Genomic DNA, 47,500 nt, shown 5'->3' with positions numbered 1-47,500 from the left:
TACCGCCCTATTCGAACGGTACTTGTTCTTCCCTAACAACAGAGTTTTACGATCCGAAAACCTTCATCACTCACGCGGCGTTGCTCCGTCAGACTTTCGTCCATTGCGGAAGATTCCCTACTGCTGCCTCCCGTAGGAGTCTGGGCCGTGTCTCAGTCCCAGTGTGGCCGATCACCCTCTCAGGTCGGCTACGCATCGTTGCCTTGGTGAGCCGTTACCTCACCAACTAGCTAATGCGCCGCGGGTCCATCTGTAAGTGATAGCAAGAAGCCATCTTTCAACATCTCCTCATGCGAGGAAATGAGTTATCCGGTATTAGCCCCGGTTTCCCGGAGTTATCCCAGTCTTACAGGCAGGTTACCCACGTGTTACTCACCCGTCCGCCGCTGACTGATGGGAGCAAGCTCCCATCAGTCCGCTCGACTTGCATGTATTAGGCACGCCGCCAGCGTTCGTCCTGAGCCAGGATCAAACTCTCCGATAAAAGTTTGAATAGCTCTTTAAAAATAAATCTAGAATTAACGTTGACGTATTGTCTTGTTTTGTTCAGTTTTCAAGGTTCAATGTGTAAGTGCTTCTGTTTGAAGCGACTTGACCATCATATCAAGAATGCAGTATGTTTGTCAACAACTTTTTTCACGATGTTTTAAATTCCTGTTTTGAAGTTGTTATGTACTCGCTGCTCTCTTGCGACGGTTTTTAAAGTATATCAATCTATCAGACATACGTCAATACTTTTGAGAGACTTTTTTTCGAGAAACTTCATTTAGTCTTTCTATTATTTATTTTTCATTACGACCACACCACCCACAACACAGACTGGAAACTGACATTCTTGGCTTTGAAGCAGAGACTCTCTGATATTTTCCTTCTATATATTAAGCAGCTATACTTCACCCACTCCCTCTAGTAAAAGTTCAAATACTAACAAAAAAACCATTTCCACCCTCATAGTAAGAGGATGGAAATGGTTTTTGATTATTCATTAATCGATCTTGATGATGTTTTCGTCGTTACGGTTTACCTTACCTGACTTCTCGATCGTTACTTGCTGACCTTCTTTAAGGTTCGTGAATACAATCGGTGTCATGATTGAAGGCGCGTTTTCTTTGATGTAGTCAAGATCTACTTCTAGTAATGGTTGACCTGCTTCTACTTGGTCTCCTTCTTTTACTAGCGCTTCAAATCCTTTACCTTCTAATTTAACCGTATCGATTCCTACGTGGATCAGAACTTCACGGCCTGCTTTGGACTCTAGTCCGATGGCATGCTTCGTCGGGAATACGTTCACGACTTTACCCGTGATAGGAGAAACGATTGTTCCTTCTGTCGGTACGATCGCGAAACCATCACCCATCATTTTCCCTGAGAATACTTGGTCGGGAACTTCCGTGATGTCTTTGATTTCTCCTGTAATTGGAGCTACGAACTTTTCGTTCTTTTGTTCTTCTGTTGTTTGAAGTGCTTCTGGGTTCACTTCTTCAATTTGTTGCTCAACTTCTTCATTTGCGCTTGTTTCTACTCTGCGTGGAGCTTTTCCACGGATGATGTCTTGCATTTGCGATTTGATTGTGTCGGATTTAGGTCCGAAGATTGCTTGAATATTATCTCCAACTTCAAGTACACCTGAAGCACCTAATTTTTTCAGGCGATTCTTATCAACATTTTTCACATCATTTACAGAAACACGGAGACGAGTGATACATGCGTCTAAGTGAGCGATGTTTTCTTGTCCACCCATTGCTTCCAGGATGTTGTACGGAAGGTCTCCAGCTGAACTCGCCGGTGATCCATCGTCATCTTCGTCCACATCTTCACGACCAGGAGTCATGAGATTGAACTTACGGATAGCGAAACGGAATCCGAAGTAGTAAATGACAGCAAATACTGCCCCTACCGGAATAACGATCCATGCGTTTGTTTGTGGGTTGATCAATCCGAATAGGATGTAGTCAATTAATCCACCTGAGAATGTCATACCGATTTTAACATCTAATAGATGCATGGTTAAGAAAGATAAACCTGCAAAGATTGTATGGATACCAAATAGTACCGGTGCTACGAATAAGAATGAGAATTCGATTGGTTCTGTGATACCTGTTAAGAAAGATGTTAAAGCTGCAGATCCCATGATACCTGCTACAACTGCTTTTCTTTCAGGTTTTGCTTCATGGTAGATCGCTAATGCCGCTGCCGGAAGACCAAACATCATGAATGGGAATTTACCAGTCATGAAGGTACCTGCAGTCAGATCCTGAACACCATCTTGAATCTGCTTCATGAAGATCGCCTGATCTCCACGAACGATATTCCCTGCTTCTGAAGTATACGAACCGAATTCGAACCAGAAGGGTGAATAGAAAATATGGTGAAGTCCAAATGGTATAAGAGCACGTTCGATTACACCGAATATGAATGCAGCAAATGCTCTGTTTTCACCAAGCATAAAGTTAGAGAATGCATTAAGGCCATTTTGAATCGGAGGCCAGATTAATAACATTAATAGTCCTAGTACAACAGCAGACGCTGCCGTTGCGATTGGAACAAATCGTTTACCCGCGAAGAATCCCAGATATGAAGGGAGTTCGATTTGGAAGAAACGATTGTACATTGCCGCCGCGAGTATCCCGACGATAATACCACCGAATACCCCGGTTTGTAATGTAGGAATTCCTAGAACAAGTGCGTATGCAGGATCTACACCATCACCTGTTACATCTCCGATTCCCAGTCCTTCAACTGTTCCCATTGTTACGTTCATAATCAAGAAACCAACGATAGCCGCTAAACCAGCGACCCCTTCCCCACCAGCTAAACCGATGGCTACACCCACTGCGAATAAGAGTGCTAAGTTTCCGAAGATAATTCCACCTGCTTGTTCCATGACACTTGCGACCATTTCAACGCCGCCGTTTGAAAGGAATGGAGCAATTTCTAATAACGTCGGATTTTGCAGTGCATTACCGAATGCAAGCAATAGTCCCGCTGCTGGCAAGATCGCTACAGGCAGCATAAGAGCTTTACCGACTTTTTGTAAAACGCCAAAAGCCTTTTTAAACATGAAGTTTCCTCCTTTTATTTCGTTCTTTTTTTCAACTAATTAGATGATGATTGCAAACAAAAAAGGCATGAGAAAAGAGGATAATGAACGTATAAGGATAGACTTCCCCAAAATATACGTTTCAATCATCTTCTTCACTCATGCCTGATCGTATCAGTAACACGTAAGAAAGATAAGTGCTTTATTTAACTTTACTCTGAATACGCTGCAAATGCATGGTTAAGTAAACAGCCTCTGCATCGTAGACGGGTTTTTGTAATGTTTGCTGCATCATCTTGATCAGCTTCCAAGATAAATTATAGCAGAGAGGGTATTCCTCTTTCAACAGTTTTGCGATTTTTTCTGGTTCTTCCACTCTTTCTTCCCGGAGTACACGTTCTATTGTATATCGAATATGGCGTACAAGCCTCATATAATCGACGCTTTCCTTGTTAATTTTCACATCCAGCTGCTGTTCGATCATCCCGGTCAGGCGTCCAATCAACTGGGAGTGTTGATTCACTTCAGACAGATCCTTGTTCATCATGGCACTATGGATATGGAGGGCAATAAACCCTACTTCCCCTTCCGGCAAATGAACATCTGTCATTTCATTGATCATACTTACCACTTCTCTGGCTATTTCGTATTCGAATGGATAGAGTGTCCTCGTTTCTACCAGAAACGGATTACGGATTTCCATCCCTCTCATCAATCGGTTAATCGCAAACAGGATATGGTCGGTCAGGGCGATGTGAATATGCTCATTAAGAAAAGAGTTGGTTCTTTTTCTGATTAACTCGATGGCAGAAATAATGACGTTTGACATATCATCATTTAAGAAAGGAAGGAGGTTTTTGTACTGCTCCTGTTCTTTCTCTCCTTTTAACACAAACATCTTTTCTGCAATATCATTCTGGATGGGGTCCCCTTTTTTGCGGTTGAACCCTATTCCTTTTCCGATCAGCACGACTTCACCGTAGTTCTCGTGATCTGCAATCAATACATTGTTATTTAACGCTTTTTTCACATTTAAAGTAGACATCGTCATTCTCCCCATAATTTCGACCATTTTCGACACTATCCGATTTCATGATTTTAACGAAAACCCTCACTTTTTTCAATTCATACTTACTCTATACGTATATCTTCTCTAAATCTCCCTCCGACTCCTCTATTTATGTTTCACACTTTTCCTTTATTAAATAAGAAGGCTCTTTTCGTAAATTTTTTGCTATTGTAGAAGAGAAAGTACTAGTTGTTTTCCGCTCCAATCAACTTTCTGAGCATGAATCCTTAATCGAAAACAATTATAAGAAGCTTTCTAGCAAACAATCTCATTTAAGTTAAAAAGAGATTGTTTATCTTAAGGAAGAAGAATTATTTATACTAGTTATTTTGTTTTATGGTACACCTTGAAGCTCTGTCACATAGATTCTGTTAAAGATGGTGAGGGGAACTGCGCAGACTCCTGCGGAAGTACGGGCGTGCCGAGACCCCGGAAGCGTAGCTGAGGAGGCTCGGCCGAACGTCCGCGGAAAGCGGAGCAGTTCCCCTCACCATCTAGCACACGCTAATTGACAGAGCCTTGCAGAACTTATGTTAAAAGCAACAAGCTTTGAGAAAAGAGCGAATAAGAAAAAGCTGATCTGCGAGAGACCAGCTTAAAGAATTTTTTATTTTAAACTAAGAATATAAAATACATAACGAAGATAACAAACAAGAAATACATGATCGGATGGATTTCCTTTACGCGACCTTTCATAATCATCGTAATAGGGTAAAAGATAAAACCGATGGCGATACCTGTCGCGATGCTGTACGTTAATGGCATGGCCACAATCGTTAAGAATGCTGGCACAGCTACCTCAAACTTCTTCCAATCAATTTCACCCAGTGACGAAACCATCAACACCCCTACAATGATAAGTGCTGGAGCTGTCACTGCCGATGTAATGACGGCAAGGAGCGGGAAGAAGAAAATAGAGAGTAAGAATAGTACCGCTGTTACCACTGAAGCAAATCCTGTTCTCGCTCCTGCTGCTACCCCGGCAGAAGATTCGATATAAGACGTTGTCGTTGAAGTACCCAGGATCGCTCCCACTACTGTTGCACAAGAATCGGCAAATAAAGCTTTACCAGCGCGTGGTAATTTATTTTCCTTCATTAATCCTGCCTGATTGGCTACCGCTACAAGGGTGCCCGCCGTATCAAAGAAATCAACGAATAAGAATGTTAGAATTACAACAAGCATTTGTATGGTGAAAATACTGCCTGCATCATTGAATAAAGGATCTAGTGCTGCTCCAAACGTAGGAGCAAGACTTGGTGCGGCGTCTACTACTTTTTCCGGCGTGTCGATTAACCCAACGATCATTCCGACGATTGCCGTAACAACCATCCCGATGAATATACCGCCTTTAACGCCTCTTGTCATAAGAATAACGGTAATGATAATTCCAAAGATCGCAAGAAGAGTCGAACCATTCGTTAAATCGCCAAGACCCACTAATACTGCATCGTTATTCACAATAATTCCTGCATTTTGAAACCCGATAAAGGTAATGAAAAGTCCGATACCCGCTCCCACGGCATATTTCAATTCTGCCGGGATTGAGTTAATAATTTTTTCCCTGATACCTGATAATGTGAGTACGATAAAAATCAAACCTGAAATCAATACTCCTGTTAAAGCTGATTGCCATGGTACACCCATCGTTAACACCACCGTGTATGCGAAGAATGCGTTCAATCCCATACCTGGAGCTAAAGCAATGGGATATTTTGCAATCAAGCCCATGATCAACGAGCCGATGGCAGCAGCCAATGCCGTAGCGACAAATACTGCTCCATAATCCATTCTCATGCTATCCGGCAGATCCGGTACAGACTGAAGGGTTAACGTAAGTGGATTAACAATTAAAATATAAGCCATTGAAAGGAACGTTGTTAATCCCCCGATGATTTCCCTTCTGTAAGTGGTTCCCAACTGATCGAACTGAAAGAAATTTTTCATTCTTGCACTCCTCCTATAGAGTCGTCGTAGAATCTGACATTTCAATAAAAAAAGCCTCGAACTACCAGAGTTCAAGGCTTTGACTGTTAAGATCATGATGAATAGGTAAATGGAGATAAAAAATGTTCCCCGGTCCTATTCTCAATCACCTCGTAGTCAAGCCATTTACGGTAGCTTGGTAGAAACGCTCGGGCCCTATTCCCGAAATTATACGACGTAATACTTTTATAATGTTTTGTTATAATTACAGTACTATTGTACCAACCAGATCCATGACCGTCAACACAAATACGAACATTATATATATTTTTTATTTGAATGTTCGTTTTATACACAAAATGACAGGCACCTTCCGATTTCTGTCGAATCTTAAATGTTACCCATAGAAGATTCGACACTTTACGGATGGTGCCTGTCATTACGTTTTCATTTCTATTCCCACTCAATCGTTGCAGGTGGCTTACTCGTCACATCATACACGACGCGGTTGATATGATCGACCTCGTTTACGATACGCGTCGAGATTTTCTCCAGTACATCCCAAGGGATACGAGCCCAATCTGAGGTCATACCATCAATGGATGTTACAGCACGGATTCCAATCGTGTAGTCATATGTTCTGGCATCTCCCATTACTCCGACGCTTCTGATGTCAGGGAGCACAGTGAAGTATTGCCAGATGTCTCGATCAAGTCCCGCTTTCTTGATTTCATCACGGAGGATGTAATCAGACTCACGAACGATTTCAAGCTTCTGCTCAGAAATTTCACCAAGTACACGAATGCCCAGACCAGGACCAGGGAATGGTTGACGCCATACGATTTCATCTGGAATACCCAGTTCAGATCCCAATGCGCGCACTTCATCTTTGAATAACGTGTTCAATGGCTCAATAAGTGTGAACTGCATGTCTTCAGGCAGTCCACCAACATTGTGGTGAGATTTGATTGTCTGGGCAGTGGCTGTTCCACTTTCAATGATGTCTGTATATAAGGTACCTTGAGCAAGATACTCGATACCCTTTAACTTAGTTGCTTCATCATCAAACACGTAAATAAATTCATTCCCGATGATTTTACGTTTTTGCTCAGGGTCGGAAATACCTTTAAGTTTATTTAAGAAACGATCTTGAGCATCTACTTTAATCACATTCATGTTAAAGCCATCAGCGAATGTCTTCATTACGCTGTCCGCTTCACCTTTACGAAGAAGACCGTGGTCGACGAAGATACATGTTAATTGATCGCCGATCGCTTTATGGATTAAAACGGCAACAACAGAAGAATCCACTCCTCCGCTTAATGCGCAAAGGACTTTTTTATCTCCAACTGTTTGACGGATCTTCTCCATTTCAATTTCGATGAAATTCTCCATGGACCAGTCGCCTGCACAGCCGCACACTTCGAATACGAAGTTTTTCAGCATTTCATTTCCGTGCACTGAGTGACGAACCTCAGGATGGAACTGAACAGCATACAAGCCTTTTTCTTCGTTACTCATGGAAGCAATCGGACAAGAAGGGTTTGTTGCATTCACATCAAAGCCTTCAGGAGCTTCTACAACAAGATCTCCATGACTCATCCATACGACTTGCTCCTCGGGAAGGTTAGAAAATAGCTTGGACTGCTTTTCAATATTGATAGCCGCTTTCCCGTATTCACGGTGCTTCGCGCGTTCTACCTTACCGCCAAAGTGCATCGTCATTAGCTGCATCCCATAGCAAATACCAAGAATCGGGATGTCCAAATCAAAGATGCGCTCATCACAACGGAACGCGTCTTCACCATAGACACTGTTCGGACCGCCGGAGAAAATGATACCTGTCGGGTTCATTTCCTTAATCTCTTCCAGGGTAACTGTATGCGGGTGGAGCTCACTGTAAACACCAAATTCACGAATTCTTCGTGTGATTAATTGATTGTATTGACTTCCAAAGTCTAAAACGACGATCATTTCTTGATTGTGCAATTCTTCTTTACCAAGCATTCAGTTCACCTCATTAGTTTTTTCTTGGGCAAGGATGGGCTAAAGTCTTCATCCACCCTTATAGTACCTGATGTTGTTAGCATTCCTAAAAAAATAAAAAAAACCAGACTCCGCCTTAAAAAAAGGCAGAATTCTAGTTTTTTTGCATACACGTATGTCAAATTAGAACACTGCCTTCATAGTCCAGTCATTTAAGGTGACCGGGTAGATACTTTCGAACCGTATTATCGAGGATATACGAAGGATGCTAACGAACGCTATTATGAATTTGACATCATTTTATACCTTGTTTTCAAAAGGGTCAACCAGTTGTCCTTTTAATTAAATTTTCCCATAATTCTCTCATCTTCGGCCAATCTTCTTCCGCTTGCCTCTGACCATATAAAATACGTTCATAATTATTGGTCAGGCTCGTCATTTCATGGGTACCGAAGAATGAGTCGATATATCTCGAATAGCCTCTTAATGTTTGTCCGTCATCCATTTTCAGTCCGTATCTTTCAAGCTGTTTGATTAAAGAAAGATAGGCTTCGGAAAATGCGCCATCCGATGATTTTCTGCGATAATAGAAAATCAGGACATACGGCATCCAGCGTCTTCTTACAACGTACAATGCGATTGCTATGATAAGCAGGAGTATGAATCCCATGACAAGCTTGCCCCAGTTTTCCACAAAGAATGTTTGCATGTCATCCCAAAGCTTCGACAGAGAAAAACCGCTTCCAGCCGCTCGAGAATCATCCTCTTCAGGTTGAATCGGCTGTTTCGGTGTTTCCTCTTTCTCCGGAACAGGGACTTCGCTGTTATCCGCCTCAGGTACATCCAGGTCATACTGATATGATACGTTATTACTGAATCCAACAGTAGGCTCAAACGGAACCCAACCTACCTCAGGGAAGAATACCTCCACCCAGGAGTGAGCATTATTATTGGACACTTCATACAGCTTATACGTCGTATCCACTTGTCTACTGTATTCCCCTTCTGTATATCCCTTTGCCCATCTTGCCGGAATGCCAAGAGCCCGGACTAACACAACCATGGAAGTAGAGAAGTTATCACAGTATCCTCTCTGGGTTTCAAATAAGAACTGATCAACGTAATCCTGTCCTTCCTCAGGAACCGGAACGTCAAATTGGTCATACACATAAGCTTCTTTCGAAAAATAATTCTCGATCGCCCTGACTTTGTCGTACCAATTATCTTCTCCCGATGTAATCTCAAAAGCCAAGTCCTTCACACGCTGGGGAGTCGTTTCCGGAAGTTGTGTATAGCGGTCCACAAATTCAGGATTCTGCATGATTTCCTGACCTTCATTAGCTGCTTTCATCTTCTTTTGAGAATAAGAAGGTGAACGGTAGGAAAGTTCATAATCCTCTAATTTAATGGTTTCGTCTTCCCCTTCATAACTTGTAACCTTTTCGTTAACGGGATCAAAGGAGAAATAACCTTCTTCATTTCCGATTATTCTTTCTATCCCATAAGGATAGACAACATGAGAATAGGTTCGTTCCACCATTACCCTCTCTGTTTCCAATTCCCGTTCTCCATCCGGTTCGTTGGTTGTAAAGGGAACCATTTCCTCTGATTCAAAAGGGGCGGCAGCCTGCTGGCCATCAGGAATGGATTGCTCCCAGCCCTTGCCTGTATATAAATCCTTCGTTTCAATTCTCCAGTAGTGTTCTCTCGTGACTTCAGCATTGAAAATGACAGTAGGATCACCGACAAAGGGACCCCCAAGCTCTGAATCATCTTCATCATAACCTATTTTGTTCACTCCGCTGCCCCCGGCTCCCTCAGCAAAGGATTGAATATATGGAACGGGGTCCGGCCAGATGGGATCCGCTTTAGGAGCTGCAAAAGCGACAATCAAGCTCAACCCAAGCATAACGGTAAGGGGCACAATCCAGCGGTGACGGCTCATCTTGGCTCCAAGCAGATTCTCCTTCTGAACCAGTCGTTCAAGTGCCAACAGTCCCATTAAGAGAAAGCCGAAAATGACCACTCGGATAATCGCTTTATCCCCTTCATATATGGTGAAGGTATCAATAAGGCAAACATATGTTACAGTCATCACATAAAAGAGAAGAATCGTTTTTCGTACAGCTAACCAGTAATAAATCAAGTACGTCATCAGCCATAGCAAAATAAAGAATAATAAGCTCCTGTACTCAAATGAAAGGCTTGGCCACTCGCGCCCAAGCGTCAATCCGATATTCAGCCACAAATCATTCCCAAACTCTTTCAGCCACGTAAGAGAAAAGAAAGATCCTGTATGATAGTACAACCCATGAAGGCTAAACAAAATAAAAAGGATTTTAACCGGTGCCGTTATGAAATAATGAATTCTTAAATACGACAGGACGAGGGATAGAGCAATAAATACGATGAAGTACGTCAAACTCCCTGTATCCGTCACAACCTGAAGGGGCTTCAACCACTCCCATAGAAGCAGGAATCCAAACAGATAAATCATAACCGTAAAAACCCGGTGTTTCGGTGTTTCAATACTCATGCCCGTTTCACCTCCATAAAGGCTGAAGAGAAGTCCCCTTCAAAGCATACCTTCATTCGAATACCACGGGAGGAAGCATAGGCTTTCAATGATTTCTCCTCAGCCGTATAAACGTCCCCTTTTCGCTTCACTAAAAAGATGACAACCGAACTATTCCGCTTCGCATATTCATTCGCACTCATAATCATCTTCTTCGAAACAGATGAAGTTACAAACAGCACTGCGGCAGATTGAGAGTAATTCAAGCCCTCTCCTTGAAGGATTTTTCCTAAAGCGTAAGGGCTGTCCTGCCTGACTTTCGCTAAATGATAATAAAGCTGGCTTTGGTGTTCTTCCCCACCGCGAATCGGAAATGAGACATGATCTTCCCCGATTGAGACAAGGCCGACTTGAGCCCCTTTTTTCAAAATGGAGCGAATCATAGAAGCCGTGAACGTCACCATTTCTTCAAAAGCAGACGACGCCTCCCGGTCCAATACAATCAGAACATCATGGGATTGACGCTCCTCAAACTCTTTCGTCATCAGTTCATTTGTTCTGGCAAAGGTTTTCCAATGAATCCATGAGAAGCGGTCCCCTGGTTGATAGTCACGTATACCCGTTGCCATGGTGGTGTCTTTTTGAATCTTCACATTTGAAGCGGTCATCCCTTGATCATAGCGATTTTCTAAAGGACGGTAAGGTACATCCACAAACGACGGATAGACCAAGAGCTTATTGGTACACTCCACCGTTGCTTCCTTTTCAAATACGCCAAAGAAATCACCTGTACGGAGCCGTGCAGCGGAGAAAATATGCTCTCCACGAGGCAGCTTTTCTATGTAATACGTAAGCTTGATTCGTTTCCTGAATCCAGGGTGAATCATCGCTTTCGCCTTTTGAAAACCGGAATGATGAAACACGGAATCCGTTACCACATCCTCTAACACCATGTAAAATAAGGGAAAGGGTATTTTACGGGAAAGGGTGATCGTAACCTTCAACTCATCCCCGGCTTTGTACTCATTCGATTCGAACCCCCTCTCTACATAAAACTCCGAAAGAGGATATAAGAATACGAGAACAGCATAGAGAGCAAACGGTAGAAAGCTATAAAACAAAAACCAGCTGACAAATCCCCCCTGGAACATCGCATACGAAAACGAGATCCCTACCAGGATGAGCAGCAGTATGAACTTCCCAAGTGGTTTAATAAATTGAAATTTCGTCTTCATCCTATCTCACAAGCCTTTGTACGGGAACCGGGATACGCGCCATCACTCTCTCCACTACTTCTTCCGGGGTGATGCCTTCATATCTCGCTTCTGACTTCATAATGATTCGGTGAGAGAAAACAAACGGAGCCAAGTATTGAACATCGTCTGGGACCACATAATCCCTCCCTCTTAAAAATGCATAAGCCTGACATGCCTTCATTAACGCAATCGAACCACGTGGACTCGCTCCTAAATAAACATTGGCGTGAATCCGAGTTCGATTCGCGATTTCGACAATGTATTTCTTGATGGTGTCATCGACCAATACATCCTTCACTTCTCCTTGAATATACCTCAATTCCTCAAGGGTCATCACAGGCTCCAACTCATCGATCGGCGGGTTTTTCTGGGCACGATGCAGAACCTCCATCTCTTCTTCCGGTTCAGGATATCCCATTTTCATCTTTAATAAGAAGCGGTCAAGCTGCGCCTCAGGCAGAGGATACGTCCCTTCATACTCAATCGGATTTTGGGTCGCCATAACGAAGAAAGGCTTATCAAGCTTTCTGGTCATCCCGTCTATCGTTACGCTGCTCTCTTCCATTCCTTCGAGTAAAGCAGATTGTGTCTTCGGAGACGTTCGATTAATTTCATCCGCTAAGATAATGTTCCCCATGATCGGACCGGGCCTGAACGTAAATTCCATTTCCTTCGGGTTATATATCGAGACACCAATTACATCAGAGGGCAATAAATCCGGTGTAAACTGAATTCGCTTAAAGCTCGCCCCCACCGACTTAGCAAGTGCCCGGACCATCATCGTTTTCCCAACGCCCGGAACATCCTCAAGCAGCACATGTCCACCAGCTAACAGGGACACTACGCTCAGCTCCGCTACCTTCCTCTTTCCAATCATGACTTTTTCTATATTATCAATGATACTTTGCAACTTCGGATTCACCATTTCAAATGACATCTTACCCCTCCTGAAATCATCTTTAACTATTATTACTTTCGTTTTAAAAGTCGAAATTCCTCTAAAAAATGGCACATTCATACAGAATTTTTAGGAAATTGGTAGGATATAAGGTGTTGTAGATAACGGTCACCTTGAAAATCATAAAAAAAGAGCCAATCCTCAACAATGTGAGAATCGGCTTTTTCACTGATTATTTCCAAAAATCATCAAACACCGTAACAGGCAGATGACGTTTATGCTGCGTTTTCAAATAATGACCTTCAATGGCTTTCTTCGCTTCAAGAGGTACTTCTTTACCTTCCAAGTAATCATCCAGCTGATCGTATGTGACCCCCAGCGCCTCTTCATCCGGAAGTTGCGGACGGTCTTCCTCAAGGTCTGCCGTTGGTTTCTTGTTGTACAAGTGTTCCGGACAACCCAGCTCCATTAAGAGCATCTTCCCTTGTCGTTTATTAAGTCGGAAAAGTGGAACCAGGTCTGCCGCTCCATCACCATACTTCGTATAGAAGCCGGTAACCGCTTCAGCAGAATGATCGGTACCCAGGACAACACCATCCTTCATGGCAGCAATGGCGAATTGAACCTTCATCCGCTCCCGAGCTTTTTCGTTGCCTTTTACAAAGTCGGAAAGATGAATCCCATTTTTACTTAATGTTTCAACACTGGCATCAACCGCCGGCTGGATATTAACCGTCAAAGAAACGGATGGACTGATGAACTCGACCGCATCAATGGCGTCCTCGGCATCTCCCTGCTCACCGTATGGAAGTCTCACTGCGTAAAAGGCATAATCCGATGACCCTGATTCCTCGTTCATCTCGTTAATCGCCATCTGTGCAAGTTTTCCTAATAAAGTAGAATCCTGGCCACCTGAAATGCCAAGGACCAGGCTTTTCAAAAATGAATGCTTTTTCAAATACGATTTCATAAAATCAACACTGCGACGTATTTCTTTTTGCGGATCGATTTCCGGGGTTACCATCATTTCTTCTACAATTTGCTTTTGAAGAGAATCCATGTTTTTCACACTCCATTTAGGTTTTATCATTTATTTTGATTGCCACTTTTCGCAAAGTTTGTGGTTATCTTAAGGAAGAATGTAGTAGTTGATTTCCGCTCCAGGATGCTCGCTTTCCGCGGGGCTGGCGGTGAGCCTCCTCGGCTGCGCCTCCGGGGTCTCACCTGTCCAGCTACGGGGCTTAGGGGCTCGAGGTCATAAGCCAAGTCTGCCAAAAAGGCAAAGAGCGCCTTTCCGGCAGACTCGTCTTATGCTTGTCGCCCCTGGGCAAAGCCCCTCCGCTTTTAGTACTGTCCAGCTATTCCCGCAGGAGTCGATCATCCTGCAGCGAGAATCAACTTTCTGAGCATAAATCCTAATTAGAAAGAGAGAAAAACAAGAATTTTTAGCAAACAACCTCATATAAGGTGAGGAAAGATTATTCTCCTTTTAAAGAAGAAGCATTCTATTTTTAGTTACATTGTTTTTCTCAGACACCTTAAGCTCTGCCACAAAAAATCTTTTAAAGATGGTGTGGGTAACTGCGTAGACTCTTGCGGAAGTTCGGGCGTGCCGAGACCCCGTTCGGCTAAGCTGAGTAGGCTCGCCCGAACGTCCCCTGAAAGCGGAGCAGTTCACCTTACCATCCAGCACATACCGATTGGCAGAGCTCAAGCAGACCCTTATGTTAAAAGCAACAATCTTTACGAAAGCCTTTTGATCTGATTATTTTCCCCATCTTTTTTATCGGGTTTACATCGTTTTGTTGAATTTCTCTTTTACCTCTTCCTTAACCTTTTGAATCAGATTCATTTTGTTTGTCCAGCATTCTTCACTTAAATCCACGGGATATCCCTCTGGGTTCATGGAACGTTTATACTCGTCCCACAACAGGTCGAGGTTTTCATTCACAAAGGATCTCATTGATTCAAGTGACGGAGATTCATAAACCAGCTCCCCATCTTTAAAAATATCCTCGTGAAGCTCTCTCGCTTCGAAATTGGTGATGAATTTACTGATATAGGTGTGCACAGGATGAAACATTTTCAGTCGGCTTTCATTTTGAGGATTTTCATGCTCCAGGGCAATATATTCCCCTTCTGATTTATGATTAACCGTATTGATGATACGATAAACCTTTTTGAGTCCAGGAGTTGAAACCTTCTCGGCATTACTCGATATTTTAATGGTATCTTCCATTTCCCCCGACTCGTTTTCAATGGAAGCGAGTTTATATACAGCACCTAAAGCTGGTTGATCATAGGCGGTGATCAGCTTCGTCCCCACACCCCACACATCAATCCGGGCCCCTTGGGCTTTTAAATTCAGTATCGTATATTCATCCAGGTCATTTGACGCAATGATCTTTGTTTCGGTAAAACCTGCTTCATCAAGCATTTTACGGGCTTTCTTGGATAAGTAAGCCATATCACCGCTGTCCAGACGAATACCCTTGAAATGAATCCGGTCGCCAAGCTCTTTTGCTACTCTGATGGCCGTAGGTACACCGGATTTCAATGTATCGTAAGTATCCACTAAAAACACACAGTCCTTATGGCTCTCAGCGTATTTATGGAAGGCCTGATAGTCATCCTGATATGCCTGAACCATTGAATGGGCATGGGTTCCTGATACCGGTATCCCAAATAACTTACCCGCCCGAACATTACTTGTCGCATCAAAGCCGCCAATATAAGCCGCACGCGTCCCCCAAATGGCAGCATCCAGTTCATGGGCCCGTCTCGTCCCAAACTCCATCACGACTTCATCCTGGACCACTTGCTTGATCCGGTTCGCCTTCGTCGCAATCAGGGTTTGATAGTTCACGATATTTAAGATCGCTGTCTCCAGTATCTGAGCCTGGGCCAAAGGAGCCTCGACACGGATAAGAGGAACATTCCCGAACGCGATCTCCCCTTCCTGCATCGAACGGATCGTCCCCGTAAATCGAAGGTCCGCTAAGTACTGAAGGAACTCCTCTTCATAACCCAATTCCCTTAAATACTCAATATCACTTTCAGAGAAATGAAACTTTTTCACATATTCAATGATCCGTTCAAGCCCGGCAAACACCGCATATCCATTCCCAAAAGGCAGCTTTCGAAAGAACACTTCAAAAACAGCCTTTCGATTATGGAAATCATCATCCCAATACGCCTTCGTCATATTAATCTGATACAAATCTGTATGTAAAGCTAAACTATCATCCGCATAGTTCGTCATGTATTTCTCTCCTTTAAGCTGTAGCCATTTGTCGAACAGTGTGTGTCTTTTCTATTTTAACCAATTTTGGGTGGGATATCGAATGTTTAGGGTTGGCGCGGGAAGGAGATCTCCATTCTTTTTAAGGGATCTTAAACAGTTTCCGCATTAAACAAACGTTTGTTTAAATTGCATTCAATAACAAAAAAGATTATATCCACCCGGCCATACAGGGTGGATATTTAGCCTTTTCTATATTTGTTGTACCAGTGTTTCAAGAAGCTCTTCCTTACTCATAAGAGCCTCTCCCCCACCTTGCACAAACGACTCCTTTCCTCCGCCTTTCCCGTTAATCATAGGAAAGACTTTTTGACCAAGCTCCCTTAAGTTAACACTTGGAGTAGACCCCTTCGCCGCTACGAGCTGAAGTTTTGAATCATTTTGCACAACCAATAACACAAGCATATCTTCTCTCTTAGAGACGAGGTGTTGAACGATTTTCTGTAGCTCTTGGATGGGACGCTCTGCGTACGCTTTCTTAATCAATGTATGTCCTTCTTGCAGAATTCCTTCGCCAAGTAAACTCTCCGCTTCATACGTCAAAAGAACTTCCTTCAGTCCCTTCAGTGCCTTTTCCTGGTCTTTTTGTTTTGCCATTAACCGATCGACGACCGGTCTCATATTTTCTTCAGGAGCCTGCAATACCCCCGTCAATTCTCTTAAGAGACCATGTTTTCGGTGCAACTGCTCAAGCACCCGATTCCCACACACAAATTGCAATCGAATATGTCCTTTATGCTTTTCCCAATCGAGTATCTTAATCGCTCCTACTTCACTGGTAGAACGGGGATGGGTACCTCCGCATCCGTTGTAATCAAAATCCGGGATGATCACTAATCGGATATCGTCAGTGACGGTCGGCTGCTTTCTTAATGGATAGTGGGACAATTCCGCTTCTGTTATCCATCTTGTTTCAATCAGTCTGCTCTCTTGAATGACAAGGTTCGCTAATGCCTCTGCTTCCAGAGCCTCCGATTCAGTTATATCCATGACGTCCAAATCGATGGTTAAAATCTCCTTCCCTAAGTGAAAACTGATCGTCTCATATTGGAAGGCTTCCACAAAAGCGGCAGATAAAATATGCTGCCCTGCGTGCTGTTGCATATGATCAAAGCGTCTGTCCCAATCGATCTGTCCTTCTATCTCCCCTGAGATATCCTCAAATGGTTCTTCTATGTAATGACGGATTTCTCCGTTCACTTCTTCCACATTGATGACCCGGTGGTGATTTAACGTTCCAGTATCATGGGGCTGACCTCCGCCTGTCGGGTAGAATGACGTTTCTTCGAGCACGACGTACCAGCCTCCGTGTTCATCCTGTCGCTGATCTTGAATCGATGTTTGAAATGTTTTAGTATAAGCATCTTGATAGTACTGCTTCATTGTCATCGTTAAAACCTCTTTCTCAACTGTTCTCACACTACTTTATCACATAGGCGGTGGAGAGAACCATTCAGTCCTTCATGTCCTTCTTCTCTATCGAAATCGGTACCGTCCCTACCTGTTCCCAGGGAATTTCCCATCTCCGTTCAAATTCCGCTTTTGCCCGTCCGTCTCCGGCAATGATTCTTTCAACTAATTCCCTTAGTACCATCGTAGTATAATTCATCTCATCACCCTCTTTTTCATTTTCAATGAATGGTGGAGGAAGCTTTGTATATTATTGATCTTTTATACTATTTTTTACCTATTCCATTCACTCCTTAAACATCCATAAGGCCTACAAACTCTCTACTGGCCCACACCAATCATCTCTTTCTTCATATTATGGAGTGAAAATGACTCTTAATCTGAAAGAATAGGTGAGAATATGAGGGTTACACCAGGATATACCATTCTATTTGCTGTTCTCATTATGGCGATCTCAGGCTTTATTTCCTTTTATAACATTGGTAAAAACAACTCCATGGACAATAAAGCCACTATAATCATCACCAATACGGTTGAAAATAACATCTACGGCAGTGTTGGAAAAGTGGATACCGTCATCTCTAATCAGGTGTCGAACGGGACTGCCAATTTGGAAAACAATATAATGAACAATGGCAACGGAGATGGGAACGGAGAAATCAGTAGTTCTATCGAAAATGATGTTAATAAAACCTCCGGGGACCTAAAAAACAATATTACAAACTCCGTTGAAGGAGATGGAAATTACAGGTTTTCAAATTCCACCCAAAACGAGCTCGGTGACGAAGCTGATATCAATGTACGTAATACGGTAGAAAATAAGGCAAGCGGGACTGATGGAGATCCACCGTCACCGTCCCCCGAAGTTATGTGGGGTATCGATTCCGCCAGTGAAACAACGGAGAGCTTTTATGCCTGTGTAAGAGAAAACTTTGGGGACCCGACCGTTTTTGGACGCTATCTTGAGACAAGGGAGAACATCTCCAGAGGGCTTACACCCCAGCAGGTTTCTTTGATCCATTCAAAAGGAGACTATATCCTCCCTATCTTTAACAATTTTAACGATGCCACTGGCTATGAAAATGGAGTTAATGAAGCAAGAGAAGCGATTGGGTATGCCCAGGATCTCGGGATTCCCTCTGGTGTCGCCCTATTTGCCGATATTGAACCAACCTATCCGGTAGATGCGGAATTTATCAGAGGATGGTTTGAAACGATTTCTGCGTCCTCTTATGAATCAGGGATCTATGGAATCTTCGATCCGCAAAGAGCTTTATATCAATCCTATAACGCAGCCGTTCAGAGTAATAACGCCATACTGGAAGAGAATTACATCTGGACCGCTTCACCAAATGTCGGAATCACAACTCAGGCCGAGGCACCAGAATTCAATCCAGAAGCACCGGAAGGCTCCCTGGCTCTTGCTTGGCAATATGGAATCGACGCAGACACGTGTAACATTGATACAAACCTTTTCGATGGTGAACTGTTAAAGGTATTATGGAAGCCTGGCTCATAACTAAAAAGACTACCACCTATTTTTCAGGAGGTAGTCTTTTGTTTGGTCAAGCTATAATCGACGGATTGGAATGATTCGTGATGGTAAATGCTTTCACAAGTAAATCTAGATCTGAATCACTAGATTTATCAGGTCTCCCCAGGCATTCTTTCCTTTTCCAAATATGATAAGCCACTGTCCCCCAATAAACGAAATGTCAGCAAAATATTTGTAAACCACTCTTACTTACCTTGTATACAAACCCTTGTGCATTAATGATTAAAATGGCGGATACCTCAGTATTTTCTTCAGGGATGCACTACTGCTTCAGTAGTGTATTTGCAAAAGTAAGACAGGCATTGATCGATTAAATATATCTATAGGTTTCAATCTAGTTAAAAATTTGGACAGCCCCTTTTTTATATCCATGTTATGTTCGCTTATATCATTTTTCTTTTAATACATATGATTACTATATAAGAGGCCTCTTATAAAAACGAAATAAAAGAAGGAGGGAAATTCAAATGGATGTTTCTGTTCAACAAACGGATACTCTTGGTACTCTACTTTGTCTACTTGGAAGATTCTTAGTGTATCTTCTTTTAATTGTTGTAGCTCTACTTGCAGACCTATTAATCAACACAGCCACTGGAGATATGATTAGAGAGCTCGCTGATAGTATTGCTAGTGAAGGCTGTTAATTGTGAAAAGCCTGTATAGCAATAAACCTAGAAGATTAGTTATTCATCTTCTAGGTTTTTTAATCTAAACAAGAGTGCTTCTTTTAATATCTTATGTCCGTTTACTAAAACAGTGAAATTCTGCATGCTTATTATCGACTAAAAAGGTGGTTAATTTTATGAATGAAAATAACAATGAAAAGAGTATCGAAAAGAGCGGGGGTTCTGTAGACCATGACGCTTTCAAGAACCTGGCTGGCAATTTATTAAAAAACGAAAAATCTATGGGTTCTCTTATGAACCTTGCAACAACTTTTCTTAAAAATGACTCTCTACTAAATTCCATAGAATCCAATGGAAGTCTTAAAAACCCAAAAAATCCAGTTTCTATCGATGTAGAAGAACAAGAAGATAAAGTTACTTCTCTAATCAAGATGCATGAGAGTTTAGCAAAGCAGATTTCTTCTTTTTCTCAGAAACTTGATACGATCGCTAAGGAAATTTCAGAGTTAACTAAAGAATGGCAATCCTTAAAAGAACACAACCCGAAATTATTTAAAAAAAGCAAAAAAAGTAGTTAGTTTATTAATATTCAATCACAAGAATTGTAAGAAGAAGCTTTTCAACAGTTTGGTTGACTAATGGGAAGCTTCTTTTTCTCTTTCCGATAATTCCCACGTCAATCCATTTATTAGAGCAGAGCAATGGAGAAGTTTTACCTTTTCCCAGTTTAAGCATTTTTTTAAATGTCTAAGTTTCTTCCTGCTCTTTTTGCGAACTCTCCGGAGCTATATCTTTAATGAATTTGTCGATTAAGGATTGTAACGGTTAATGATAATCCACTCAAGAAATACCTGGACACATAATATATGGGGCTAGTCGAAAACTTGCTCAACCTACATAAAAAAAGACCAATGACCCTCTGGAAACAGTTTTTTCAGTACCTTCCTTTATATGTTTATATCCCTTTTCTCTTCTTGGTTATTCAAGTGAAACATAAAATGACGAAATATCTTGATAAGTCATAAAAAGGCTCACGTCCATCATTCGGGAATGCTTTGAGTCCATTTTTGCTATCCGCTTTTAGCCAATAACGACGTACATACGTCCGTTTGGATGATGTGCAATTTTTTAGCCAATTAAAAACCAGGAACTAAAAAAAATTTAAATCATATATAGGTGATATCCCCGTGCGAAATTTTTGAGGAGGAGATCATGAAACCTATGTTACCTATGGAAAAATATTTCGGTAAGTTAGAGCTAGTCTATGAATTTTATGGGGCTATGCCCACAGGCGTTAGTGTATCAGAAACCGGTCGTATTTTCATTTGCTTTCCGAAATGGGGAGACGACGTTAAATTCACAGTGGCGGAAATTATTGGAGACACTTTGCAGCCTTATCCCAGTTTAGAAGCTAATTTGGGTAGTCAAGGTAATATCACAATGTCTTTCATCAGTGTCCAAAGTGTAGTTGCGGATGGAAGGGGAACACTTTGGGTATTAGATACAGCGGCACCGAATTTTTCTGTACCAATTATAGGAGGGGCAAAATTAGTCGCTGTTGATTTAAAAACTAATACAATAAGAAAAGTATATACCTTTACAGAAGATGTTGTCCTGCCAACAACTTATCTGAATGATGTCCGTTTTGATTTTCGTGTTGGAAAAGCGGGTTATGCCTATATAACGGATTCATCTTCCAAAGGACCAGGAGCTATTATCGTTGTAGATCTAGAAAATGGAAACGCGTTCAGACGGCTAAATGGAGCAAATTCAACTTCACCCGACCGTTATTTTTTACCGAAAGTAGAAGGAGAGATTTTGATGAACCGAAACAAAGATGGCTCAACATCTCCATTTAGATTGGCGTCTGATGGTATAGCAATTTCTCCTGATGGAAAGGTTTTATTTTATTGTCCACTTTCCAGCCGGCATTTGTATTCAATCTCAACAGAAGCTCTAAGAGACCGAACGATACCGGACACTGATTTACCTTATCGGGTCGAGTACTGGGGAGAAAAAGGTGCGTCTGATGGAATGATCACTGGGGCAAAAGGAACCATTTATGCCGGAGACTATGAAAACAACAGTATTCGAAAGATATTGCCGAATGGCATAATGGAAACAATCGCTCATGATCCGAGAATTTTATGGCCGGATACTTTTTCAATTGGGCCGGATCAATACTTGTATGTCATTGTGAACCAATTACATCGGCAGGCAAGGTTTCATTATGGAAAAGACCTACGACAAAAACCGTATAGTTTACTTCGTATGAAAATTGATGAATTCCCTGCTTCTACCTTTTCGTAATAAAAAATAGTTGAATAATTTATACATTACATCAGGTGAGGTTTAATCGGTTTTTATCCAGGAATTAGCTGACGGGTCTACCTTCATTCTTAAACTCATATCTTTCCGACCATTTCACAAAAAAATGGTTTTCAGGGACAGTTTCATTGGAAATTAAACTGTTCCTAAATATTTTTATAGATTAGGTAAGTTTCCACTTTTAGCCTCAATCGGAATAACTATTCCAAACATATCATACACGTTCGATCCCCTTTCTCTTTGTCTATCCTCTAAAATTTCTATATAATGTCCAAAGGCATTTTTCTAGTTGGCTGTGGAAATACCTCATCAAGTCTATTTAAATCCTCTTTTCTTAATTCAATGATAGTAGCTTTCGCATTTGCTAGTACATGTTCTTCTTGAACAGCTTTTGGAATAGCTAGACAATCGTTAGAACGGATTGTCCAAGCGAGAGCGATTTGTAAGGGGTGTACAGCATATTTTTCTGCAATCTCTTTAATGGTTGGATCCGTTAATAATTGTCTTCTTAATAAACCTCCTTGAGCTAGCGGGCTATATGCCATAATAGGCATGTGATGATCTCTCTGCCATGGTAAGAGATCATAATCTATACCCCTTGAACCAAGATGATATAACACTTGATTAGTCATACAATTTCTTCCGTTAGTGGTGTTCCATAACTCTTTCATATCATCGGTATCAAAATTGGAAACTCCCCACCTTTCTATTTTTCCTTCCTTGCGTAGCTTTTCCATTCCTTCAATGGTTTCTGCTAATGGCACACGTCCTCGCCAGTGTAAAAGGTACAAATCAAGATGATCGGTTCCCAGCCTTTTTAGACTGTTTTCACACGCTTTGTCAATCATATCTAATCCTGCATGATGAGGATATACCTTTGATACTAAAAAGACGTCATCTCTACGTCCTTTAATTGCTTCACCTACTAAGCGTTCAGAATCGCCATCACCATACAATTCCGCCGTATCTATTAGTTTCATGCCTAATTCTATTCCGAGTTGTAAAGCTTTGATTTCCCTTTCTCTCATTTGAGGTTTTTCTCCCATGTACCAAGTTCCTTGTCCTATTCCTGGTAGAGAAGTTCCATCAGGCAATGTAACTACAGAACTTTCAAGGGAATTTCTTATTTTTGTTAATTTATTTTCGTCCTGTACACTCATTAAAAATTCAACACTTCCTTTTGTATCTTTTTATGTACTCATTGAACAAAAAAGGTGGCAATACTCTTTTGCAGTATTGCCACTAGTAAATCACTCTATTCTTACCTTATTTCCATTTTAGTTAGAACTGCTGCTTGGTAGGGTGGTAAGCTTCGGTTCAACATCCATTTAGGCATTATACTAAGTGAGCACCACCATCAATAAGAACAGCCGTCCCAGTAGTAAAACCATTTTTAGCAAGATATACATAGGTTTCAGCTATGTCTTCCGGCTTTGCAATCCGTCCAACAGGGAGCTGTTGTGCAAGGCCGTTGAACAGTGCTTGCCTCTGATCATCTGACATTCCAGCATAGATTGGAGTGTCTACAATTCCAGGTGAAACCACGTTTACCCTAATAGGGGCTAGGTCTACGGAAAGTCCTCGAACCAATCCTTCAATGGCTGAATTGATTGCTGCTAACGTAGTAGCGCCTTGAGGAGGACGAACGCCATATACACCAGAGGTTAGGGTGATTGAGCTCTCATTGCTTAAATATGGAAGTGCTGAACGGACAGTAATATATTGCCCCCAGAATTTACTATCAAACGCCTCTTTAGCACTTGCCACAGGCAGTTCGCTAAAGTGCCCCATTGCGCCTTCACCTGCTGTAACCACAAGGTGGTCAAATTTTCCAACCTTACTGAAAAATTCTGCTACTTTTTCTTCGCTTCGAAAATCGATTTCAATTGCTTCTACACTGCCACGAAGAACTTGTTTTGCTTCATTTAATTTGGAAACAGAACGGCTGGCAATGATCACTTGAGCAGAATGATCTAGAAACGCTTTAGCAGTTGCTAAACCAATACCAGAAGTACCCCCTAAAACAACTACTCGTTTACCATTTAATGACATAGTAAAGCCCTTCCTTCCTAAAACCTTTTTTGTATTGATCATTTTATTTCTAAAACGATATTATTCAGCTAATAATTTTAAGGATTCACGATTAAAGGCAGGAATATCATCCGGAAAACGGCTTGTTACAATATTATTGCTTACCACAACTTCTTCATCTTTGTAGTTAGCACCTGCATTTTTGAGATCGTTCCTTATTGATTTGAAACCTGTTATGTCGACCCCTTTTAATAGGTCTGTATCAATTAATACTTGTGGGCCATGGCAAATGGCAAAAACAGGTTTACCTTCTTGTATAAATACTTTTGCGAATTCACCAAAACGGTCATCTTCACGTAATAAGTCAGGAGAGAAGCCGCCAGGGATTAGTAAAGCATCAAAGTCTTGAGGATTAACTTCCCCAATTCCTTTATCTATTTTTACTGTTTCACCTTTCTTACCAGTAATATCTTTTCCAGCCTGTATGTCGATTGTGATCACTTGATGCCCAGCATCTTTAAATGCTTGTGCTGGTTCTGTGAATTCTACATCTTCAAATAAGTCTGTTATTAGTGTAGCGATTTTTTTGCTCATAATGATAAGCCTCCGTGCTTAGTATTTGTTACTGCTAGATATATGGGATTATAAAAACAATTAGTATCGCTCAGTCACGCGTTTAATGATGGTGATGGATTTTGGAAGAATTCGTGATGTCAAATCCTGCTTGCGGCACATAGAAATACTTGATCCAAACCCCATCTAAAAACGGTTCCCTTTTATCAAGTAAAACATCAATGCCTTTGTCTGTTTTCACAATTTCATCATGGACCGTTGGCGTATCAAGTTTTACATCATAATGGGCATGGTCCCCATGGTTCAATGTAACGTAGACACGAACCATTTTCCCTTCAGAATCTTCACTTTCCAACAGTTGTTTAAGCACTTTAGCAGCATTTCGGTTAATTTTGCAGTTCATATCATTGTCTCCTATTCTAACGACTCTTATCTTTTTAATTAAGGAATCTTGTAAACAACCTCATAACCTGATCTCACGGTTTGCTCCATATTCAATGCCTAAGAACAATCATCAGGAAGGTTTCCTTGCTGATGTTCTCCTTTTTACCTTTCATTTTTTATAATTTCTGCCAGAAGCTCGTATGAATGCAGGCGAGCTTTGTGGTCGTAAACTTGGGCAATGGCCATGATTTCATCAGCCTGGCTCTCCTTCAAAAATGTATGCAGCTTGTCCTTTACCGTCTGCTGGCTGCCAACAATCGATGTGCCTAATTGCTGCTCGAGAGCCTTTAATTGGTAGCCGCTGGCCACTTCGGATATGTTATCTACCGGTGGTTGAAGCTTTGTAAGGTTGCCGCTCATCAGATTCAAAAATTGCTGCTGCAGGGTTGTGAAAAGGTGTTTTGCCTCTTTATCCGTTTCTGCTGCAATGATATTCAATGCCACCATCGCATACGGCTTATCGAGAACATTCGAAGGCTGAAACGCCTTGCGATAGATCTGTAGAGCACCCAGAGTGTTAAGTGGCGAGAAATGGGAGGCAAACGCGAATGGCAAACCCAGTTCTCCGGCCAGCTGCGCACTGAAGCCGCTTGAACCCAGCAGCCAGATTGGAATATTCAAACCTTCACCTGGAATCGCTTTTATTGGGTTTCCTTGGGCCAAGGATGGATCAAAGTAACCGCGGAGTTCCGCTAATTGCTCAGGAAAGTCATCTCCAGTACTTCTCAAGTCGCGTCTCAATGCACGAGCGGTCCCCTGATCTGTACCGGGTGCCCGCCCCAGACCAAGGTCAATTCGCCCAGGATATAAGGATTCAAGAGTGCCAAACTGCTCAGCGATGACGAGCGGAGCGTGATTCGGCAGCATGATTCCTCCTGAACCAATCCGGATTTGTGATGTACCGGCTGCCACATGGGACATCACCACAGAAGTGGCGGAACTGGCGATAAACGGCATATTGTGGTGTTCAGCGAGCCAAAAACGGTTGTAGCCAAGTTTTTCAGCATGCTGTGCGAGTTCCAATGTATGGCGGAAAGAATCAGCAGGAGTACTTCCGGCTGTTATCGGTGAAAGATCCAGCACCGAGAATGGAATTTCGTTTATTTTAATTGCATGTTTAGACATAAGTTCATCTTCTTCCCTTATCTAATTTTATTAAAAACTAATCTCATACTGGAATTTCATGAGTCGGAAAGTAAGGCCGCACAAACTCTCCAAGCTCTGTATGACTTCCTCGGGAGGGCGCTTTGAAAAATACAATACAAATGCCAGGTGATTGACACCTATGGATTGGAATTGATATAAAATTTCTAATAACTGTTTGTGTCCTACACGAAATCCTAAAGGAATCGGAATAGGAAATACATCGGTATTTTCCGATAAATCGATATATAATGTCTGAGTGAAAGGCTTAAACACTTCTGTGGTGTGAACTTCCGATAACTCGCGATAGTCGTTAATCAATTGAGTTTGTTGTGGATAATCCTCAGGTGATGGATCGAGCAGTCACCATTCTGGGCGATCCATTCAATCGATTGATCGCTAAACCCTGTCACCATGGTCGGAATCGAAGAAAAAGGCATGGGGGTCATTCTCATATCCGTTCCATCGATGACGCCTACTCATTTTATCCTTTTGGTACAACCTGTTATATGCTCGATGCTGTAATAAACTTACTTCAATTCTCTTAAATTTTTGTACCAATGTATTTTTCGAACTTTTTGATCGTCTCCTCATTACGGCGATAATACGTCCATTGTCCGATTCGCTTTATTTCAACAAGTCTGCTTTGCAGCAGAATCGATAAATACTGTGAAGTAGTGGATTGCGAAATCCCCGCCTTGCTTCGGATATCCCCTACGCAAACCCCGCCTTCAAATCCTTCATCCGCAATAATATGGGCTTGCGGTGAAAAATGACTGTCGGGATCTTTTAACATTTGAAGAATGCCCACCCTCGTCTGGTTCGACAATGCCTTAAAAATTTCAACGGCTTGTTCATCATTTAAGCGTTCCAATTCCTGCTTCAATGTCATCAGCCTCTTTCTATATCGATTATCACTATCCCAATGGAAGCTGGATAGATGATCTGAAAGCATCATGCTAAATCGGGAATTCCCGATATTAATATAGTAGCCGTCTGGTCCTTCCAAATCAAATGATTTGCTTCGAAGGAGATACGGCTAAAAGCTCCCATCTTAAAATAGACCACTAAAAAACCTGCAAATAACAGGTTTTTTCGACGATTCCGCCACTCCATCTTTAAACTTATTCCATTATTTTCAGCTTATACACTTCTCTATTTGATGCAAGGTCTGCAAGATCTTACTTTGGATAGCCAAAAGCCTACAGAATTCATTCCGTAGGCTTTCGATTATATGAAAATTCAGGGAGGAAATGTGGAATTAGCTTAAGGCTTTTACTAAAGCTTCCCCAAATTCTTTAGCGCCATCTGGACCATCACCAGTGATAATATCATCATGAGCAACAACATGTTTTTCAACATATGTTACTTTATTCGCTTTTAATTGGTCTTTTTGTACATCTACTGGATAGCAAGTTGCATCTCTTCCAGTAAGTAAACCCGTTTTAGCTACAGTAACCGCACCTGCACAAATTCCTGTTACAAGAACTTTATTAGTATACGCTTGTTTCAAGTAGTCTTGTAATTCTTTATTTTCCCATAGATGATCGTTCGTACCAGATCCACCAATAACAGATACAACATCATAGTCAGAAGCAAAAACGTCTAAAAAAATGACCTCAGCAGTTGCTTTACCTTCATAATCCCCTATGATTTCACCTGTTTTTGTACTTGCAATTGTCACATCAATTCCGTTGCTTTCCAATTCCGCTTTTGGTTGAAATAATTCGTCTTCATTGAAACGTTCTGGTGGTATAATTAAAAGTGCTTTTTTACTCATTTGTAGTTCCTCCTCATTAATGAAAAAGATTTGCCGATAAGACGACTATTTCATTCTACTGCTTGTTTTCTTCACTGTGAAGAATGCACTTTTTTGTAAGGAGGTTACCGACAGGTTACAATTGAGACAAATAAGGAGGTAAGAATGTATGCCAGATACATTTAGAGATGAAGTTAAAGAAAAGATCATAAATGGTGATTATAATTGTGAAAAAGAACTTACCTTATCAATTATAAGTGGTAAATGGAAAATTGTTATTTTATGGCATTTAGGGGTAGAAGGACCACATCGATTCAGTGATCTCCAAAGGCTTTTTCCAAAAATATCTCATAAAATATTAACGAATCAATTAAGAGAACTGATGGAAGATGGAATAGTTCATCGCGAGGTTTATCCAGAAGTTCCACCGAAAGTGGAATATTCCATGACTGAATTGGGGATGACTTTACTTCCTATCGTTGAAATGATGTATGAATGGGGCAAAAATCGGATAGCAGAAATCATAAAAGAAATGGATATTTCGGAATTAAACAATTAAGCATAAGCTTACATTTACGTTGCTTTACAAAACCTATTAGAAAAGAAGCACCTTCACTTAACTGTATGGAAGGTGCTTTTTTTCTACCCATCATGAAAAAATTAAAATGTTCGAAGGGTCCAACACGACTAAACCAAGGTATTATTAATCCATTTTATTAATGATGCTTGATAAATTTCACTGATGCTTAGAAACTATAGGGCTAATAGTAATTATTTTAAGCTGTTACTAATAACGGGTATACTAATATGGAAAGGAAGTGGTTCATCATGAATACTATGAAGGCGATAGGATTAACTCGTTACCTTCCAATTGATAATCCCCAAAGTCTGGTGGACGTAGTTGTAGAAAAACCAAAAGCAACGGGTCGTGACATTTTGGTCAAAGTTGCGGCCATATCGGTCAATCCTGTTGATACAAAGGTACGAGCTCCTAAGGAAAAAGTTGAGGAAGTTCCTAAAATTCTAGGTTGGGATGTAGCAGGAGTCGTCGAAGAGACAGGACCGGACTGTTCATTGTTTCGTCCGGGAGATGAAGTTTTTTATGCTGGCAGTATTGCACGACAAGGCGGAAACAGTGAATACCATCTGGTCGATGAACGAATCGTTGGGCGCAAACCTGTTTCCTTAAGTTTTGTGGAAGCCGCAGCTCTTCCCCTAACCTCCATTACAGCTTGGGAAGCGTTATTTACCCGTATGTCTATTTCCCAAGATCCTGGGACTAACAAAGGAAAGGCTCTGCTGATCATTGGTGCAGCCGGGGGTGTAGGTTCCATTGCCACTCAGCTTGCAAAACAAGCGGGGCTTACTGTAATCGGAACTGCTTCCCGACCGGAAACTGTTAGTTGGGTTAAATCAATGGGCGCGGACTATACCATTAATCACCATGACCCGCTCCTTCCACAACTTCAAGCAATTGGATTTACAAACGTTCCGTACATTTTTTGCCTGAATGCTTTGGAAAAACACTGGGCCGGTATTAGCGAAGCTATTTCTCCGCAAGGAGTTGTGTGCGCTATTGATGATCCAACCTCTCCGCTGGACCTCAAATTGCTTAAGCAAAAAAGCGTCACCTTCGTGTGGGAGTTTATGTTTACTCGCCCTGTTTACGAAACAGATGATATGATTGAGCAGCATCTATTGCTTAATCATATTGCTGATGCTGTGGACCATCAAAAATTAAAGACAACACTGGCCGAAGTCCTTGGACCGATCTCAGCAGAAAATCTCCGTCAAGCCCACAAATTTTTGGAGAGTAACAGGGCGATTGGTAAAATTGTCCTGGAAGGTTTTGTTTAAAAACCTGATTACAGAGAGCGATAAATTGGTGATCCGATAATTGCAATTAGATATAAATATAAAGCCGACTGCTGATCGCAGCCGGCTTTAATTACACAAAGAAACTTTCTTTTACTTATGATATGGTTCATCGAGATATATCTAAATCAGGTCTTTTTATTTTATTGAGAGTAGATTTTTTACGTAACTATCCTTTCATTAAATTCTATAATCATACCCGAATTCAATCATAAAATCATTCTAAGAATTCCGTTAATCCCTAGGTTTCCCTTTGAAGTCTTAACTGTAATTGAAAAGAATCAAACAAATGGTTTCAGAAACAATTTGTTCATAATAGAGCTCGCTTTCATTACCAACTCCGTACATTATCCTTGGTCTACCTTTTGTTCCGATTAATAATAAGTCCATTACCTCTACTTCATCTATCAATGATGGTGGATGAAAATCTTTTTGACTACAAATCCTAACGTTTATGGATGAAACTCAACATCCAAATATTTCCTTATTTTATAGGAAAATGTTCATCGACAAATAATGGTGTTTTAATCGAATCAATTAGTTGAAGTCCATTTGTAAGGGTCTTTCTTTTCAATAAAGTTCGAAAGCCAAATGGTAGCAGCAAATACAACCAAATAAGTGATAAAGGATAAATACAATTTCCAACCTGTATATGTAAAAACTTGAAACTTTACTGCAATCCATTCTAGAGCAATCGCTACCCCAGCCCAAAAAATAATATAAAATAGATACTTTAAGCCTTTTGGTTTTTTATATTGATAGAAGTTTACTACAAAGTAAGAAAGAGTAGGGTAAGTTACAAAGTGCAATAATACATCAAATAATTCATGCTTTTTATGATCAATCGTAAAGTATAATTCATATGGTTTTACACTAAGGGTAATATCAGCTAACAAAGCAAGAAAAACATTAAAAGTCCAAATAATAGTGATGGTAGCAGCAGGCAAGCGTCTAGGTAATATAAACATGAGGCCCCAAGTAAGTACTGTGGAAAAGATAATAAATATTTCATTTGAATCAAATTTCTCAGGAAAAGGTAACATCATGACGTATTCACCACTTTGTCTCTATAAATAAGTTTCTCTAAATAAAAAGAGTAAATAGCCAATAATAAAATAATCAGAGTGTATCTCAAATATGAATAAAATACATTCCAATTTACCCATTCCAAATATCCAAAATGAACGAAAAATTCTTCAATTGAAATGAGTGCTGTTAAGAAGATGAAGAGATGAATAAGTTTACTGAAAATAGTTCTTTTAGAGAACAAAATATAAATAACCCATAAAAGTAACGCTGGCTTGAGTGACAACTCAGGAATTTTTTGTGTCCAAAAAATTAACTGACTTGGATCTTGCTTTGTAAGTTCTAAATTTAAATTAATGATTAGACCTGTATTCGTAATAAGAATATTGGAGAAAAAATAACAGCCCAAGATGTTAGTGACGTTCATTTTCTTCATCAAGATGTATAAGGAAGTAAAGGATAATATCGCTAAAATTAGAAAAAGCCACAATATTTTCATATTAGCCACCTTTTTTATTTTCATCTACATTATTTTGTACATATAATGTCAAAAAATACTGCATCTAAATGTTATTCTTTATACTACAACTTTTGAGGAATAGAAAATCTTATGCATGATGATATAATTAAAAATGAACATAGCAAATAACCTTTCCTGGATAAATGGAAGGTTTTTTTCTTTTCACCTATTTTCCTTCTAAATTACGAAAGGCTCTTTATGCGTTAATACAGCATAAATCGACTGGATAAGCTTGCTAGCATTTGCCATAATTACTACCTTATGTGATTTTCCTTCGCTTTTTTTATCATAAACCTCTTTAAACTTTTTGTAGCCTTAAACCAATTTTACGGCTAAACGAAGAGCTTTATCTTTCTTAAGCGAGAATCAATACAAGCCAAAGGGAAGCAGGGGACGGTTCTTATGATCTATGTGATGAAATCAGTGATCTTGATTGGGCTATCGCACTTGGGCAGCTAATCGAGCTTCTTCAAGATGTCCTAAAAGAAAGCAACAAAAAGATCCAAAAGTTAATTCAAAGTCAACTACCACACTGGATTGTAGGCTTACCTAACTAAAACAAAGTCTACCGGCCTATTTGAGTGTGCGAAAGTTGAGTTATTAAAATTTATGCCTTCCACGAACTTTCTCGCTTCACTCGGCGGAAAGCCTTTGTAAAATCCAAAGATCACTAAATCTCCCTCTCCATTAAAGTCACCTCAGTATAAAAATTAATCTGTTATTCCTATGTACAAGTGAAATACTGCTTATCTCCATCGCCTTTCATAATAAATCAGTTTCCCATAACCCAAGCTGGCCTTTTGCTGGAATACGTTCATTCAAGATCTTCATGTCTTGAACCTCCCAAGCATATCCTCCCACATTAAAGTCTCCTAAAAAATAATCATTTCCTGATACGATTTGTCCATTTTCCAGGACTGCTGATGTCTGATTTTTTTCAGTTATCTTCAGACAATTTTCAAGCCGGCCTACAGAAATGATCATTCCGGTCGGAAGGGTCTCTTCTGTATATCCATGCTTACCGAGCAGCGAACGGATGGCCACATGCCTGCAGACAGCCTTATCTATTTTTTTACTTGTATGAATGGCAAGCGGCCCGCGATAGTTTGTTTTCCATGACCTTGTTTCAAATTCATTCTCTCGAAGGACAAAAAGACTTGCCCAAGGCTGAATCATAGATAATACCTTCATTCTCCCGGCCACCAATCTATAAAGTTTCGTTTCTCTTATCGTGTCCATAGAGAAGAATATTATTAGCAAAAAGGTTTAATTGGAATTCGGAAACCAGAATTATAATTCATAACAAAAAGGATTTACTTGTTTTATTTTCCTTCTAACTATTGTATGAAATCTCCTAAGAAAATTTTTTATATTCTGTAACACAAAACTGCATGTGATTTTTCTTTGAATAGTCCTAGGGATAATTAGTAAACATGCTTGGGGTTTACCGTTATTTATGATACGGTTCACCACTATTAATCCTAAACTAATTTATCTATTAATAGAAATGTTAAACAAGAATTTAACTCCACTTATAAACTAAACTGCTCAGTAAGTTTAAGTACATTTTTTTCCCAAGCTTCAAGATTTCCATCTTTTCAAAACAGGTTCCTGCGTATTTGGCAGCTTTACCTTCTCTTCCAGATATATATATGTCGCCTTTAGATTGTGATACCAAACATCTAGCTCTGTTTCATCCTCATATCTTGCTACAATACCTTCGTTCAGGCTTAAAAGGCTTCTGAAAAAAGCAGAAATAGATAAGAACATTACTCCACACTCATTTATTCATTGATTGAAGCTGGAGTTGGTATTGAAGAGATACAACAGCGGCTAGGACATGCCAATTTGATAGATTAGTAAACTATTTATCCAAATTAACACCATTTGTTTTCGGGCTATCTAAAAATTTATGATAAGGTTCATTCTGAGAAGACACCAGCAAGTCTACGTAGATGTAAAATAAAAAAACACTTTAAAATAATAATGGTCTTGTTCCCATCAAGTAGACAATGTAAAAAAACTATTCAGTTAGCGCGTGCCGATATTCAATTGGCGCGCGTTTTTTAGTTTGTTTTGAGTTCGTTTGTCAAGAATATAAAAAAGAACACCTTAAAAAAATTGTCTAGTTTAGTGTTGACATACCACTTTTATAAATAGATATGTTGCAGATAGATATAGCAATTTCTCTCAATAAATAAATTCAATCTTCAACAATAAGTCCCGTTTGCAGAATCTTATTGAAAATCAATCAAATTTGTATAACAACTATTATCACCAGAAGTTTTGAAGTGGTAAACAGTCTGTCATTCTATGGTACACTTTTTGTCATTCAGTGGTAGGAAATATGTCAAGAATGGTACATTTCGTTGGCTGTAATCACTATGAAAAGCAATATATTTGTAAATTAAACGAAATTCCATTCTATGAATTGAGTATTGCGAACAGATTGAGCCATTAGTGCGGTAAATTGAGCCACTATTTGCGGTCATCTGAGCCAGTGAGTGCGAGGGCAAGGGCCAATTTCACCATACAATCGTTTATGGGATGCAATTCGTACTTCTTTGAAGTAAACTTCAATTAAATCCGTGGTTAGTCGTATATCGACATTCTCTCGGACATAATCATATGGAACGGAGTAATACATTCGTTCAACTTGGTTGTAGTAGTTCAGTTGAACTTTTGCTGTTCTCCATTCCGCAAGTTTAAACCTTGTTTGAGGAAGCTGTTGAAGGTAGGATTTCTCTTCTTCCTCAAACACCTTTTTGCGCGAACCGGGTCGCTTTTGAAATTCAGTGGTGTTGATTTCTTCTAGGTTTTCAAAGATTTTCTGATTTAAATCTTGAAGGTATTCTAGCCAGGGATTAGTCATGGTGTCGTCCAAGCTTTCCCACACCAAGATTTTTGGCGCGTTGAACGATATCTGAAACTGTATTCCTTGAATGTCCAGTGCTAGAACTAATCGTTCTTTGTCTGACTTCTTCAAGGTGAAGTTCCAGAATCTTTCGGTAATTAATCATAAAAAAAGCCTCCTGTATAATAATGTCATGCTTGCTGGCATGCAAGGATAATTATACAGGAGGCTTTTCTTTATTCTATTTATAGTGGTACTGCACTCCGCAAAGGATGGCTTTTTACTCCGCAATGACTGGCTCAATAAACGTATAGGTCCAGATTACTATAACAAAGATTTTTTTGGCCAAAATGGAAAGACAATACGGTTATCCCATCGTGGTTAAAAATGTGCGAGATCGAATGAAAAGATTACTTAAAATTGCAGGTCTAAATGAAGAGTTGACTCCACATAGTTTGCGACATACTCATACGTCGCTTCTTGCGAAGGCAGGTGTCTCACTCGAACAAATCATGGACCGCCTCGGTCATACAGACGATCAAATTACAAAAAACGTGTACCTCCATGTCACGGAAGACATGAAAAAAGAAGCCTCTCAAAAGTTCGCTGAACTCATGAGAAGCCTCCGTTAAAAACCTCAATGTTAGCAAAATGTTAGCAAACCACTCTCACCTTACCAACAAATCCAGTCATATCAAGGGTTGAGGCAGCTTATTACATCATGCCGCCCATTCCACCCATTCCGCCCATTCCAGACATATCAGGCATGCCGCCGCCTTCTTCAGGAATGTCCGCTACTACTGCTTCAGTAGTCAGGAACATTGCTGCTACAGACGCTGCGTTTTGAAGTGCAGAACGAGTTACTTTCGTTGGATCTACGATACCTTTTTCGATCATGTTTACCCACTCACCAGTAGCTGCGTTGAAACCGACACCTACTTCTTCCTTCTTCAGACGTTCTACGATGATAGAACCTTCGAGTCCTGCGTTGTGAGCGATTTGACGGATTGGCTCTTCAAGAGCACGCAGCACGATGTTGATACCTGTTGCTACATCTGCATCCGCTTCAATTGATGCTACTTTGTTGTATACGTTCACTAGTGCCGTACCACCACCGGATACGATGCCTTCTTCCACTGCTGCACGAGTAGAGTTCAATGCGTCTTCGATGCGAAGTTTACGCTCTTTAAGCTCAGTTTCAGTTGCAGCTCCAACTTTCACGACTGCTACTCCACCTGCAAGCTTTGCAAGGCGCTCTTGTAATTTTTCTTTATCAAATTCAGAAGTGGACTCTTCTAATTGAGCACGGATTTGGTTTACGCGGGCTGCGATTTTTTCCGGATCTCCAGAACCTTCAACGACAGTCGTGTTTTCTTTCGTTACGACTACTTTCGCTGCGCGGCCAAGTTGAGTGATGTTCGCAGATTTAAGATCCAATCCAAGATCCTCTGTGATCACTTCTCCACCAGTAAGTACTGCTAAGTCTTCAAGCATTGCTTTACGACGGTCACCGAAGCCAGGGGCTTTGACAGCAACAGCGTTGAATGTTCCGCGAAGTTTGTTCACAACAAGTGTTGCAAGAGCTTCACCTTCAACATCTTCAGCTACCATTAATAGTGGCTTACCTTGTTGTACAACTTGCTCAAGAACAGGAAGTACTTCCTGGATGTTTCCAATTTTCTTGTCAGTGATTAAAATATATGGATTTTCAAGAACAGCTTCCATCTTATCAGAATCTGTCACCATGTATGGAGACGCATATCCACGGTCGAATTGCATTCCTTCCACCACGTCAAGCTCTGTTGTGAAACCTTTCGATTCTTCAATGGTGATAACGCCGTCGTTCCCAACGCGCTCCATTGCTTCTGCAATCAGTTGACCCACTTCTTCGTCAGCCGCTGAGATTGCCGCAACTTGAGCGATTGAATCTTTGCCTTCGATCGGCTTAGAGATCACTTTTAATTCTTCGATGGCAGCTTGAACCGCTTTTTCGATACCTTTACGAACGCCAACAGGGTTAGCGCCAGCTGTTACGTTTTTAAGACCTTCACGGATCATCGCTTGAGCAAGGACCGTTGCAGTCGTTGTACCGTCACCGGCGATTTCGTTTGTTTTGCTTGCTACTTCAGCAACCAGTTTTGCACCCATGTTTTCGAATGCATCTTCTAATTCAATTTCTTTTGCAATCGTTACACCATCATTTGTAATAAGTGGTGAACCGAATTTTTTCTCAAGTACCACGTTACGTCCTTTTGGTCCAAGAGTTACTTTTACTGCATTTGCTAATTGATCTACACCGCGAAGCATGGAACGGCGTGCTTCTTCGCTGAATTTAATATCTTTAGCCATTGATAAAGTCCTCCTCTTATTTAAGTAAAGTATTGTTTATATACGAAGTTTGATTATTCGCCAACTACAGCCAGAATATCGCTATCACGAAGGATCAGGTATTCTGTGCCTTGGTATTTCACTTCTGTACCAGCGTATTTAGAGAAAATGATTCGATCGCCGACAGCTACCTCAAGAGCAACGCGCTCACCGTTGTCAAGAATGCGACCAGTACCTACAGCCATCACTTTACCTTCTTGTGGCTTTTCCTTTGCGGAATCCGGTAGCACAATACCGCTTGCTGTTTTTTCTTCTGACTCAACTAGCTCGATAACGACGCGATCACCTAGTGGTTTTAACAAGTGAAACAACCTCCTTGAAATTATGTAAATGATATTTATTAGCACTCGCTTATTGTGAGTGCTAACACAACTATTATATTAATTAATTCGTTTTCATTTTGCAAGAGTCCTGCCTAAAATTTTTTTCGTCATATTTCTCTTTTTTTCACACCCTCCAATCCTATGCCTCCCCATATGCCTTTATTCTTAAATCAATGGAAGAGTGGCAATTCTTACAAACCCCTTAAATTTGAACACTTTCTCTTTTCTTAGTAGAATTGTACAGGAGTATGTTCAGGACGAATCCTATTCGTTCTTCATCTAACAGGTGTTAAAGGAGATCAAACGTTGAAAAAACATTTCGGATTTATCTTAATTGCCTATATTGTGATGCAGCTTTCCAGTGTTGTCGGGATACCCCTTTTATTTAAGATTGGTGTTGATGTCCTTGCGATTCCAGAGCAGACCGTACGAAATGTTGTTCCTGGATACTGGCTTGTGATTAGCTTTACATTAACTCTCCTCGTCGTCTGGGGCATTCTTAGAAAGAGCGAGACAAGCACCAACCTTGAACGGTCCGCTCCTATGAATGCAGGAAGTTCAATTGTGTGGGCTGTAGTCGGGATTTTCATGGCGTTCATCGCTCAATCCATCGCGATACAGATTGAGTATGCGTTAGGTATCCAAATGGGATCTGAAAATACGCAGATGATTATTGGGATTATTGAAAAGGTACCTCTATCGATGATGGTAGCTGCGATCATTGGCCCTATTTTAGAAGAGATTGTATTCAGAAAGATTATCTTCGGTGTTCTTTATGAAAAGATGAATTTCTTCTTCGCCGCGTTAATCAGCTCTGTTATATTCGCTCTCGCGCACTTTGAGCCTGAGCATGTGATCTTGTACTCTGCAATGGGCTTTACCTTTGCGTTCCTTTATGTCAAAACGAAGCGGATACTGGTTCCAATATTTGCTCACGTTGCCATGAATACAACGGTCGTTCTAATGCAATCTATCTATAAGGATGAAATTGAAAAAATGATGAACGAAGCTGAACAAATACAAGGATTTATTGGAGGATTATTTCTATGAGGAGATCACCACTATTTTCAGGCGTGATTTATCTCCTTCTCGGTGTGCTCTTCACATACTTTGCTGTGCAAAATGTACAGGATGATGGTTGGGGATTTTTCACTTATATGCTCGTCTTTCTGGCAACCCTTGATTTTGGTTCCGGGTTGCGGATGGTGATGCTGCATTTCAAGATCAAAAAGAAAATAGAGAATAAAAAATAAGGATTGATCTTTTGATCAATCCTTATTTATATCCTCGAACTGTTCCATTTCAAGCTTTTGTTCTGCTTCTAAAACCTTCTTATATCCGATCTTAGAGATCCAAATGCTGATTTCATAAAGAAGGAGCAAAGGAACGGTTACCATTAAATGCGAGACGATGTCCGGCGGTGTGATGAAAGCGGCTATGACTAACAATATGAAGTAAGCCACTTTTCTCATTTGTGCCAATAACATCGGAGTAATAATCCCCAAACGTGTCAGAAACAGCATAATAACCGGCAGTTGAAATAGAAATCCAAATGGGATGGTTATTTGAAACAGGAAATGAAAGTATTCATTAATTCCAATCACTTGCTGGATATTCAGATTGGTTGATAAACCCATCATGAATTTCACGACATATGGAAACAAAATAAAATATGAAAATGACAATCCACCTAAGAAAAGAAGGACAGAAATAGGTATGTAACTGAGCGTTACCTTTCTCTCTTTCTCATATAAGCCTGGACTCACGAACGACCATACTTGAAATAGAATGATGGGTGATGTCATGATGATCGCAATAAACATGATCATTTCCATATAGATTTTGAGAGGGTCTGTAATCCGAAAGGCGTTCATGGTTAATTCTTTCGCTTCATCCGCGTGCTGCAAATATCGAATCAACGGCTCCGCAAGAAAAAAGCTTACAATTACCGCTAACAAGAAGAAAACGACTACAAACATGAGTCGTTTTTGCAATTCTCCTATATGTTCATAGACTGTCATGTCTCTTTGACTTTGACTCATGGCGTTCATCCTACCCTACTTAGCTTTTTTACTATTATCGTCCTCATCATCTGCTAAGCCCTTTGTTGCATTCTTAAACTCACGTAATGTATTCCCAGCTGCTTTTCCTAACTCAGGCAATTTCTTTGGTCCAAATATCAGTAAAGCAACAACCGTTATCAATACGATACTACCTGCACCTAACATAATGAGACACCTCCTCTTTTACCATTCTATCATAACGTAAATACGAATCATTTTCTATTCGGATATGATTCCATCTTGTGACATTTCCGTGTCATCCCCTGAATAATGCTTTAAGAAGTAGACCAGTGACTGAAGTTCAACTGCCAAATCAATATGATGGACGCGGATATGGTCCGGCACCGTCAATCTCGCAGGAGTGAAATTCAGGATCCCCTTAATATTAGAAGAAACCAATCGGTCTGTGATATTTTGAGCAGAAGATGCCGGAACTGTCAGAATGGCCACCTCAATATCATGCCCCTCAAGACTCTCTTCTAAATCATTTAAATGAAAAACGGGTACATCGCTGATTTGTGTCCCAACCTTTTTTTCATCCACTTCAAAAGCCATTTCAATCTTTGTATTATTATTCTTTATAAAATTATAATGAAGAAAAGCTGTACCGAGATTCCCTACACCTATCAGCACAACCTTCGTAATGGCATCCTGATCCAATGTCTTACGGAAAAAGGATAGAAGGTAATTGACATTATATCCATATCCCTTTTTACCCAACGCGCCAAAATAAGAAAAATCTCTGCGTATCGTGGCAGAATCAACCTTCACCGCTTCACTCAATTCTTTCGATGAAACCCTCTGCTTTCCCGATGAGTACAGATTCTTGATAAAGCGATAATATAGCGGAAGGCGCTTAGCCGTTGCCTGTGGAATTTTCGTTGTATCCTGGTTCATATTGTATTCCCCCACATCTATTCAAAACCTCTGATACCGCTTCCAAAATAGAAAGCAGACAGAATTTAAAACTCTACTACCCATCATACACTATATTTTATCCTAAGTGTACGAAGATTAATAGTCGATTTATTGCCGTTCCCCTCCCAAATACGGTACACTAGCACTATGAAATAGAGGTGAAACGTCATGATTCTATTACAAGTGAATCAACTAACGAAAAACTTTGGTGCCGATAATATCCTATCAAATATTAAGCTTGAAATACAGACAAGAGATCGCGTGGCTCTCGTCGGACGCAACGGGGCAGGAAAATCGACTCTTTTAAAAATAATTGCAGGTCATCTCTCTTATGATTCAGGAGATATCACGAAGCCAAAAGGGGTCTCCATTGGATACCTCGCGCAAAATACAGGCTTGGAATCTGAGCTTTCCATTTGGTCAGAAATGCTGACCGTATTCGAAGAATTACAAACTCAAGAAAAACAATTAAGAAAACTTGAGAAACAAATGGCCGATCCTTCTGTTTATGAGCAAGAAGATTTATACCAACGCGTATTAAAGGAATATGATGAACTTCAAGTACGTTTTAAAGATTCCGGCGGCTATCAATATGAAGCAGATATTCGTTCAGTCCTGCATGGATTGAACTTTGCCGACTTTGATTATGAAACGAAGATCTCTACTTTAAGCGGTGGCCAGAAAACCCGTCTGGCTCTTGGTAAGCTTCTATTGACCAAGCCTGACATCCTCATTCTGGATGAGCCTACCAACCATCTTGATATTGAGACTTTGTCGTGGCTTGAGACGTACCTTCAAAGCTATGAAGGAGCTGTCTTGATCGTTTCCCATGACCGCTACTTCTTGGATAGCGTCGTCAATCAAGTGTATGAAATTTCACGAAATCGAAGCAAAAAATACCTGGGTAACTACAGTAAATACCTTGAACAAAAAGCAGAAGACTACGAAAAGGATCTCAAGATGTTCGAGCGCCAGCAACAGGAGGTCGCGAAACTGGAAGACTTTATCCAGCGAAATATAGCCCGGGCTTCTACTACCAAGATGGCCCAAAGCCGCAGAAAAAAATTAGAACGAATGGATATAATGGACAGACCTCTGGGTGATGAGAAATCCGCCAACTTTGCTTTTCAAATTGATCGTCCAAGCGGAAATGATGTTCTTCACGTCCAAGATCTTACCATCGGATATGGAAAAGGCGAAAGAATTTCATCTCACATCGACTTCGCTGTTAAAAAAGGCGACAGCATCGCCCTTGTAGGTCCTAACGGTATTGGTAAGTCCACCCTATTGAAAACATTAGTGAATAAACTCCAACCACTTGACGGAGCAATTAAATTTGGATCAAATGTTTCGATTAGTTACTATGATCAAGAACAAGCTGAACTGTCTTCCAATAAGACCGTCTTAAACGAACTGTGGGACGAGTACCCAATGAAGATGGAAAAAGAAATCCGAACCGTACTCGGAAACTTCTTATTCTCAGGGGAAGATGTCTTAAAGCCGGTTTCAACACTTAGTGGCGGAGAGAAAGCCCGACTGGCACTGTCCAAGCTTATGATGGAAAAAGGGAATGTCCTCATCCTGGACGAGCCGACAAACCATCTTGACTTGGACAGTAAAGAAGTGTTGGAGAATGCCTTGATTGACTATCCAGGAACGATTCTCTTTGTGTCCCATGATCGTTATTTCATCAATCGCATCGCCACAAAGGTTGTTGAACTTTCCAGAAAGGGTTCAACAGAATATCTTGGCGATTATGATTATTATGTAGAGAAATTGCAACAGCAGGAAGAACTGGCCGCACTCGAGCGGATGGAACAAGGAGAGCCTGTTTCACAAGTCACTACTCAAAAGCAATCTCATAAAATCGATAAAGAAGCAAAAAAACTTGAGCGTCAACGAAAACGAAGAGTTGAAGAAATTGAAAACAAAATGGAAACTCTGGAAGAAAACATTCAAGAAAAAGAAGACCTCCTTTGCGACCCGGAGATCTTCCAAGATCATGAAAAAGTCCAAGACATCAATGAAGCACTGACAAAAGAAAAAGAAGAGCTTGAATCTCTATTGGAAGAATGGACAGAACTTGAAGAACTTCTTCAAGGAGAACAATAATCCACAGGGTTGGGGATAAGTATTCGATTAACTTGCTCCCCACCCTTTTCTTATTCCACATTATTATCCACATTCAAAATCCTAAACAATCGTTATTCACACAACTTTTCCACATTATCCACATTCAAACTCTTGGTTATCCACAGTCCATTCCAGAAAATAGGCTATTTATCCCAGGTCTTTTTCACATAGTGTACACAACTTATACAAAGTTATTAACAAATTATCCACAACCTGTTGATAAAACGTATGTTCGTTCTTTTTTTCTTTCATGCTACCTTATTTGGTATACGTTAACCACAAGATATTCACATTTTCCTCCGTCTATTAACGACATCGATTAACAGAGCTAAAAAGAGAAAAAAGCTTAAACGAAGTTAACGTTTAAGCTTTCACTATTAGAAATTCTCTATATCAAGCCCAGGATGTGCATTCATATCCATGCCGCCTCTTTTTCCTTGTTCGAATAAAACCGTTCCTGCCGCTGCAATCATAGCGGCATTATCTGTACAAAGAGATAACGGAGGGATGACCAGCTCGGCGTCCACTCCCTCAAACGCTTCTTGTAGAGCCGCACGCAACCCTTTATTTGCCGCTACACCTCCAGCTAGTAAAACCTGTTCGACTTGAAATTCCTTCACAGCTTTAATGGTCTTGGTTACTAACACGTCAATCACACTAGCCTGAAAACTGGCTGCCAGGTCTTGTGGATGAATGGTTACTCCTTTTTGCTTAGCATTGTGGAGCGTGTTAATAACCGCAGATTTCAATCCACTAAAGCTGAAATCAAAAGAACCTTCTTCCAGCCATGCCCTTGGCAAATCAAGGGTAGCTTCTCCTTCTTGAGCAAGCCGATCGATATGGGGTCCACCTGGATAAGGAAGACTCAATGTTCGAGCTACCTTATCATAGGCCTCCCCGGCAGCGTCGTCCCGTGTTTCTCCAATTACTTGAAACGAACCGTGCTCTTTCATTAACACAAGCTCCGTATGTCCCCCGGATACGACCAAAGAAAGGAGAGGAAACTTCATCTCTTTCACTAGTCGATTCGCATAGATATGCCCTGCAATATGATGGACACCCACTAAAGGTTTGTTGTGAGCAAAAGCAAGTGCCTTTGCTGCGTTTACCCCAATCAGAAGAGCACCTACTAAACCTGGACCTTCCGTCACGGCCACACAATCAATCTCCACCATCGTCATCCCGGCTTGTTGAAGTGCTTCCTCTAACACATACGTAACTTGCTCCACGTGATGACGAGAAGCAATTTCAGGTACCACTCCACCGAATCGCTTATGACTTTCAATCTGAGAGGAAACCACATTCGTCACAATCTCAGTTCCACTTTTTATGATTGCAACGGCTGTTTCATCACAGCTCGTCTCAATTCCCAATACAAACATATCTTTATTCATAAATTCACCCACATTACTAAAGCATCTTCTTGATTATCCGAATAATACCGCTTCCGAATTCCGCCATCTTGAAACCCAAGCTTTCTATATAAATGCTGCGCAGCTAAATTGGATACTCTGACTTCAAGAGTCATCACACGAGCTCCAAACTTGGTGGCAATGCCCATGATCTTACGCATAAGACTTTCACCCAGTCCCTGTCCCCGGTATTCGGGAAGCACTGCTACATTGGTGATATGAGCCTCATCCACCACAAGCCACACCCCACAATATCCCGCGACATGGTCGCCATCCTCGACAACAAGGTAGGTAGATAGATGGTTATGTTCAATCTCATTCAAGAAAGCGTCTCGACTCCAAGGAATGCTAAAAGATTTCATTTCAATGTCCATTACAGCATCTAAATCATCAACCGTCATAAATCGAATGTCCATTTTCTAACGATCCTCTATCTCTATTAAGAATTTTTTTGAGATTCCAGCCATTTCACTTCTGCTTCAGCCATTCGAATATAATTAGGGAGTACCTCATGAGCTGAAGTCTCAGGGAACCCTGCCCCTATGAAAGCGAGCTCAGAAGGACGTGGATTATGACTGACAAACGGAGCAATCTTCGCTTGATCTCCTAGTATCTCTTTAATGGTGCTTTCGTGAATCGTTACATCATTACCTACGAACAAGATATCTTTATTTAACTCTTTTAACGTAGTGACCCACTTATCAAGCAATATATTACAATCTTCCTCAACACACGTTAGTTGATCGTCCTGGAATTCATACAGTCCTGTGTACACCTGTCCTCTTCTCGCATCAAACAAAGGAACAATATAACCGGGAAAATATCGTCCAGACGAAGCCAGTGTCGCAAGACTTGAAACGGGTATAAGAGGAATATTCAATGACCAAGCCAGCGTCTTTGCTAACGTAACTCCAATGCGAACACCTGTATAAGAACCGGGGCCATTTGCTACCACAATCTTCGTTAAGTCCTTAGCCTCTATCCCACAATCCTTCATTAATTGTTCAATGGCCGGCATCGCCCTTACAGAATGATTTTTTTTAATATAGGTAATATACTCTCCAATCACCTTATCCTCTTCAATCAGGGCAACACCTAAAGGATAATTAGAGGTATCGATGGATAATATCGTCATGAAACAACCTCCTTACACAGCTCTCTATATCTTTCTCCAAAAGGTTTCAACACGATTCTTCTTGCTGAATCACCTTCCCGGAAAATCGATAAACCCAATATTTCTTTCGGAAGTTGATCTTGAATCAAGTGAGCCCACTCAACGACAGTCACACCTTCCCCCTCAAAATATTCATCGAATCCCAAGTCTTCAAAGGAATCATCCAGCCGATAAACATCCATATGATAAAGAGGCAAACGCCCCCGATATTCTTTTATGATTGTGAAGGTTGGACTGTTTACGTTCTTCGAAATACCTAGGCCTTTTGCCAATCCCTTAGTAAACGTCGTTTTTCCCGCTCCAAGATCACCTTCTAATGTTAACACATCCCCAGGCTGGAGGTATGCTGCCAGCTTCTCGGCAAACGCTCCAGTCTCTTCCGGACTAGCGGTTATTAACTCATACTGATTCATGTTAATCTCCTCTATTGTAAATAAAGTATAAAAAACCCTTAGGATCGTTTGTTACCCTAAGGGAAAATGTATATATGTAGTTTACCCTTTTTAGGGTATATGAGTAAAGTTAATGATAATAGGCAATAAAAAAAACGAAACAAAGGTTTCGTTTGAATAAACAAATCTGGCGGTCCGGACGGGACTCGAACCCGCGACCTCCTGCGTGACAGGCAGGCATTCTAACCAACTGAACTACCGGACCAAAGCTTTTTGCGTAAGCAAAATAGGTTTCATTATTTTAGACGATAGTCAAAATAACTACCCATGCATGACTCATCAAGGATTATACTATCCTTAGTCAAAAATGGTATTGCGGGGACAGGATTTGAACCTGCGACCTTCGGGTTATGAGCCCGACGAGCTACCGAACTGCTCCACCCCGCGACGATATGAATACTACTTAAGGTGATACTTTCTATATTACTATATGCATCTTCACAAATAAAGTGATTGTGCAAAAAAATATTTCGCCTGGCGACGTCCTACTCTCACAGGGGGAGATCCCCCAACTACCATCGGCGCTGAAGAGCTTAACTTCCGTGTTCGGCATGGGAACGGGTGTGACCTCTTCGCCATTGTCACCAGACGAATTATTCAATTGAAGGGTTGTTCCTTCAAAACTAGATAAAGAATTGATGTCAAGAAAGCCAAGTATCGACCAATTGTTGTTCATTTAAAAAATGACTCTTTGTGGTTAAGTCCTCGATCGATTAGTATCAGTCAACTCCACATGTCGCCATGCTTCCATCTCTGACCTATCTACCTAGTCATCTTCTAGGGATCTTACTCACATACGTGATGGGAAATCTCATCTCGAGGGGGGCTTCATGCTTAGATGCTTTCAGCACTTATCCCTTCCGCACATAGCTACCCAGCGATGCCTTTGGCAAGACAACTGGTACACCAGCGGTGCGTCCATCCCGGTCCTCTCGTACTAAGGACAGCTCCTCTCAAATTTCCTGCGCCCACGACGGATAGGGACCGAACTGTCTCACGACGTTCTGAACCCAGCTCGCGTACCGCTTTAATGGGCGAACAGCCCAACCCTTGGGACCGACTACAGCCCCAGGATGCGATGAGCCGACATCGAGGTGCCAAACCTCCCCGTCGATGTGGACTCTTGGGGGAGATAAGCCTGTTATCCCCGGGGTAGCTTTTATCCGTTGAGCGATGGCCCTTCCATGCGGAACCACCGGATCACTAAGCCCGACTTTCGTCCCTGCTCGACTTGTAGGTCTCGCAGTCAAGCTCCCTTGTGCCTTTACACTCTGCGAATGATTTCCAACCATTCTGAGGGAACCTTTGGGCGCCTCCGTTACTCTTTAGGAGGCGACCGCCCCAGTCAAACTGCCCACCTGACACTGTCTCCCACCCCGATAAGGGGCGCGGGTTAGAATTTCAATACAGCCAGGGTAGTATCCCACCGATGCCTCCACCGAAGCTGGCGCTCCGGCTTCCAAGGCTCCTACCTATCCTGTACAAGCTGTACCAAAATTCAATATCAGGCTACAGTAAAGCTCCACGGGGTCTTTCCGTCCTGTCGCGGGTAACCTGCATCTTCACAGGTACTATAATTTCACCGAGTCTCTCGTTGAGACAGTGCCCAGATCGTTACGCCTTTCGTGCGGGTCGGAACTTACCCGACAAGGAATTTCGCTACCTTAGGACCGTTATAGTTACGGCCGCCGTTTACTGGGGCTTCGATTCGCACCTTCGCTTGCGCTAAGCACTCCTCTTAACCTTCCAGCACCGGGCAGGCGTCAGCCCCTATACTTCGCCTTACGGCTTCGCAGAGACCTGTGTTTTTGCTAAACAGTCGCCTGGGCCTATTCACTGCGGCTCTCTCGGGCTTGCACCCTACCAGAGCACCCCTTCTCCCGAAGTTACGGGGTCATTTTGCCGAGTTCCTTAACGAGAGTTCTCTCGCTCACCTTAGGATTCTCTCCTCGCCTACCTGTGTCGGTTTGCGGTACGGGCACCTTTTTCCTCGCTAGAGGCTTTTCTTGGCAGTGTGGAATCAGGAACTTCGCTACTATAATTCGCTCGCTGTCACAGCTCAGCCTTCACGATGATGGGATTTGCCTCATCATCAGCCTAACTGCTTAGACGCACATATCCAGCAGTGCGCTTACCCTATCCTCCTGCGTCCCCCCATTGCTCAAACGGAAAAGAGGTGGTACAGGAATATCAACCTGTTGTCCATCGTCTACGCCTATCGGCCTCGACTTAGGTCCCGACTAACCCTGAGCGGACGAGCCTTCCTCAGGAAACCTTAGGCATTCGGTGGATGGGATTCTCACCCATCTTTCGCTACTCATACCGGCATTCTCACTTCTAAGCACTCCACCAGTCCTTACGGTCTAGCTTCGCAGTCCTTAGAACGCTCTCCTACCACTGACACCTAGAGGTGTCAATCCACAGCTTCGGTGATACGTTTAGCCCCGGTACATTTTCGGCGCAGAGTCACTCGACCAGTGAGCTATTACGCACTCTTTAAAT

41 protein-coding genes, 2 tRNA genes, 3 rRNA genes, 1 pseudogene and 2 riboswitches (2 of these 49 only partly in view) are annotated in these 47,500 nt (G+C 41.3%); of the genes and pseudogenes, 11 read left to right on the top strand and 36 right to left on the bottom strand.

The genetic code is table 11. From position 1 onward, the window contains the following. The 12 genes from AAEM60_RS01690 to AAEM60_RS01635 all read right to left on the bottom strand — a co-directional run. A 16S ribosomal RNA gene (locus AAEM60_RS01690) occupies window positions 1-484 on the bottom strand (it extends 1,068 nt beyond the left edge of the window). Window positions 485-985: 501 nt separating this feature from the next. Next, window positions 986-3,061 carry a glucose-specific PTS transporter subunit IIBC gene (gene ptsG, locus AAEM60_RS01685; protein WP_299746899.1) on the bottom strand — a complete coding sequence of 692 codons (2,076 nt, stop codon included), beginning with the start codon at window positions 3,059-3,061 and terminating at the stop codon, window positions 986-988. Window positions 3,062-3,242: 181 nt separating this feature from the next. Beyond that, window positions 3,243-4,085 carry a transcription antiterminator gene (locus AAEM60_RS01680; protein ID WP_299746892.1) on the bottom strand — a complete coding sequence of 281 codons (843 nt, stop codon included), beginning with the start codon at window positions 4,083-4,085 and terminating at the stop codon, window positions 3,243-3,245. A 636-nt stretch (window positions 4,086-4,721) separates the two neighbouring features. Further along, window positions 4,722-6,056, bottom strand: coding sequence for an NCS2 family permease (locus tag AAEM60_RS01675; RefSeq protein WP_044340671.1), 1,335 nt, complete (start codon window positions 6,054-6,056; stop codon window positions 4,722-4,724). A gap of 133 nt (window positions 6,057-6,189) precedes the next feature. Further along, a riboswitch (purine riboswitch) is annotated at window positions 6,190-6,291 on the bottom strand. A 197-nt stretch (window positions 6,292-6,488) separates the two neighbouring features. Further along, window positions 6,489-8,042, bottom strand: a complete 1,554-nt coding sequence (guaA, locus tag AAEM60_RS01670) for a glutamine-hydrolyzing GMP synthase (protein WP_299746882.1) — start codon at window positions 8,040-8,042, stop codon at window positions 6,489-6,491. Between the two features lie 159 nt (window positions 8,043-8,201). Continuing rightward, window positions 8,202-8,303, bottom strand: a riboswitch (purine riboswitch). A gap of 40 nt (window positions 8,304-8,343) precedes the next feature. After that, window positions 8,344-10,557: a transglutaminaseTgpA domain-containing protein gene (locus AAEM60_RS01665; RefSeq protein WP_341357268.1), complete on the bottom strand. Its 2,214-nt coding sequence runs from the start codon at window positions 10,555-10,557 to the stop codon at window positions 8,344-8,346. Continuing rightward, a complete protein-coding gene (locus AAEM60_RS01660) occupies window positions 10,554-11,771 on the bottom strand; it encodes a DUF58 domain-containing protein (protein ID WP_341357267.1) in 1,218 nt (405 codons plus the stop codon). Before AAEM60_RS01660 ends, AAEM60_RS01665 begins: the two co-directional genes overlap by 4 nt. Before the next feature lies 1 nt (window position 11,772). Beyond that, on the bottom strand, window positions 11,773-12,729 hold the full coding sequence (locus tag AAEM60_RS01655; protein ID WP_341357266.1) for a MoxR family ATPase: 957 nt from the start codon (window positions 12,727-12,729) through the stop codon (window positions 11,773-11,775). A 193-nt stretch (window positions 12,730-12,922) separates the two neighbouring features. Continuing rightward, the gene (nadE, locus tag AAEM60_RS01650; RefSeq protein WP_299746874.1) at window positions 12,923-13,750 is read right to left on the bottom strand and encodes an ammonia-dependent NAD(+) synthetase; all 828 of its coding nucleotides are present in this window, start codon (window positions 13,748-13,750) and stop codon (window positions 12,923-12,925) included. Between the two features lie 732 nt (window positions 13,751-14,482). Next, on the bottom strand, window positions 14,483-15,952 hold the full coding sequence (locus tag AAEM60_RS01645; RefSeq protein WP_341357265.1) for a nicotinate phosphoribosyltransferase: 1,470 nt from the start codon (window positions 15,950-15,952) through the stop codon (window positions 14,483-14,485). A gap of 231 nt (window positions 15,953-16,183) precedes the next feature. Beyond that, window positions 16,184-17,380 carry a DHHA1 domain-containing protein gene (locus tag AAEM60_RS01640; RefSeq protein ID WP_341357264.1) on the bottom strand — a complete coding sequence of 399 codons (1,197 nt, stop codon included), beginning with the start codon at window positions 17,378-17,380 and terminating at the stop codon, window positions 16,184-16,186. Window positions 17,381-17,444: 64 nt separating this feature from the next. Further along, window positions 17,445-17,600 carry a hypothetical protein gene (locus tag AAEM60_RS01635; RefSeq protein ID WP_299746865.1) on the bottom strand — a complete coding sequence of 52 codons (156 nt, stop codon included), beginning with the start codon at window positions 17,598-17,600 and terminating at the stop codon, window positions 17,445-17,447. A 201-nt stretch (window positions 17,601-17,801) separates the two neighbouring features. Between AAEM60_RS01635 and AAEM60_RS01630 the strand changes: the two genes are divergently transcribed. The 4 genes from AAEM60_RS01630 to AAEM60_RS01615 all read left to right on the top strand — a co-directional run bounded on the left by AAEM60_RS01630 (window position 17,802) and on the right by AAEM60_RS01615 (window position 21,892). After that, window positions 17,802-18,920 (top strand): glycoside hydrolase domain-containing protein, encoded by a 1,119-nt coding sequence (locus tag AAEM60_RS01630; RefSeq protein ID WP_299746863.1) that lies wholly within the window; start codon window positions 17,802-17,804, stop codon window positions 18,918-18,920. A gap of 503 nt (window positions 18,921-19,423) precedes the next feature. Continuing rightward, window positions 19,424-19,600 carry a hypothetical protein gene (locus AAEM60_RS01625; protein WP_299746860.1) on the top strand — a complete coding sequence of 59 codons (177 nt, stop codon included), beginning with the start codon at window positions 19,424-19,426 and terminating at the stop codon, window positions 19,598-19,600. Window positions 19,601-19,758: 158 nt separating this feature from the next. Further along, a complete protein-coding gene (locus AAEM60_RS01620; RefSeq protein ID WP_341357263.1) occupies window positions 19,759-20,160 on the top strand; it encodes a hypothetical protein in 402 nt (133 codons plus the stop codon). 634 nt (window positions 20,161-20,794) lie between these two features. After that, window positions 20,795-21,892, top strand: coding sequence for an L-dopachrome tautomerase-related protein (locus AAEM60_RS01615; protein WP_299746855.1), 1,098 nt, complete (start codon window positions 20,795-20,797; stop codon window positions 21,890-21,892). Between the two features lie 278 nt (window positions 21,893-22,170). On the opposite strand, the gene AAEM60_RS01610 is transcribed toward AAEM60_RS01615, so the two are convergent. The 7 genes from AAEM60_RS01610 to AAEM60_RS01580 form a co-directional block, all read right to left on the bottom strand. Then, window positions 22,171-23,070, bottom strand: a complete 900-nt coding sequence (locus tag AAEM60_RS01610) for an aldo/keto reductase (RefSeq protein WP_341357262.1) — start codon at window positions 23,068-23,070, stop codon at window positions 22,171-22,173. 175 nt (window positions 23,071-23,245) lie between these two features. Then, on the bottom strand, window positions 23,246-23,962 hold the full coding sequence (locus tag AAEM60_RS01605; protein ID WP_299746850.1) for an SDR family oxidoreductase: 717 nt from the start codon (window positions 23,960-23,962) through the stop codon (window positions 23,246-23,248). 60 nt (window positions 23,963-24,022) lie between these two features. After that, window positions 24,023-24,535 carry a type 1 glutamine amidotransferase domain-containing protein gene (locus AAEM60_RS01600; RefSeq protein ID WP_025727351.1) on the bottom strand — a complete coding sequence of 171 codons (513 nt, stop codon included), beginning with the start codon at window positions 24,533-24,535 and terminating at the stop codon, window positions 24,023-24,025. A gap of 82 nt (window positions 24,536-24,617) precedes the next feature. Further along, the gene (locus AAEM60_RS01595) at window positions 24,618-24,917 is read right to left on the bottom strand and encodes an iron-sulfur cluster assembly accessory protein (RefSeq protein ID WP_299746842.1); all 300 of its coding nucleotides are present in this window, start codon (window positions 24,915-24,917) and stop codon (window positions 24,618-24,620) included. 143 nt (window positions 24,918-25,060) lie between these two features. Then, on the bottom strand, window positions 25,061-26,083 hold the full coding sequence (locus AAEM60_RS01590; protein ID WP_299746839.1) for an LLM class flavin-dependent oxidoreductase: 1,023 nt from the start codon (window positions 26,081-26,083) through the stop codon (window positions 25,061-25,063). Window positions 26,084-26,645: 562 nt separating this feature from the next. Continuing rightward, entirely contained in the window at window positions 26,646-26,993 is a 348-nt protein-coding gene (locus tag AAEM60_RS01585; protein WP_299746905.1) for a metalloregulator ArsR/SmtB family transcription factor, read from the bottom strand. 369 nt (window positions 26,994-27,362) lie between these two features. After that, window positions 27,363-27,881 carry a DJ-1/PfpI family protein gene (locus tag AAEM60_RS01580; protein ID WP_341357261.1) on the bottom strand — a complete coding sequence of 173 codons (519 nt, stop codon included), beginning with the start codon at window positions 27,879-27,881 and terminating at the stop codon, window positions 27,363-27,365. Window positions 27,882-28,029: 148 nt separating this feature from the next. On the opposite strand from AAEM60_RS01580, the gene AAEM60_RS01575 reads away from it, so the two are divergent. Further along, on the top strand, window positions 28,030-28,419 hold the full coding sequence (locus AAEM60_RS01575; protein WP_031537027.1) for a helix-turn-helix domain-containing protein: 390 nt from the start codon (window positions 28,030-28,032) through the stop codon (window positions 28,417-28,419). A 269-nt stretch (window positions 28,420-28,688) separates the two neighbouring features. Next, window positions 28,689-29,717, top strand: a complete 1,029-nt coding sequence (locus tag AAEM60_RS01570) for a zinc-binding alcohol dehydrogenase family protein (protein WP_341357260.1) — start codon at window positions 28,689-28,691, stop codon at window positions 29,715-29,717. A 551-nt stretch (window positions 29,718-30,268) separates the two neighbouring features. Here AAEM60_RS01570 and AAEM60_RS01565 read toward each other — a convergent pair. Then, window positions 30,269-30,781: a CBO0543 family protein gene (locus AAEM60_RS01565; RefSeq protein WP_341357259.1), complete on the bottom strand. Its 513-nt coding sequence runs from the start codon at window positions 30,779-30,781 to the stop codon at window positions 30,269-30,271. Between the two features lie 1,262 nt (window positions 30,782-32,043). Next, on the bottom strand, window positions 32,044-32,472 hold the full coding sequence (locus AAEM60_RS01560; RefSeq protein ID WP_341357258.1) for a 2-oxoglutarate dehydrogenase E1: 429 nt from the start codon (window positions 32,470-32,472) through the stop codon (window positions 32,044-32,046). 535 nt (window positions 32,473-33,007) lie between these two features. Here AAEM60_RS01560 and AAEM60_RS01555 point away from each other — a divergent pair. After that, window positions 33,008-33,132, top strand: a pseudogene (locus tag AAEM60_RS01555) (site-specific integrase); the annotation flags it as partial. A 637-nt stretch (window positions 33,133-33,769) separates the two neighbouring features. On the opposite strand, the gene AAEM60_RS01550 reads toward AAEM60_RS01555, so the two are convergent. Both AAEM60_RS01550 and AAEM60_RS01545 read right to left on the bottom strand, forming a co-directional pair. Beyond that, window positions 33,770-34,153 carry a hypothetical protein gene (locus AAEM60_RS01550; protein WP_299746806.1) on the bottom strand — a complete coding sequence of 128 codons (384 nt, stop codon included), beginning with the start codon at window positions 34,151-34,153 and terminating at the stop codon, window positions 33,770-33,772. Further along, window positions 34,146-34,301, bottom strand: a complete 156-nt coding sequence (locus AAEM60_RS01545; protein WP_299746803.1) for a hypothetical protein — start codon at window positions 34,299-34,301, stop codon at window positions 34,146-34,148. Before AAEM60_RS01545 ends, AAEM60_RS01550 begins: the two co-directional genes overlap by 8 nt. 235 nt (window positions 34,302-34,536) lie before the next feature. Between AAEM60_RS01545 and AAEM60_RS01540 the strand changes: the two genes are divergently transcribed. Then, window positions 34,537-34,767 carry a tyrosine-type recombinase/integrase gene (locus AAEM60_RS01540; protein WP_341357257.1) on the top strand — a complete coding sequence of 77 codons (231 nt, stop codon included), beginning with the start codon at window positions 34,537-34,539 and terminating at the stop codon, window positions 34,765-34,767. 82 nt (window positions 34,768-34,849) lie between these two features. Here AAEM60_RS01540 and groL read toward each other — a convergent pair whose 3' ends face one another. Then, window positions 34,850-36,484: a chaperonin GroEL gene (groL, locus tag AAEM60_RS01535; protein WP_034766062.1), complete on the bottom strand. Its 1,635-nt coding sequence runs from the start codon at window positions 36,482-36,484 to the stop codon at window positions 34,850-34,852. 53 nt (window positions 36,485-36,537) lie between these two features. After that, on the bottom strand, window positions 36,538-36,825 hold the full coding sequence (gene groES / locus AAEM60_RS01530) for a co-chaperone GroES (protein WP_034766060.1): 288 nt from the start codon (window positions 36,823-36,825) through the stop codon (window positions 36,538-36,540). 327 nt (window positions 36,826-37,152) lie between these two features. Between groES and AAEM60_RS01525 the strand changes: the two genes are divergently transcribed. Continuing rightward, the gene (locus tag AAEM60_RS01525; RefSeq protein WP_299746793.1) at window positions 37,153-37,896 is read left to right on the top strand and encodes a CPBP family intramembrane glutamic endopeptidase; all 744 of its coding nucleotides are present in this window, start codon (window positions 37,153-37,155) and stop codon (window positions 37,894-37,896) included. Next, window positions 37,893-38,099, top strand: coding sequence for a YdiK family protein (locus AAEM60_RS01520; RefSeq protein WP_044340660.1), 207 nt, complete (start codon window positions 37,893-37,895; stop codon window positions 38,097-38,099). Before AAEM60_RS01525 ends, AAEM60_RS01520 begins: the two co-directional genes overlap by 4 nt. A gap of 15 nt (window positions 38,100-38,114) precedes the next feature. On the opposite strand, the gene tatC is transcribed toward AAEM60_RS01520, so the two are convergent. From tatC to AAEM60_RS01505, 3 genes are read right to left on the bottom strand one after another with little or no spacing between them, the layout of a single operon-like run. Next, window positions 38,115-38,888 (bottom strand): twin-arginine translocase subunit TatC, encoded by a 774-nt coding sequence (gene tatC, locus AAEM60_RS01515; RefSeq protein ID WP_299746788.1) that lies wholly within the window; start codon window positions 38,886-38,888, stop codon window positions 38,115-38,117. Window positions 38,889-38,903: 15 nt separating this feature from the next. Next, window positions 38,904-39,074 carry a twin-arginine translocase TatA/TatE family subunit gene (locus AAEM60_RS01510; RefSeq protein ID WP_044340658.1) on the bottom strand — a complete coding sequence of 57 codons (171 nt, stop codon included), beginning with the start codon at window positions 39,072-39,074 and terminating at the stop codon, window positions 38,904-38,906. 54 nt (window positions 39,075-39,128) lie between these two features. Further along, the gene (locus tag AAEM60_RS01505) at window positions 39,129-39,806 is read right to left on the bottom strand and encodes a redox-sensing transcriptional repressor Rex (RefSeq protein ID WP_299746783.1); all 678 of its coding nucleotides are present in this window, start codon (window positions 39,804-39,806) and stop codon (window positions 39,129-39,131) included. Between the two features lie 189 nt (window positions 39,807-39,995). On the opposite strand from AAEM60_RS01505, the gene AAEM60_RS01500 reads away from it, so the two are divergent. Beyond that, window positions 39,996-41,939 (top strand): ABC-F family ATP-binding cassette domain-containing protein, encoded by a 1,944-nt coding sequence (locus tag AAEM60_RS01500; RefSeq protein ID WP_299746780.1) that lies wholly within the window; start codon window positions 39,996-39,998, stop codon window positions 41,937-41,939. A 398-nt stretch (window positions 41,940-42,337) separates the two neighbouring features. Here the strand turns inward: AAEM60_RS01500 and tsaD are convergent, their stop codons facing one another. From tsaD to AAEM60_RS01460, 8 genes are all read right to left on the bottom strand, one after another. Then, on the bottom strand, window positions 42,338-43,354 hold the full coding sequence (gene tsaD / locus AAEM60_RS01495) for a tRNA (adenosine(37)-N6)-threonylcarbamoyltransferase complex transferase subunit TsaD (protein WP_341357256.1): 1,017 nt from the start codon (window positions 43,352-43,354) through the stop codon (window positions 42,338-42,340). Then, complete coding sequence (gene rimI / locus AAEM60_RS01490) at window positions 43,351-43,788, bottom strand: ribosomal protein S18-alanine N-acetyltransferase (RefSeq protein ID WP_299746774.1); 438 nt, start codon at window positions 43,786-43,788, stop codon at window positions 43,351-43,353. Before rimI ends, tsaD begins: the two co-directional genes overlap by 4 nt. A 23-nt stretch (window positions 43,789-43,811) precedes the next feature. After that, a complete protein-coding gene (gene tsaB, locus AAEM60_RS01485) occupies window positions 43,812-44,507 on the bottom strand; it encodes a tRNA (adenosine(37)-N6)-threonylcarbamoyltransferase complex dimerization subunit type 1 TsaB (RefSeq protein WP_341357255.1) in 696 nt (231 codons plus the stop codon). Continuing rightward, the gene (gene tsaE / locus AAEM60_RS01480; RefSeq protein ID WP_299746769.1) at window positions 44,504-44,959 is read right to left on the bottom strand and encodes a tRNA (adenosine(37)-N6)-threonylcarbamoyltransferase complex ATPase subunit type 1 TsaE; all 456 of its coding nucleotides are present in this window, start codon (window positions 44,957-44,959) and stop codon (window positions 44,504-44,506) included. Before tsaE ends, tsaB begins: the two co-directional genes overlap by 4 nt. Before the next feature lie 167 nt (window positions 44,960-45,126). Then, a tRNA-Asp gene (locus AAEM60_RS01475) sits at window positions 45,127-45,203 on the bottom strand. A gap of 108 nt (window positions 45,204-45,311) precedes the next feature. Further along, window positions 45,312-45,385, bottom strand: a tRNA-Met gene (locus AAEM60_RS01470). Window positions 45,386-45,470: 85 nt separating this feature from the next. Next, a 5S ribosomal RNA gene (gene rrf / locus AAEM60_RS01465) occupies window positions 45,471-45,587 on the bottom strand. Between the two features lie 104 nt (window positions 45,588-45,691). Beyond that, window positions 45,692-47,500 (bottom strand): 23S ribosomal RNA (locus tag AAEM60_RS01460) (it continues 1,126 nt past the right edge of the window).

Source organism: Rossellomorea sp. y25 (genome assembly GCF_038049935.1).
In the GTDB taxonomy this organism is placed as follows: domain Bacteria; phylum Bacillota; class Bacilli; order Bacillales; family Bacillaceae_B; genus Rossellomorea.
The sequence above is the reverse complement of the archived record's forward strand: the minus strand, read 5'-3'. Positions and strand labels throughout refer to the sequence as shown.

Excerpts from the sequence above, each read along its gene's own strand:
- AAEM60_RS01570 (WP_341357260.1), top strand. The coding sequence starts at position 28,689 with ATGAATACTATGAAGGCGATAGGATTAACTCGTTACCTTCCAATTGAT.
- AAEM60_RS01595 (WP_299746842.1), bottom strand. The coding sequence starts at position 24,917 with ATGAACTGCAAAATTAACCGAAATGCTGCTAAAGTGCTTAAACAACTG.
- guaA (WP_299746882.1), bottom strand. The coding sequence starts at position 8,042 with ATGCTTGGTAAAGAAGAATTGCACAATCAAGAAATGATCGTCGTTTTA.
- tsaE (WP_299746769.1), bottom strand. The coding sequence starts at position 44,959 with ATGAATCAGTATGAGTTAATAACCGCTAGTCCGGAAGAGACTGGAGCG.
- ptsG (WP_299746899.1), bottom strand. The coding sequence starts at position 3,061 with ATGTTTAAAAAGGCTTTTGGCGTTTTACAAAAAGTCGGTAAAGCTCTT.
- AAEM60_RS01520 (WP_044340660.1), top strand. The coding sequence starts at position 37,893 with ATGAGGAGATCACCACTATTTTCAGGCGTGATTTATCTCCTTCTCGGT.
- AAEM60_RS01590 (WP_299746839.1), bottom strand. The coding sequence starts at position 26,083 with ATGTCTAAACATGCAATTAAAATAAACGAAATTCCATTCTCGGTGCTG.
- AAEM60_RS01545 (WP_299746803.1), bottom strand. The coding sequence starts at position 34,301 with ATGATTAATTACCGAAAGATTCTGGAACTTCACCTTGAAGAAGTCAGA.
- AAEM60_RS01565 (WP_341357259.1), bottom strand. The coding sequence starts at position 30,781 with ATGATGTTACCTTTTCCTGAGAAATTTGATTCAAATGAAATATTTATT.
- AAEM60_RS01540 (WP_341357257.1), top strand. The coding sequence starts at position 34,537 with ATGAAAAGATTACTTAAAATTGCAGGTCTAAATGAAGAGTTGACTCCA.
- AAEM60_RS01680 (WP_299746892.1), bottom strand. The coding sequence starts at position 4,085 with ATGTCTACTTTAAATGTGAAAAAAGCGTTAAATAACAATGTATTGATT.
- tsaB (WP_341357255.1), bottom strand. The coding sequence starts at position 44,507 with ATGACGATATTATCCATCGATACCTCTAATTATCCTTTAGGTGTTGCC.
- AAEM60_RS01615 (WP_299746855.1), top strand. The coding sequence starts at position 20,795 with ATGAAACCTATGTTACCTATGGAAAAATATTTCGGTAAGTTAGAGCTA.
- groL (WP_034766062.1), bottom strand. The coding sequence starts at position 36,484 with ATGGCTAAAGATATTAAATTCAGCGAAGAAGCACGCCGTTCCATGCTT.
- AAEM60_RS01560 (WP_341357258.1), bottom strand. The coding sequence starts at position 32,472 with ATGAAGGTATTATCTATGATTCAGCCTTGGGCAAGTCTTTTTGTCCTT.
- AAEM60_RS01610 (WP_341357262.1), bottom strand. The coding sequence starts at position 23,070 with ATGAGTGTACAGGACGAAAATAAATTAACAAAAATAAGAAATTCCCTT.
- AAEM60_RS01605 (WP_299746850.1), bottom strand. The coding sequence starts at position 23,962 with ATGTCATTAAATGGTAAACGAGTAGTTGTTTTAGGGGGTACTTCTGGT.
- AAEM60_RS01675 (WP_044340671.1), bottom strand. The coding sequence starts at position 6,056 with ATGAAAAATTTCTTTCAGTTCGATCAGTTGGGAACCACTTACAGAAGG.
- AAEM60_RS01500 (WP_299746780.1), top strand. The coding sequence starts at position 39,996 with ATGATTCTATTACAAGTGAATCAACTAACGAAAAACTTTGGTGCCGAT.
- AAEM60_RS01510 (WP_044340658.1), bottom strand. The coding sequence starts at position 39,074 with ATGTTAGGTGCAGGTAGTATCGTATTGATAACGGTTGTTGCTTTACTG.
- AAEM60_RS01635 (WP_299746865.1), bottom strand. The coding sequence starts at position 17,600 with ATGAATTATACTACGATGGTACTAAGGGAATTAGTTGAAAGAATCATT.
- AAEM60_RS01600 (WP_025727351.1), bottom strand. The coding sequence starts at position 24,535 with ATGAGCAAAAAAATCGCTACACTAATAACAGACTTATTTGAAGATGTA.
- AAEM60_RS01625 (WP_299746860.1), top strand. The coding sequence starts at position 19,424 with ATGGATGTTTCTGTTCAACAAACGGATACTCTTGGTACTCTACTTTGT.
- AAEM60_RS01640 (WP_341357264.1), bottom strand. The coding sequence starts at position 17,380 with ATGACAATGAAGCAGTACTATCAAGATGCTTATACTAAAACATTTCAA.
- AAEM60_RS01580 (WP_341357261.1), bottom strand. The coding sequence starts at position 27,881 with ATGAGTAAAAAAGCACTTTTAATTATACCACCAGAACGTTTCAATGAA.
- tsaD (WP_341357256.1), bottom strand. The coding sequence starts at position 43,354 with ATGAATAAAGATATGTTTGTATTGGGAATTGAGACGAGCTGTGATGAA.
- AAEM60_RS01620 (WP_341357263.1), top strand. The coding sequence starts at position 19,759 with ATGAATGAAAATAACAATGAAAAGAGTATCGAAAAGAGCGGGGGTTCT.
- rimI (WP_299746774.1), bottom strand. The coding sequence starts at position 43,788 with ATGGACATTCGATTTATGACGGTTGATGATTTAGATGCTGTAATGGAC.
- AAEM60_RS01645 (WP_341357265.1), bottom strand. The coding sequence starts at position 15,952 with ATGACGAACTATGCGGATGATAGTTTAGCTTTACATACAGATTTGTAT.
- AAEM60_RS01655 (WP_341357266.1), bottom strand. The coding sequence starts at position 12,729 with ATGTCATTTGAAATGGTGAATCCGAAGTTGCAAAGTATCATTGATAAT.
- AAEM60_RS01550 (WP_299746806.1), bottom strand. The coding sequence starts at position 34,153 with ATGACTAATCCCTGGCTAGAATACCTTCAAGATTTAAATCAGAAAATC.
- AAEM60_RS01660 (WP_341357267.1), bottom strand. The coding sequence starts at position 11,771 with ATGAAGACGAAATTTCAATTTATTAAACCACTTGGGAAGTTCATACTG.
- nadE (WP_299746874.1), bottom strand. The coding sequence starts at position 13,750 with ATGGATTCTCTTCAAAAGCAAATTGTAGAAGAAATGATGGTAACCCCG.
- AAEM60_RS01575 (WP_031537027.1), top strand. The coding sequence starts at position 28,030 with ATGCCAGATACATTTAGAGATGAAGTTAAAGAAAAGATCATAAATGGT.
- AAEM60_RS01665 (WP_341357268.1), bottom strand. The coding sequence starts at position 10,557 with ATGAGTATTGAAACACCGAAACACCGGGTTTTTACGGTTATGATTTAT.
- AAEM60_RS01505 (WP_299746783.1), bottom strand. The coding sequence starts at position 39,806 with ATGAACCAGGATACAACGAAAATTCCACAGGCAACGGCTAAGCGCCTT.
- AAEM60_RS01585 (WP_299746905.1), bottom strand. The coding sequence starts at position 26,993 with ATGACATTGAAGCAGGAATTGGAACGCTTAAATGATGAACAAGCCGTT.
- tatC (WP_299746788.1), bottom strand. The coding sequence starts at position 38,888 with ATGAGTCAAAGTCAAAGAGACATGACAGTCTATGAACATATAGGAGAA.
- AAEM60_RS01630 (WP_299746863.1), top strand. The coding sequence starts at position 17,802 with ATGAGGGTTACACCAGGATATACCATTCTATTTGCTGTTCTCATTATG.